Annotated in this window: 60 protein-coding genes and 1 pseudogene (2 of these 61 running past the window's edge); 31 read left to right on the top strand and 30 right to left on the bottom strand. The window is 65.5% G+C overall.

Annotation, left to right across the window (positions count from 1 at the left end; all coding sequences use genetic code 11):
* The 7 genes from CA260_RS11255 to CA260_RS11225 form a co-directional block, all read right to left on the bottom strand.
* A protein-coding gene (locus tag CA260_RS11255) for a DsbA family oxidoreductase (protein WP_111983197.1) crosses the window boundary here: on the bottom strand, positions 1–614 show its 5' portion. 64 nt of this gene lie to the left of the window's left edge; 614 of the gene's 678 nt are visible here — the first part of the coding sequence; the start codon lies at positions 612–614; its stop codon lies beyond the left edge, outside the window.
* The gene (locus CA260_RS11250; protein WP_202864081.1) at positions 611–1,162 is read right to left on the bottom strand and encodes an RBBP9/YdeN family alpha/beta hydrolase; all 552 of its coding nucleotides are present in this window, start codon (positions 1,160–1,162) and stop codon (positions 611–613) included. The genes CA260_RS11255 and CA260_RS11250 overlap by 4 nt, the downstream gene beginning before the upstream one ends.
* A gap of 31 nt (positions 1,163–1,193) precedes the next feature.
* Positions 1,194–2,510: an MFS transporter gene (locus CA260_RS11245; protein ID WP_111983195.1), complete on the bottom strand. Its 1,317-nt coding sequence runs from the start codon at positions 2,508–2,510 to the stop codon at positions 1,194–1,196.
* Between the two features lie 117 nt (positions 2,511–2,627).
* Positions 2,628–3,686, bottom strand: a complete 1,059-nt coding sequence (locus tag CA260_RS11240; protein WP_111983194.1) for a 3-keto-5-aminohexanoate cleavage protein — start codon at positions 3,684–3,686, stop codon at positions 2,628–2,630.
* A 36-nt stretch (positions 3,687–3,722) separates the two neighbouring features.
* Positions 3,723–4,571 (bottom strand): TauD/TfdA dioxygenase family protein, encoded by an 849-nt coding sequence (locus tag CA260_RS11235; RefSeq protein ID WP_111983193.1) that lies wholly within the window; start codon positions 4,569–4,571, stop codon positions 3,723–3,725.
* Between the two features lie 9 nt (positions 4,572–4,580).
* On the bottom strand, positions 4,581–5,561 hold the full coding sequence (locus tag CA260_RS11230) for a quinone oxidoreductase family protein (protein ID WP_111983192.1): 981 nt from the start codon (positions 5,559–5,561) through the stop codon (positions 4,581–4,583).
* A 68-nt stretch (positions 5,562–5,629) separates the two neighbouring features.
* Positions 5,630–6,625, bottom strand: coding sequence for a universal stress protein (locus tag CA260_RS11225; protein WP_111983191.1), 996 nt, complete (start codon positions 6,623–6,625; stop codon positions 5,630–5,632).
* Between the two features lie 464 nt (positions 6,626–7,089).
* On the opposite strand from CA260_RS11225, the gene CA260_RS11220 reads away from it, so the two are divergent.
* From CA260_RS11220 to CA260_RS11190, 7 genes are all read left to right on the top strand, one after another.
* Complete coding sequence (locus CA260_RS11220) at positions 7,090–9,777, top strand: LuxR C-terminal-related transcriptional regulator (protein WP_111983190.1); 2,688 nt, start codon at positions 7,090–7,092, stop codon at positions 9,775–9,777.
* 342 nt (positions 9,778–10,119) lie between these two features.
* On the top strand, positions 10,120–11,469 hold the full coding sequence (locus CA260_RS11215) for a DUF1329 domain-containing protein (protein ID WP_111983189.1): 1,350 nt from the start codon (positions 10,120–10,122) through the stop codon (positions 11,467–11,469).
* Positions 11,470–11,690: 221 nt separating this feature from the next.
* Complete coding sequence (locus CA260_RS11210) at positions 11,691–12,836, top strand: WD40/YVTN/BNR-like repeat-containing protein (protein ID WP_202864080.1); 1,146 nt, start codon at positions 11,691–11,693, stop codon at positions 12,834–12,836.
* Positions 12,837–12,857: 21 nt separating this feature from the next.
* Complete coding sequence (locus CA260_RS11205) at positions 12,858–15,302, top strand: efflux RND transporter permease subunit (RefSeq protein WP_111983187.1); 2,445 nt, start codon at positions 12,858–12,860, stop codon at positions 15,300–15,302.
* Between the two features lie 86 nt (positions 15,303–15,388).
* Entirely contained in the window at positions 15,389–15,718 is a 330-nt protein-coding gene (locus CA260_RS11200) for an ArsR/SmtB family transcription factor (protein WP_111983186.1), read from the top strand.
* Positions 15,715–16,197 carry an SRPBCC family protein gene (locus CA260_RS11195; RefSeq protein WP_111983185.1) on the top strand — a complete coding sequence of 161 codons (483 nt, stop codon included), beginning with the start codon at positions 15,715–15,717 and terminating at the stop codon, positions 16,195–16,197. Before CA260_RS11200 ends, CA260_RS11195 begins: the two co-directional genes overlap by 4 nt.
* 42 nt (positions 16,198–16,239) lie before the next feature.
* On the top strand, positions 16,240–16,656 hold the full coding sequence (locus CA260_RS11190; RefSeq protein WP_111983184.1) for a GFA family protein: 417 nt from the start codon (positions 16,240–16,242) through the stop codon (positions 16,654–16,656).
* A 17-nt stretch (positions 16,657–16,673) separates the two neighbouring features.
* Here CA260_RS11190 and CA260_RS11185 read toward each other — a convergent pair whose 3' ends face one another.
* The 8 genes from CA260_RS11185 to CA260_RS11150 form a co-directional block, all read right to left on the bottom strand.
* Complete coding sequence (locus tag CA260_RS11185) at positions 16,674–17,471, bottom strand: 3-keto-disaccharide hydrolase (protein ID WP_111983183.1); 798 nt, start codon at positions 17,469–17,471, stop codon at positions 16,674–16,676.
* Positions 17,472–17,490: 19 nt separating this feature from the next.
* Positions 17,491–18,393, bottom strand: coding sequence for a hydroxypyruvate isomerase family protein (locus tag CA260_RS11180; protein WP_111983182.1), 903 nt, complete (start codon positions 18,391–18,393; stop codon positions 17,491–17,493).
* Between the two features lie 72 nt (positions 18,394–18,465).
* Entirely contained in the window at positions 18,466–19,521 is a 1,056-nt protein-coding gene (locus tag CA260_RS11175; protein WP_111983181.1) for a sugar phosphate isomerase/epimerase family protein, read from the bottom strand.
* 35 nt (positions 19,522–19,556) lie between these two features.
* Complete coding sequence (locus CA260_RS11170) at positions 19,557–20,147, bottom strand: gluconate 2-dehydrogenase subunit 3 family protein (RefSeq protein WP_111983180.1); 591 nt, start codon at positions 20,145–20,147, stop codon at positions 19,557–19,559.
* A gap of 10 nt (positions 20,148–20,157) precedes the next feature.
* Positions 20,158–21,849, bottom strand: coding sequence for a GMC oxidoreductase (locus tag CA260_RS11165; RefSeq protein ID WP_111983285.1), 1,692 nt, complete (start codon positions 21,847–21,849; stop codon positions 20,158–20,160).
* Between the two features lie 46 nt (positions 21,850–21,895).
* Entirely contained in the window at positions 21,896–22,771 is an 876-nt protein-coding gene (locus CA260_RS11160) for a sugar phosphate isomerase/epimerase family protein (protein ID WP_111983179.1), read from the bottom strand.
* Between the two features lie 37 nt (positions 22,772–22,808).
* Positions 22,809–24,026 carry a nucleoside permease gene (locus CA260_RS11155; RefSeq protein WP_111983178.1) on the bottom strand — a complete coding sequence of 406 codons (1,218 nt, stop codon included), beginning with the start codon at positions 24,024–24,026 and terminating at the stop codon, positions 22,809–22,811.
* Complete coding sequence (locus CA260_RS11150) at positions 24,023–25,216, bottom strand: Gfo/Idh/MocA family protein (protein ID WP_111983284.1); 1,194 nt, start codon at positions 25,214–25,216, stop codon at positions 24,023–24,025. The genes CA260_RS11155 and CA260_RS11150 overlap by 4 nt, the downstream gene beginning before the upstream one ends.
* Before the next feature lie 431 nt (positions 25,217–25,647).
* Here CA260_RS11150 and CA260_RS11145 point away from each other — a divergent pair, with 431 nt between their 5' ends.
* A complete protein-coding gene (locus tag CA260_RS11145) occupies positions 25,648–26,727 on the top strand; it encodes a LacI family DNA-binding transcriptional regulator (protein WP_146745329.1) in 1,080 nt (359 codons plus the stop codon).
* 52 nt (positions 26,728–26,779) lie between these two features.
* Here the strand turns inward: CA260_RS11145 and CA260_RS11140 are convergent, their stop codons facing one another.
* Positions 26,780–27,214 carry a hypothetical protein gene (locus CA260_RS11140; RefSeq protein WP_111983177.1) on the bottom strand — a complete coding sequence of 145 codons (435 nt, stop codon included), beginning with the start codon at positions 27,212–27,214 and terminating at the stop codon, positions 26,780–26,782.
* A gap of 187 nt (positions 27,215–27,401) precedes the next feature.
* On the opposite strand from CA260_RS11140, the gene CA260_RS11135 reads away from it, so the two are divergent.
* The 5 genes from CA260_RS11135 (at position 27,402) to CA260_RS11115 (ending at position 30,195) form a co-directional block, all read left to right on the top strand.
* Complete coding sequence (locus CA260_RS11135) at positions 27,402–28,319, top strand: Ku protein (RefSeq protein WP_111983176.1); 918 nt, start codon at positions 27,402–27,404, stop codon at positions 28,317–28,319.
* Positions 28,320–28,412: 93 nt separating this feature from the next.
* The gene (locus CA260_RS11130) at positions 28,413–28,835 is read left to right on the top strand and encodes a VOC family protein (RefSeq protein WP_202864079.1); all 423 of its coding nucleotides are present in this window, start codon (positions 28,413–28,415) and stop codon (positions 28,833–28,835) included.
* Positions 28,832–29,062, top strand: coding sequence for a DUF3820 family protein (locus tag CA260_RS11125; RefSeq protein WP_111983175.1), 231 nt, complete (start codon positions 28,832–28,834; stop codon positions 29,060–29,062). The genes CA260_RS11130 and CA260_RS11125 overlap by 4 nt, the downstream gene beginning before the upstream one ends.
* A gap of 246 nt (positions 29,063–29,308) precedes the next feature.
* On the top strand, positions 29,309–29,461 hold the full coding sequence (locus tag CA260_RS11120; RefSeq protein WP_111983174.1) for a DUF3309 family protein: 153 nt from the start codon (positions 29,309–29,311) through the stop codon (positions 29,459–29,461).
* Between the two features lie 188 nt (positions 29,462–29,649).
* Positions 29,650–30,195 carry a type 1 glutamine amidotransferase domain-containing protein gene (locus CA260_RS11115; RefSeq protein WP_111983173.1) on the top strand — a complete coding sequence of 182 codons (546 nt, stop codon included), beginning with the start codon at positions 29,650–29,652 and terminating at the stop codon, positions 30,193–30,195.
* 6 nt (positions 30,196–30,201) lie between these two features.
* Here CA260_RS11115 and CA260_RS21170 read toward each other — a convergent pair whose 3' ends face one another.
* Positions 30,202–30,372, bottom strand: coding sequence for a hypothetical protein (locus CA260_RS21170; RefSeq protein WP_172461818.1), 171 nt, complete (start codon positions 30,370–30,372; stop codon positions 30,202–30,204).
* Between the two features lie 548 nt (positions 30,373–30,920).
* On the opposite strand from CA260_RS21170, the gene CA260_RS11110 reads away from it, so the two are divergent.
* The 3 genes from CA260_RS11110 (at position 30,921) to CA260_RS11100 (ending at position 33,751) form a co-directional block, all read left to right on the top strand.
* Positions 30,921–31,814, top strand: a complete 894-nt coding sequence (locus CA260_RS11110) for an SDR family oxidoreductase (RefSeq protein ID WP_238149735.1) — start codon at positions 30,921–30,923, stop codon at positions 31,812–31,814.
* A 66-nt stretch (positions 31,815–31,880) separates the two neighbouring features.
* Positions 31,881–32,945, top strand: coding sequence for a DUF3182 family protein (locus tag CA260_RS11105; protein ID WP_172461817.1), 1,065 nt, complete (start codon positions 31,881–31,883; stop codon positions 32,943–32,945).
* Complete coding sequence (locus CA260_RS11100; protein ID WP_111983170.1) at positions 32,945–33,751, top strand: alpha/beta hydrolase family protein; 807 nt, start codon at positions 32,945–32,947, stop codon at positions 33,749–33,751. Before CA260_RS11105 ends, CA260_RS11100 begins: the two co-directional genes overlap by 1 nt.
* A gap of 35 nt (positions 33,752–33,786) precedes the next feature.
* On the opposite strand, the gene CA260_RS21470 is transcribed toward CA260_RS11100, so the two are convergent.
* Positions 33,787–33,990 carry a KGG domain-containing protein gene (locus tag CA260_RS21470; protein ID WP_111983169.1) on the bottom strand — a complete coding sequence of 68 codons (204 nt, stop codon included), beginning with the start codon at positions 33,988–33,990 and terminating at the stop codon, positions 33,787–33,789.
* 252 nt (positions 33,991–34,242) lie between these two features.
* Between CA260_RS21470 and CA260_RS11090 the strand changes: the two genes are divergently transcribed.
* Positions 34,243–35,244: an SDR family oxidoreductase gene (locus tag CA260_RS11090; protein WP_111983168.1), complete on the top strand. Its 1,002-nt coding sequence runs from the start codon at positions 34,243–34,245 to the stop codon at positions 35,242–35,244.
* Between the two features lie 33 nt (positions 35,245–35,277).
* Here the strand turns inward: CA260_RS11090 and CA260_RS11085 are convergent, their stop codons facing one another.
* On the bottom strand, positions 35,278–35,754 hold the full coding sequence (locus tag CA260_RS11085) for a DUF421 domain-containing protein (protein ID WP_111983167.1): 477 nt from the start codon (positions 35,752–35,754) through the stop codon (positions 35,278–35,280).
* A gap of 177 nt (positions 35,755–35,931) precedes the next feature.
* Between CA260_RS11085 and CA260_RS11080 the strand changes: the two genes are divergently transcribed.
* Entirely contained in the window at positions 35,932–36,591 is a 660-nt protein-coding gene (locus tag CA260_RS11080) for a UdgX family uracil-DNA binding protein (protein WP_111983166.1), read from the top strand.
* Here CA260_RS11080 and CA260_RS11075 read toward each other — a convergent pair.
* The gene (locus CA260_RS11075) at positions 36,588–38,522 is read right to left on the bottom strand and encodes a hybrid sensor histidine kinase/response regulator (RefSeq protein WP_111983165.1); all 1,935 of its coding nucleotides are present in this window, start codon (positions 38,520–38,522) and stop codon (positions 36,588–36,590) included. The two genes, CA260_RS11080 and CA260_RS11075, sit on opposite strands and share 4 nt — an antisense overlap.
* Complete coding sequence (locus CA260_RS11070; protein ID WP_172461816.1) at positions 38,519–38,944, bottom strand: response regulator; 426 nt, start codon at positions 38,942–38,944, stop codon at positions 38,519–38,521. The genes CA260_RS11075 and CA260_RS11070 overlap by 4 nt, the downstream gene beginning before the upstream one ends.
* Before the next feature lie 284 nt (positions 38,945–39,228).
* On the opposite strand from CA260_RS11070, the gene CA260_RS11065 reads away from it, so the two are divergent.
* The 5 genes from CA260_RS11065 to CA260_RS11045 all read left to right on the top strand — a co-directional run bounded on the left by CA260_RS11065 (position 39,229) and on the right by CA260_RS11045 (position 42,031).
* Positions 39,229–39,600, top strand: coding sequence for a response regulator (locus CA260_RS11065; protein ID WP_172461815.1), 372 nt, complete (start codon positions 39,229–39,231; stop codon positions 39,598–39,600).
* A 7-nt stretch (positions 39,601–39,607) separates the two neighbouring features.
* Positions 39,608–41,185, top strand: coding sequence for a hybrid sensor histidine kinase/response regulator (locus CA260_RS11060; protein WP_172461814.1), 1,578 nt, complete (start codon positions 39,608–39,610; stop codon positions 41,183–41,185).
* Between the two features lie 144 nt (positions 41,186–41,329).
* A complete protein-coding gene (locus CA260_RS21465; protein ID WP_111983161.1) occupies positions 41,330–41,515 on the top strand; it encodes a KGG domain-containing protein in 186 nt (61 codons plus the stop codon).
* Between the two features lie 97 nt (positions 41,516–41,612).
* Positions 41,613–41,828 carry a hypothetical protein gene (locus CA260_RS11050; RefSeq protein WP_146745328.1) on the top strand — a complete coding sequence of 72 codons (216 nt, stop codon included), beginning with the start codon at positions 41,613–41,615 and terminating at the stop codon, positions 41,826–41,828.
* Positions 41,825–42,031, top strand: coding sequence for a hypothetical protein (locus CA260_RS11045; RefSeq protein ID WP_111983159.1), 207 nt, complete (start codon positions 41,825–41,827; stop codon positions 42,029–42,031). Before CA260_RS11050 ends, CA260_RS11045 begins: the two co-directional genes overlap by 4 nt.
* Before the next feature lie 27 nt (positions 42,032–42,058).
* On the opposite strand, the gene CA260_RS11040 is transcribed toward CA260_RS11045, so the two are convergent.
* The 4 genes from CA260_RS11040 to CA260_RS11025 all read right to left on the bottom strand — a co-directional run bounded on the left by CA260_RS11040 (position 42,059) and on the right by CA260_RS11025 (position 45,097).
* Complete coding sequence (locus CA260_RS11040) at positions 42,059–43,408, bottom strand: sigma-54-dependent transcriptional regulator (RefSeq protein ID WP_172461813.1); 1,350 nt, start codon at positions 43,406–43,408, stop codon at positions 42,059–42,061.
* Positions 43,409–43,528: 120 nt separating this feature from the next.
* Positions 43,529–44,098 carry a DUF4142 domain-containing protein gene (locus CA260_RS11035; RefSeq protein WP_172461812.1) on the bottom strand — a complete coding sequence of 190 codons (570 nt, stop codon included), beginning with the start codon at positions 44,096–44,098 and terminating at the stop codon, positions 43,529–43,531.
* Complete coding sequence (locus CA260_RS11030; RefSeq protein WP_111983281.1) at positions 44,088–44,381, bottom strand: KGG domain-containing protein; 294 nt, start codon at positions 44,379–44,381, stop codon at positions 44,088–44,090. Before CA260_RS11030 ends, CA260_RS11035 begins: the two co-directional genes overlap by 11 nt.
* Positions 44,382–44,587: 206 nt before the next feature.
* Positions 44,588–45,097 carry a hypothetical protein gene (locus tag CA260_RS11025; protein ID WP_146745327.1) on the bottom strand — a complete coding sequence of 170 codons (510 nt, stop codon included), beginning with the start codon at positions 45,095–45,097 and terminating at the stop codon, positions 44,588–44,590.
* A 413-nt stretch (positions 45,098–45,510) separates the two neighbouring features.
* On the opposite strand from CA260_RS11025, the gene CA260_RS11020 reads away from it, so the two are divergent.
* On the top strand, positions 45,511–45,717 hold the full coding sequence (locus CA260_RS11020; protein ID WP_172461811.1) for a DUF2795 domain-containing protein: 207 nt from the start codon (positions 45,511–45,513) through the stop codon (positions 45,715–45,717).
* 195 nt (positions 45,718–45,912) lie between these two features.
* Here the strand turns inward: CA260_RS11020 and CA260_RS11015 are convergent, their stop codons facing one another.
* Both CA260_RS11015 and CA260_RS11010 read right to left on the bottom strand, forming a co-directional pair.
* Positions 45,913–46,788 carry a manganese catalase family protein gene (locus CA260_RS11015; RefSeq protein WP_111983154.1) on the bottom strand — a complete coding sequence of 292 codons (876 nt, stop codon included), beginning with the start codon at positions 46,786–46,788 and terminating at the stop codon, positions 45,913–45,915.
* A 179-nt stretch (positions 46,789–46,967) separates the two neighbouring features.
* Complete coding sequence (locus CA260_RS11010) at positions 46,968–48,314, bottom strand: cation:proton antiporter (protein WP_238149717.1); 1,347 nt, start codon at positions 48,312–48,314, stop codon at positions 46,968–46,970.
* Positions 48,315–48,511: 197 nt separating this feature from the next.
* On the opposite strand from CA260_RS11010, the gene CA260_RS11005 reads away from it, so the two are divergent.
* The 3 genes from CA260_RS11005 to CA260_RS21160 all read left to right on the top strand — a co-directional run bounded on the left by CA260_RS11005 (position 48,512) and on the right by CA260_RS21160 (position 49,987).
* A complete protein-coding gene (locus tag CA260_RS11005; RefSeq protein WP_111983152.1) occupies positions 48,512–49,009 on the top strand; it encodes a DUF1269 domain-containing protein in 498 nt (165 codons plus the stop codon).
* A gap of 68 nt (positions 49,010–49,077) precedes the next feature.
* Complete coding sequence (locus CA260_RS21165) at positions 49,078–49,566, top strand: hypothetical protein (RefSeq protein WP_172461810.1); 489 nt, start codon at positions 49,078–49,080, stop codon at positions 49,564–49,566.
* Positions 49,567–49,720: 154 nt separating this feature from the next.
* Positions 49,721–49,987 carry a hypothetical protein gene (locus tag CA260_RS21160; protein WP_172461809.1) on the top strand — a complete coding sequence of 89 codons (267 nt, stop codon included), beginning with the start codon at positions 49,721–49,723 and terminating at the stop codon, positions 49,985–49,987.
* A gap of 60 nt (positions 49,988–50,047) precedes the next feature.
* On the opposite strand, the gene CA260_RS10995 is transcribed toward CA260_RS21160, so the two are convergent.
* Positions 50,048–50,569: a ferritin-like domain-containing protein gene (locus CA260_RS10995; protein WP_111983151.1), complete on the bottom strand. Its 522-nt coding sequence runs from the start codon at positions 50,567–50,569 to the stop codon at positions 50,048–50,050.
* 243 nt (positions 50,570–50,812) lie between these two features.
* Between CA260_RS10995 and CA260_RS21350 the strand changes: the two are divergent.
* The 3 genes and pseudogenes from CA260_RS21350 to CA260_RS21345 form a co-directional block, all read left to right on the top strand.
* Positions 50,813–51,733 (top strand): annotated as a pseudogene (locus CA260_RS21350) (Nramp family divalent metal transporter); the annotation flags it as partial.
* Between the two features lie 13 nt (positions 51,734–51,746).
* Positions 51,747–52,040 carry a divalent metal cation transporter gene (locus CA260_RS21500; protein WP_425479740.1) on the top strand — a complete coding sequence of 98 codons (294 nt, stop codon included), beginning with the start codon at positions 51,747–51,749 and terminating at the stop codon, positions 52,038–52,040.
* Between the two features lie 44 nt (positions 52,041–52,084).
* Entirely contained in the window at positions 52,085–52,291 is a 207-nt protein-coding gene (locus CA260_RS21345; protein ID WP_111983150.1) for a hypothetical protein, read from the top strand.
* 9 nt (positions 52,292–52,300) lie between these two features.
* Here CA260_RS21345 and CA260_RS10980 read toward each other — a convergent pair whose 3' ends face one another.
* Together CA260_RS10980 and CA260_RS10975 are read right to left on the bottom strand one after the other, a co-directional pair.
* Positions 52,301–52,492, bottom strand: coding sequence for a hypothetical protein (locus CA260_RS10980; protein WP_111983149.1), 192 nt, complete (start codon positions 52,490–52,492; stop codon positions 52,301–52,303).
* A 19-nt stretch (positions 52,493–52,511) separates the two neighbouring features.
* Positions 52,512–53,330, bottom strand: a complete 819-nt coding sequence (locus CA260_RS10975) for a BON domain-containing protein (protein WP_172461808.1) — start codon at positions 53,328–53,330, stop codon at positions 52,512–52,514.
* Positions 53,331–53,579: 249 nt separating this feature from the next.
* On the opposite strand from CA260_RS10975, the gene CA260_RS10970 reads away from it, so the two are divergent.
* A protein-coding gene (locus tag CA260_RS10970) for a thiamine pyrophosphate-requiring protein (protein ID WP_111983147.1) crosses the window boundary here: on the top strand, positions 53,580–54,829 show its 5' portion. 517 nt of this gene lie beyond the right edge of the window; 1,250 of the gene's 1,767 nt are visible here — the first part of the coding sequence; the start codon lies at positions 53,580–53,582; its stop codon lies beyond the right edge, outside the window.

Genomic DNA, 54,829 nt, shown 5'->3' with positions numbered 1-54,829 from the left:
ACGCGTCCGTCGTTCACGATGGTCGGTACGCCCGAAATTCCCAGGCGCCGGGCTTCTGCCTGCCAACCTGCCAGCGGTGCTTCGCGCACGGCGGGCTCCATGCGGGCGAGGCTGAGCGTGCGTTCGATGCCATACGTCTCACCGATCGTGGCGAGCTGCTCCACGTCGCCGATGTCCTCGCCGCGGAGGAAGTAGGCGTCGAACAGGCGCTGGACCAGCGGACCTTGCAGGCTTGAGCCGCCGCTCTCGCCGGCAAGCGCCACCAACTGGTGCGCCGCAAGGGTGTTGGGCATGCGCTCGATCCGTTCGAAGTTGAAGGTCACGCCGGCAGCGAGGCCTTCTTCACGGATCTGTCGACGACGCACGGCCACCGCCGCGGCACTGCCGAGTCGATGGAGATAGAACGCGCCGTACGGCACGCCCTCGGGCGGCAAGGCGGGAAGCAGCGGCAGCGACTTCCAGCGGATGACCACATCCACGTCGGCGTAGGCGAGCGCGATGAGGTCGATGGCGCCTTCGAGTCGTCGCTTGCCGATCACGCACCACGGGCAGATCAGATCGAAATGGAAGTCGATCTCGATCTTTCGACGTGCCCCCGGTGCGCGTTCGATCATCGCAACGAATCGATCAGCGCTTCGGCCTGTGGCCACGGGCCGTAACCGGCCGCGGGATTGAGGTGGCCGACCTTGCCGAGATCGACGATGAGGCTGCCCCAGCACTTCGCCAATTCGGTGGCGCGTTGCGCACTGCACAGCGGATCGTTCGCGCTGGAAGCGACGATGGAAGGAAAGGGCAGGGGTTCGCGAGGCATGGGCAACCAGCCATGGTCGTCCAATACATCCATGGTCGGATAACCCGGCGGCATCGGTGACTCCAGGTCGGCCGGCGTCACCAGCAGGGCGCCGTGGATGGGGCGGTCATGCGTGCGAGCCCAATGCACCGTGATCATCACGCCGGCACTGTGGGCAACGAGAATCACCGGTCCATCGATGGCGGCGAGTGCCTTGTCGAGCGCAGCTACCCGCGCGGCGCGGCTCAACTTGCGGTGTTCCAGCGGCGCCACCGATCGCGTGTTGGGCAAGCTGGCTTCGAGCAGCGTTTGCCAGTGCTCGCTCACGTGATCGCGCAGGCCGGGAACCATCAGGATGGTGGGATTCGTCACATGTGTATCCATGTCGTCGGTGTCTGCGGGTTCACGCTTCGGCGCGTGTCTGGGCCTGTACGCGGGCGATGTCCTGCGCGTAGTGGTGCCTGCCGATCCAGAAGGTCAGGGCCGCGAACAGCGCCATCAGCGGAACCAGCTTGAACGCATCCATCAGGCCGACACGGTCGGCCAGGACGCCAGTCAGCAGCGGTCCCGGCGCCAGCCCCAGCAGGTTGTTGGCGAGCGTGAGCGTGGCGAAAGCCGTGGCGTGGATCGGCGTCGGCGTGAGATTGGCGACCATCGCGCCCGCGGGCCCACAGGTGCCTGCCACCAGGAACATGCCCATGCCGATGACGGTGAGCTGCAGGACACCGGGCTTCAGCTGGAAGGCAATGCCGAGCACGAGGGCGGTGGTCAGGCAGTAGGCGATCGCCATGCCCAGCTTGCGTGGCGGCGAATGGCGGCACACGCGATCGGTCACCACGCCGCAGAGCACCATGCCGATCGCGCCGATCAGGACGAACATGGCGGCGGTGACACCGGCCTTGTCCGGCGTCATCGCGTAGTAGCGGTTGAGGTAACTCGGCATCCAGGCGATGACGGCAGCCATGATGAACAGCTGCAGTCCACTGCCGATATAGGCGCAGATCACCGAGGTCGTGGAAAAAAGCCCGGCGAACATGTTGCGCAGGGACATGCTGAAACCGGGGCGGCTGTGGCGCAGCTGTTCGGCGGCCGCATCGCTGCCGCGCAGGCGGCGTTCGTTGACCGTCAACGCATACGTCACGACCAGCGCAATGCCGAAGATCGCCATCGCGAAGAAGGCCGAGCGCCAGCCGAAGTGTGCGGCGAACACGCCGCCAAACGCCATGCCGACCACCGAGCCGAACGCGCCGCCGGCCATGAAGGCGCCGGTGAGCGTGGAGCGCAGGTAGGTCGGAAAGATGCTGATGATCAGCGCGATGCCGACGCTGCCGTAGGCTGCTTCGCCGAGGCCGACGAAGAAGCGCGCCGCCAGCATTTCACCGTAGTTGGTGGCGATGCCGCAGGCGAGCGTGGCAAGGCTCCACAGCGTGGCCATCAGCAGGATGCTGCGCACGCGGCCCCAGCGATCCGCCATGACCGAAAGCGGAAAGGTGAGCACGCCCACCAGCAGGGCGACGATGCCGGAGAGCGATCCCAGCTGCGTGTCCGACAGGTCCCATTCGGCCTTGAGCAAGGGAAAGACCGCGTTGAGCACCTGGCGCGACATGTAGTCCGACAGCAGCAGCCCGAACGTGAGCGCGAACACGAGCCAGGCATAGACGCGCGGCGCCGCCATGGACGTGGCTGGGGTGTCAAGCGTGGAAGCCTCGACGTAATGCATTCCCAAAGCGGTCTCCTCGCCGGCGCTGGGCCGGATGTGATCGCGCGACGGACGTAGTCGCGCCTTTGCCTGTCCTGCGGGGCGCCCGCGGCTCCCCGCGCGACGGGCCGTTACGACTCAGGCAGCCAGGTCGGCGAGCCCCGGCTTTGCCGGCTTGCGGTTCGGCGAAAAGCCATTGGCGGCCAGGGTTTCGTCGATGGTGTCGTAGAACACGCCGATCTTCAGGATCTCGCGCGCTTCCTTGCCGTTGGCGATCTCACGACCGAACTCGCGCGAAATGCGCACCAGCTGTTCGATCTGTTCCACCGTCGTCATCTTGGCGGTGCGCGACTGGTTCCACAGGTTGTCTTCGATGCCGCAGCGCACGTGCAGGCCCATCGCGATGCCCATCATGTTGATGGGAAGCACGTTGCGCATGCTGCTCTCCACCGTGAGCATGGAGCCGTCGGGGATGGCGCGCAGGAAGTTGGCCAGGTTGTAGATGTTGGGTGCATCCATGCCGCCACCGATCGCCACCCAGTTCATCACCAGCGGGCCCTTGTAGACGCCGCGGCGGATCAGTCGCTCCACCGTCTCGTAGCTGTTGATGTTGTAGAACTGGAAAGCGCTCTGGATGCCTGCGGCGCTGAGGCGCTTGATGTGCTCCTCGATGAAGCCCGGGCCCGAAGGCACGATCATTTCGCGATAGGCCTGGTAGGTCTGCGGCTCGGCGATGGAGGTGCCTGCAAGGTCGGCCATCTCCATCTGCTCGACGATGTTCATCTGCACCGTATTGACGGTGACCGTCACCTGGTCCGGCTTGGGATCGAGTTCGGCCAGCATGTGGCGCGTATCGTCCTTCAGCCACTTGGCGCTGGCGCCATCGGTTTCGGGGGCGAAGGAGATCGAGCCGCCCACCTGGATGACCATGTCAGGCACGGCCTTGCGCACGCCGGCGATCAGTTCGTTGAACATCGACAGGCGCTTGGAGCCGCGGCCGTCCAGTTCACGCACATGCAGGTGCAGCACGCTGGCGCCGGCGTTGTAGCAATCCACCGCTTTCTGGATCTGTTCCTCCATGGTCACCGGGATGTCTTCCGGGAAATCGGAAGGGATCCATTCGGGGCCGTAAGGCGCAGCGGTGATGACCAGCTTGTCCTGGTATTCGGGAATCAGCGAACCATCGAGGAAGTTCATGGCTTTGTCCTGTTGCTCTGCAGTGTGGGGTTCGGTTCAGAACGTCGCGTCGCCGACGATGCCAGCGCGCTCCATCTTTCGATGGCAGGGCGGGTAGTCCATGACCGCGTAGTGCTGGGTGGAACGGTTGTCCCAGATGGCGATGCTGTTGGCGCTCCAGCGCCAGCGCACCTGGAATTCGGGGATGTACGCCTGGCTGATCAGGTAGTTCAGCAGGTGGCTCGAGCCCGGATTGGCGTCCTGGCCGAAGCACACGTTGTCCTTCGTGTGGAAGTTGGTGAAGTGGGTGGTGAAGGCGTTGACGAACAGCACCTTCTCGCCCGTTTCCGGATGCGTGCGCACTACCGGGTGCTCGGCGTCGGGGAACTGCGCCTTCAGCGCATGGCGCTTTTCGATCGGCATGGCGGCGCCGAACGAGGCCTCGATGCTGTGGCGCGCATACAGGCCGGCAATCTGCTTCTTGATATGGGCCGGGAGCATGTCGTACGCGGCCACCATGTTGGTCCACATGGTGTCGCCGCCGACCGGCGGGCACTCGACGCAGCGAAGCACGCAACCCATCGGGGGCGTCGCGCGCCACGTGGCATCGGTATGCCAGGCATTTTCGTAGCGTTCGATGGGGGCGTCGGGCGTTTTGTAGATCTGCACGAGACCCGGTGCGTCCGGGTGGCTGGGCGCCACCGGATGATCTTCCAGCTCGCCGAAGCAGCGCGCGAAAGCGACATGCTCCTGGCGCGTGATGTCCTGGTCGCGCAGGAACAGCACGCGGTGCTTGAGCAGCGCGGCCTTGATCTCGCCGAACAGGCCGTCATCGTGGATGGCATCCGCAAGGTGGACGTCGAACAGTTCGGCGCCGATGTTGCAGGTGAGTTGCTCGATGCGCATGGTGTTGCCTCAGATGACGAAGATCGACGAGCCGGTGGTCTTGCGCGCTTCCAGGTCGCGATGCGCCTGCACCGCGTCTTCGAGCGCGTAGCGCTGGTTGATCTCGATCTTGATGCGGCCCGAGGCCACGTGGTCGAACAGCCGCTGGGCGAGCTCGGCCTTGTCGGCCGGGTCGGCGATGTAGTCGGCCAGGGCAGGGCGCGTGAGGTACAGCGAACCCTTCATGGCGAGCAGTTGCGGATCGAACGGCGGAACGGTGCCGGAGGCAGTGCCCACGCAGACCATGAGTCCGCGTCGGCGCAGCGAATCGAGCGAGGCCATGAACGTGCTCTTGCCCACCGAGTCGAACACGACGGACACGCCCTTGCCATCGGTCAGCTCGCGGGCGCGTGCGGCGATGTTTTCGTGGCTGTAGTTGATGACTTCATCGCAGCCGTGTTCACGCGCGATGGCAGCCTTCTCCTCGGTGGAAACCGTGCCAATGACACGCAGGCCGAGCAGCTTCGCCCACTGCGAGACGATCAGGCCCACGCCACCGGCGGCGGCATGCAGCAGGATCGTTTCACCGGCCTGGAACGGGTAGATGCGGCGCATCAGGTAGGCGGCGGTGAGGCCGCGCATGGTCATCGCGGCGGCGGTTTCGCTGTCGATCGCTTCCGGCAGCGGGATGAGCGGCGCGGCCGGCACCAAGCGGACCGTGCTGTAGGCGCCCAGCGTGTTGACGAAGCCTGTGTAGGTCACGCGGTCGCCGACGGCGACGTTGCGCACGTCCGCACCCACGGCCTCGACGATGCCGGCGGCTTCGACGCCGATGCCGTTGGGCAGCGGGATGGGATAGGTGCCGTTGCGGAAATACGTGTCGGCGAAGTTGAGGCCCACCGCCTGGTGGCGCAGGCGCACTTCGCCCGGGCCCGGTGCGCCGACCTGGATCGGCTCGTAGCGCAGCACATCGGGGCTGCCGGCTTCATAAAAACGTATGGCGTGTTCCAAAACGGTGTTCCTCGCTCAAAGCTTCGGCGCATGACGCCGGGTATTTCCTGACGTGGCGTTGCCCGCGTTCACGGCGGCGCAAGATGCGCAATGCGCGCAAACAGTTGTCGATAGGCGGCCTGCGCGGCGGCATTGGCGCGGAAGCTGCCGGGGCGGGTGGCCGTGGCCTGGATTTCGTTCCAGTCGACCTCCGAGAGGTAGCGTTGCGCGGCGGGCAGCACCACGCCTTCCACACGCCCCATGTGTTCCCACATGAAATGCGCATAGGTTTCGACGGCATCGCGGAGCTGGCCCAGGGTGGCCTGGCCCAGCGCGTAATGCTCGACCTCGTCGCCCAGGGTTTCGGCCATGGCGCGTTCGCGTTCGTGCTGGCGCTCCAGTTCATCCAGCTCGGCATGGACCACGGCGGTGCGTCCGCGCAGCACGAAGAACAGGTAGTCGTGTTCGCTGGGCCGGTGCAGTGCGAGAGGGAACTTGATGATGTAGTGCGCCATCGCCCGCATCAGCTCGATGACTGTCGTCGAATCCTGCGGCGTGGTGTTGTTCAACAGATGCAGCCATGCGTGCAGTACGGCGGCGAGCGCGCGATGTTCGCCGCGGATCAGGTCGACCATCGGATGCGCGACGTCGGCGTCTTGCGCCGCCGACACCAGTACCGGCGTCTCGCCCGCGGTCAGCACCTGCACGGTCTGCGAACCGAGTGCTTCGCCGCGTGCACCCTTGCGGCTGTGCGGCGCCATGAAGATGAGGTCGCAGCCGGTCTTGCGGGCGGTATCGAGGATGACTTCGTGGGGCCGGGGCCCTTCGAGGATGACCGAGTCGCATGGCACGCCAAGCGCGCGCGCAGCGGCTTCGGCCTTGGTCAGCAGTGCGAGGGCGCGCTCGTGATGCGTGGCCGCATAGCCGCTCGGCATGGCGGCGCCGTCGATGGGCGCGTCATGGTGGTCGTGCACGTGCAGAAAGCTCACCCGTGCCCCGAGCGTGCGCGCGAGATTCACGGCCTTGTTGACCGTTTCGATCGCGCGATCGCTGTCATCGAGGGGAACGAGCAGATGACGGTACATGCAGACTCCAGACAGGTGTGCTACCCGTGACGCCGGGCGCCAGGCCCACCGCACCCTGCGATGGCCGCCGGAACATGTGTCCTTGCGTGGATGGCGATGGAATCCACCGTCCCTTGCTTTCGGCGCCGTGCCAGCCGCTTGGTCGAACCTCGGCGTGCGAGGCTCATGCCGGAACTCCATCCCTGCCGCGTTGGCCTTTCCTCCAACCCGGCCGCAGCCGCCAAGCGACTGCACGCCAGACCTGTTTTGTCACGGAATCAAGGCTAGGTACCGGCAGTCATCGAATCCCCCCCCGGCAAGGAGGGGGAGCGCCGTGAAGGGCGGGTGATGAGTGGCTACGCCGCCGGCGGCGTGCCTACAATGGTTTGAGACGCACGTTGGCGAGGGAGTTGCGTGATGCATGGGGTACGCGACGTGGCGTCGTTGGTACGGGAAAGCCGAGCCAACCCAACTGGATCTGTTCGATGGCCGTGACGCCGGGCGGGGCCGCTCCCGCCATCGCCGAACTCGTTCTGAAAACCACGCCGCCCCGCGCGCCGCGTTACCTGCTTGCGCGTCCACGACTGAGCCTGGACGACGAACAATTCCGCGATCGCCCGTTCATCTTGGTGCGGGCGCCGGCCGGATTCGGCAAGACCTCGCTGCTCGCGCAATGGCGCCACGAATACCTCGCGCGAGGCTGGGCAGTGGCGTGGATCTCCGCGGACGGCAGTCCCGATCCGCAGCGCATGCTGCACAGCCTCGTGCTGGCGGTGCGCATGGGCTGCGGCCGTCCTTCGTTCGGCGCGACCTTGATCGAGAGCGCCTCCGTGGCGTTCGGCGAGTACGAAGGCGTCACCGCGTGGCTGAGCGAGGTCGCGCAATCGTCGCTGTCGATGGTGCTGATGATCGACGAAGCCGAACGCCTGCATGCCAGCAGCCAGGCGGCGCTGAACTACCTGCTGCACAACGCGCCGCCGAACCTGCGCGTGGTTGCTGCCGGCCGCGGCGAATTCGACGAGACGGCCGCCGATCTGCGTGCGTATGGCTTGTGCACCTCAGTAGGCGTGGAGGTGCTGCGCTTCACCCTGGAAGAGACCATCGGCCTGGTGCGCAACCGCATCGGCAGCAAGGCCGACGCGGATACCTGCGCGCGCCTCCATGAAATGACCGAAGGCTGGCCGCTCGGCCTGCAGCTGGTGCTCGCTGCGATGGAGCGGGGCAGCGACCTGCGCAGCGTGGTGAGTGCGCACGCGCCCGATTCGCGCAACCCGCTGGTGGAAGCGCTGACGGCGAAACTGGCGCCGGAGGATGTGGCCTTCCTCACCCGCGTCGCCGTCGTCGATCAGCTGCATCCCGATCTTTGCATCGCGCTGACGCGTGATGACGACGCACCGCAACGACTGGCGCGACTGTCGCGCGAGACGCCGATCTTCGTGGTCGGCGAAGATTCCGAATGGTATCGCCTGCATATGCTCGCGCTGGATGCCTTGCGATTGCGCCTGGCCGAACTGCCCGATGCCGAGCGCGCCGAATTGCATGGCCGCGCGCAGGACTGGCTGGCCGCGCACGGCATGCTCACGCAGGCGGCGCGGCATGCGCGCGAGGCGGGCAAGGAAGGCGTGGCCGTCGATCTCGCGCAGAAAGGGCTGTACGAAGCGGTGATCCAGGGCCACATGGGCACGATGCGGGAATGGCTGGACGTGCTGCCCGAGTCCGTGCTCGACCAGCATCCGCAGTTGCGTCTCGCGGCCGCCTGGTCGCTGGCCGTGAGCGAGCGGCACGAAGAGGCCGAGCGCATGGTGGGTCTGATCCTTTCGCGCCCGGATGTCGATCTCGCCTTGCGCTACGAGTGCGTGCTGATCGCCAGCGGCGCAGCCTACTACGCGGATGATCCGGATCGCTGCGTCGGCATGCTGGCGCCGTGGAAGGATGCCGAGCCGGGCAGCGAACCCAAGTTCCAGCGCATGCACGTCAACCGGCTGGCGATGATGGCCTTGCTGCAGGGCGACCCTGCCGAAGCGCGGCGGCTGTGCGCCACTGGAGGTGCGGACCACGCGCGCGAGCCGGATTACGCGGCACGCTGGCGTGAATTCATCATGGGCCTGAGCTTCGCATGGGAAGGGCAGATCCTCCTGGCGGAAGATGGCCTGCGTTCGGCGCTCACCTCGATCGATGCCAAGTTCGGCCGTCGCCACCCGCTTTCGTGCATGTTCGCCGCATTGCTCGCCTCGATCGCCTACGAGCGCGATCGCCTGGACGAAGCGGTGGCCTTGCTCGCCAACCGCCTGGACGTGCTGGAGCGCGTCGGTGCGCCCGAAGCCATCCTCGTCGGCTACCGCACGGTAACGCGCGTCGCCGCGGCGCAGGGCGAAGAGCATCGCGCGCTGGACATGCTGGAAGCCTCGTATGCCATCGGCGTGGCACGGCGCCTGCCACGGCTGTGCGTAGCCAGCCTGGGTGAGCAGGTACGCATGCACGCGAGCCGTTTCCGTCGCGAAACCTGCAGCGCACTGATCGGCAGGATCGATGAGCTGGTGGCCGCCGAAAGTCCGCGTCGCGGGCCGCTGTGGCGACGCAACGTGGAGCTGGTGAGCGCCATGGCGCATGCCTACGGCGCCATGGTATCGCAGGACTGGCCCGGCGTGCTCGAATCGGTGTCGCGCGCCGCACCGCTGGCCGAGCAGGCAAAACTGGGACGCTTCCGCATCGAATGCATGGCGCTGCGCGCCTTTGCCATGGATCGCAATGGCGAGGACGGCCGCGACCTCATGGTCGAGGCCATGAGCCTGGCCAAGACGTATGGCTTCATGCGCATCATCACCGACACCCATCCCGTGCTCACCGACTGGGCCTATCGCGTGATGGAGGAGGCGAGCGGTGAATCCTCGGTGGGTACCGCGTCGCCATCACGCGTGATCCCGCCGCCGATGGAGCTGCGCCAGGGTGGCCCGCGCGTCATGCCCAGCATGGTGCTGACGCCCAAGGAGCGCGAGGTACTGGAGTTCCTTGCGCGCAACCTGTCGAACAAGGAAATCGCCCAGGCCATGGCCGTGGGCGAGGCCACCGTGAAATGGCATCTCAAGAACCTGTTCGGCAAGCTGGGCGTGGGCACGCGCCGGCACGTCGTTCACCGCGCGCAACTGCTCGGTCTCATCCAGGGCATGGAATAGGTCTTCCGGCGTCCGTCTTGGCCGCTTTGGGCGTGAATGCAACGGCCGAATCGCCACCCCTCCTGGATTCCTTTCCCCCTCCCCCGACGTTTTGGGGGGGGTATGGCTCCCGCCGCTCCGAACAATGGGTATCGACCGCTTTCGCGTGTCCCGGCCGCAAAGCCGGGGCACGGTTGTCGGCACAAGAGTGAGGCAGCGTGGTGAGCGCGGCGGTGCGAAGACACGCACCGCTGTCCCGGTGGAGTGATGCCGGTCGCGACGTGACGAGGCCTGTGCTCAGCCATGGGGTGGCGATGCAAAGCCACCTCCAGAAACTCGAATCACATCGTGAGGAGCATGCGCATGCAATTCCGCAAAGCCCTGATAGCTGGGGCCGTAGCTGTCCTGATTTCCGGCGTGGGCCACGCCGGCGTTTCGTCCGACGAAGCGAAGAAGCTCGGCACCACGCTTACCGGCGTCGGAGCAGACATGGCCGGCAGCGCCGATGGCGCCATTCCCGCCTACAGCGGCGGCATGACCACGGCGCCCGCGGGATTCAAGGCTGGCAGCGGCATCCGGCCGGATCCGTATGCCGCCGAAAAGCCGGTGCTCACGATCGATGCCAAGAACATGGACAAGTACTCGGCCAACCTGACCGAGGGCACCAAGGCCCTGATGAAGAAATATCCGGGCTATCACATCGACGTCTATCCGACGCATCGTTCGGCGGCGTTCCCGAAGTTCGTCGTGGAAAACACCGCCAAGTGCGCGGTGGAAGCAAAGACCGATGCGGGCGGCCGTTCGATGAGCGGCTGCCACGCCGGCTTCCCGTTCCCGATGCCGCAGACCGGTTTTGAAGCGATGTGGAACCACCTGGTCCGTTTCAACGGCGTGGCGTACGACACCAAGTACCGCAACTACAACGTCGACGCATCGGGCCATGCAACGCTGTCCACCGAAGGCAACGCGGTCGAGGAATATCCCTATTGGGACACCAGCAAGCCGAACGCCGACGTGTTCTGGCAGCAGCGCCTGACCTACACCGGCCCGGCCCGTCGCGCGGGCGAGGCCATGCAGATCGTCGACCCGCTCAACTACAGCGACAAGGGCCGCAAGGCGTGGCAGTACCTGCCGGGCCAGCGCCGCGTGAAGGTCGCGCCGGATCTCGCCTTCGACACGCCCAACCCGGGTTCGGGCGGCGCGTCGACCTTCGATGACGTGTTCCTGTTCAACGGCTCGATGGATCGTTACGACTTCAAGCTGGTCGGCAAGAAGGAAATGTACGTTCCGTACAACGACTACAAGATGGCCTACGAGTCGAAGGCCGACGACCTGCTGAAGCCGAACTTCCTCAACCCGGCCGACGTGCGCTGGGAAATGCATCGCGTGTGGGTGATCGAGGCGACGCTGGTCGCCGGCAAGCGCCACATCTACAGCAAGCGCACGTTCTACCTCGACGAGGACAGCTGGGCGGCCGTGGCGTCCGATGCGTACGACGCGCGTGGCCAGCTGTTCCGCGCGGGTTTTGCCTACATCACGCCCGCCTATGACATGCCGGCGCCGGTGGCCGACCTGCATGGCATCTACGACGTCATCGCGGGCTCGTATTCGCTGACGGGCTTCTCCGGCGAGACGGGTGGCGTGCGATACACCAAGCCGATGTCGGAACGCGATTGGGCGCCGGAATCGCTGGCCGGTTCGGGCATTCGTTGATGGCCCTCGCAGGGCGATCGTAAGACCTGTCGCGGAGCGGCCGCCCGGTCGCTCCGCGACGCACTCGCATGGCAATGGCGGTGGTGAGGCGAATGCCACATGACCGCGGTGACGAAGGCCGCCTCTCGGGGGAGGGTGCGCCAAACGCCGTCACCCGCATGGGTAGCGCCCCACCGCCATCTGCCACGCACCTTGTTGGTTGGCTGTTTCGTCGGTTCTGCATGGTTCGTGATCGCCGGTATGCCGGTGTGTCGGCGACGGGGCAGGGCGAAACCGGCCTTGGATTGTTGGGGCACCCGATGTACACGCCATTCCTCCGTCGCGCGCTGGTCGCGCTCGCCTTCGCGCTGCCGGCCATCGCTGTCGCGGGTTTTGCCGATGTGTTGGATACGTCCGCCGGCGTGAGTGCGTTGGCGTCGAAAACGCTGCTCAACGGACTGGCGGTGGCGGGCAAGCGAATGGTCGCGGTGGGGCAACGCGGGCACATCGTCACTTCCGACGACAACGGCGCCAGCTGGCAGCAGGCCAAGGTGCCGGTGTCCTCCGATCTGGTGGCGGTGAGTTTTCCCACGCCGCAGCAAGGTTGGACCGTGGGGCACGATGGCGTCGTGTTGCATACGGCCGACGGCGGTGCGACCTGGTCGCTGCAGCTGGATGGACGTCGTGCCGGTGCGCTGATGCTCGAACAGCTTCGCGCGCGCGCGGGCAAGGGCGAACCGGGCGACCAGGACGAAGCGGGCAAGCTGGTCGACGAAGCAGGCCGCATCGCCTCGCAGGGCGTCGAGAATCCCTTCCTCGACGTGTGGTTTGCCGATGCGCGCCACGGCTACATCGTCGGCGCCTTCAACCTGATCTTTGAAACCACCGACGGCGGCCAGACCTGGACGTCGTGGTTCGACCGCACCGAGAACCCGCAGCGCCTGCATCTTTACGCGGTACGCGGTATCGGTGCGGACGTCTATATCACCGGCGAGCAGGGCCTGGTGCTGAAGCTCGATCGCGATGCCGGTCGCTTCCGCGTGGTGGATACGCCTTACAAAGGCACCTATTTCGGCGTCGTCGGCGACGGCGCATCCGTCGTCGTGTACGGGCTGCGCGGCAACGCCTATCGCAGCATCGATGCTGGTGCGCACTGGAGCGCGATCGACACCGGCGTGCAGGAAGGCCTCACCGGTGGCACCCGCTTTGGCGCACACGGCCTCGCGCTGGTGAGCCAGGCCGGCACCGTGCTGGTCAGCCGCGATGGCGGCGAGCACTTCGTTACCCATCGTCCGGCCAAGCCGGCACCGGCATCGGCGGTGGCCGTCGCCGGCGACGTGATCGTGACCGCCGGTGCGCTTGGCGTGAACGCCAGGCCGCTGCACTGAGCGGGCGCGAGGAGACAACGCATGAATGTTTCGTCCGAGTCCATCGATCGCATGCCCGTGGTGCGATCCGTCGAGGCTTTCGACACGCGCTCCGGCAACCTGCTGGAGCGGCTGGTGTTCAATCACCGCCTCATCATGGTCATCGCCTGCGTGATCGCCACGGCGATCCTCGGGGGGCTGGCGGTGACGCGGCTGAGCTTCAACGCCAGCTTCGAGAAGATGATCCCGAGCCACCATCCCTACATCCGCAACTACCTCGACAACGCGGGCGAACTGCGCGGCCTGGGCAACTCGTTGCGCGTGGTGGTGGAAAACCAGGACGGCAGCATCTTCGACCCGAAGTACCAGGACGTCCTGAAGAAGATCAACGACGACCTGTTCCTCACGCCCGGCGTCGATCGCGCCTGGGTCAAGTCGTTGTGGACGCCCTCGGTGCGCTGGACCGAGGTGACGGAAGAGGGTTTCCGCGGTGGCCCGGTCATGCCGGACGGCTACGATGGTTCGCCGCAAGGCACGGCGCAGCTGAAGCTCAACATCGCGCGCTCGGGCATCGTCGGCCGCTTTGTCGGCAACGATTTCAAGTCGAGCATGATCTTCGTGCCGCTGCTCGACAGGAATCCGGAAACCGGCAAGCCCATCGACTATCGCGCGTTGTCGCGGTCGCTGGATGACATTCGTGCGCGTTACGAGGCCACGCCGGGCGTGAAGGTGCATCTCCACGTGATCGGCTTTGCCAAGCTGGTCGGCGACCTGATCGACGGCCTGGTCAAGGTGATGGGCTTCTTCGGCATCGCCGCCTTGATCGCCATCGGGGTGATCTTTGGCTACACGCGCTGCCTGCGCAGCACCGCGCTGGTCATACTGTGTTCCATCGTGGCCGTGGTCTGGCAGCTCGGGCTGGTTGCGGTGCTGGGTTTTTCGCTCGATCCGTTCTCGATCCTCGTGCCGTTCCTGATCTTCGCGATCGGTGTCTCGCATGGCGCGCAGAAGATGAACGGCATCATGCAGGACATCGGCCGCGGCACGCATCGGCTGGTCGCGGCGCGCTACACGTTCCGTCGCCTGTTCCTGGCCGGCGTCACCGCATTGCTGGCGGACGCCGTGGGCTTTGGCGTGCTGATGGTGATCGATATCCCGGTGATCAAGGACCTCGCGCTCACCGCGAGCATCGGCGTCGCCGTGCTGATCTTCACCAACCTGCTGCTGTTGCCGGTGCTGCTGTCGTTCACGGGCGTCGACCCCGCCGCGGCGGAACGAAGCCTGCATGCCGAGCGTAGTCAGCTCGAAGGGAAGGGCGGCCGCTCGGCGTGGCAATGGCTGGATCGCTTCACCTCGCGTCGCTGGGCGGTGGCCGTGCTCGGCGCATCCGCGGTGCTTGCGGTCGCGGGTTTCATGGTCAGCACGCACCTGAAGATCGGCGACCTGGAACCGGGCGCGCCCGAGTTGCGCGCCAATTCGCGCTACAACCGCGACAACGCCTACATCACCGGCAACTACTCGCTGTCCAGTGATGTGTTCGCCGTCATCGTGAAGACACCGCCCGAAGGCTGCCTGAAATACCCGACCCTGGTCGAAGCCGACCGGCTGGCCTGGGCGTTGCGCCAGGTGCCGGGCGTGCAGGCCACCACCTTCCTGGGTGATGCGGTGCGCCAGATCACGGCCGGTTCGTATGAAGGGAGCCCGAAGTGGCTCACCATCGCGCGCAACCAGGACGTGCTCAATTACGGCGCGCAACAGGCCTCGGTGAACAACCCGGACCTGTTCAACAACGCCTGTTCGATCATGCCGGTGATCGCCTATCTCGCCGATCATCGCGCGGAAACGCTCGATCGCGTCGTCAAGGCGGCAGCTTCGTTCGCGGCCGCGCACGGCGCCACGGATCGCCAGTATCTGCTGGCCGCCGGCAGTGCGGGCATCGATGCGGCGACCAACATCGTGGTGCGCGAAGCCGACCACACCATGCTGTTCTACGTGTACGGCGCGGTGATCCTGCTTTGCTTCGTGACGTTCCGCTCGTGGCGCGCGGTGGTGGTGGCGGTGGTTCCGCTGATGCTGACCTCCATTCTGTGCGAAGCGCTGATGGTGTGGCTGGGCATCGGCGTGAAGGTGGCGACGCTGCCGGTCATTGCGTTGGGCGTGGGCATCGGCGTGGACTATGCGCTGTACCTGCTGTCGATCCAGCTCGCGCAGCAGCGCGCCGGCGTGCCGCTGGTGCAGGCGTATCGCCATGCCGTGCAGTTCACCGGCAAGGTGGTGGCGCTGGTGGGCGTCACGCTCGCCGCCGGCGTGGTGACCTGGGCGTTTTCGCCGATCAAGTTCCAGGGCGACATGGGCATCCTGCTCACCTTCATGTTCCTGTGGAACATGGTGGGCGCCCTGGTGCTGATCCCGGCCCTGTCGCACTTTCTGTTGCGCGACGCGACCTGGCGGGCTCCCGCAGGCAGCGGGCCACAACACGCGGCCTGAGGCAGGGCGGCGCTGCCGGCCTCGCGCCGCGGGCATCTGAACCATCAGTATTGACTAATCAATAAGCGGATACTAATCTTTTAGCCATGCCTGAAGCAGTCAGCCTCAACGACGTGATGCGCGCCCTCGCCGACCCCACGCGGCGGTCGGTCTACGAGCGGATTGCGAGTGCCGAGGAGATGTCGGTCGCCGACCTCACGCGTGGCAGTGGCGTCTCCCAGAGCGCCGTGTCGCAGCACCTGAAGTCGCTGAAACAGGCTGGCCTGGTCGTCGAGCGACCGGAAGGCCGCAACGTCTACTACCGCGCCCAGCCCGATGGACTGGCGCCGCTGGCCGACTGGATGGCCGGCTACGGCGTGTTCTGGCGTGAGCGCTTCGATGCCCTGCGTGCACTGATGAAGGAGATCGATCCATGAGCGACGCCGCCGTGACTGCGGACTACCGGGACATCGTGGTCGACGAGATCTTTCCGCACGCGCCCGCGGCGCTGTGGAAGGCGCTGACCGATGGGGCGTTGATCGCGCGCTGGCTGATGCCGCCCAGCGGGTTCGAGCCCGTCGTCGGCAATCGCTTCACCTTCACCACGAAACCGGCCGGTGAGTGGGACGGCGTGATCCGCTGCGAGGTACTCGACGTGGTGCCGAACGAGCGCTTCGTCTATTCGTGGAAAGGCGGCCACGAAAGCAATGAGGGTTACGGCTCGCGGCTGGAAACGGTCGTCACCTGGCTCCTGACCCGGGTGGACCAGGGCACGCGCCTGCGACTGGTCCATTCCGGCTTCGTGCTGCCGAAGAACGACACGGCTTATCGCAACATGAGCGAAGGCTGGACCAAGGTTTTGGAAAGGCTCGACATGCTCGTCGGCGGACAAGACGTTCCACCCACGCGTCATTGATACAGGCGCGGAACGTCCGCGCTTTCATCCCAGGAGATTCCCATGAGTGACGCCTATACCGGCGGCTGCGCTTGCGGCGCCGTGCGCTACACCATCGCTGCGGAACCGTTGTTCATGAACGAATGCCATTGCCGCGACTGCCAGCAACGCAGCGGTACCGGGCATGGCTCCTATCTCACCTTTCCCGATCGCAAAGCGGTTCGCGTGGAAGGACAGGCGTCGTCATGGGACATCATCGCCGACAGCGGCAACGTCAAGACGCATGCGTTCTGCCCGCGTTGCGGCTCACCGGTGTATCTCACCTTCGCCGCGATGCCGGACCTGTTCACCATCCATGCGGCCAGCCTCGACGACACGAAGCGTTACCAGCCGCAGGCGGTGACGTATGCCATCCGGCGTCCGGCCTGGGACATGCAACATCCGTCCGTGCCGGCATTCGAAACGATGCCGCCGAGGTAACGGCGGCATCGAGGCGCTCAGTCCAGCGGGCGCACCCAGATATTGCGGAAGCTGATGGGCTGCGAGTGATCGCCATGCGCCTGCAGCTTGATCGGCGCCGCGTCGTACGGCTTGTACCTGGGCTTGCCGATGTAGAACGTTTCGCCGGCGAGCTGGGTGTGGTTCTGCACCAGCACGCCGTTGTGGAACAGCGTGACGTAGGCCGGCGACTTCAGCGTTCCATCCGCGGCGAATACCGGCGCCGTCCAGACCACGTCGTAGGTCTGCCATTCGCCCGGCGGGCGCATCGCGTTGGCCAGCGGCGGCGCCTGCTTGTAGATGCTGGCGGCCTGGCCGTTGACGTAGGTCGTGTTCTTCCATGAATCCAGGATCTGGACTTCGTAACCTTCATCGCCCGGTCCGGTCGATGCGAGGAACACGCCGCTGTTGCCGCGCGCCTGGCCTTCGCCGGTGATGTCCTTGGGGACGCGCCATTCCAGATGCAGCTGGTAGCTCCTGAAGTGCCGCTTGGTCTGGATGTTGCCGGTGGTCTTGTCGACCGTCATCACGCCGTCGTGCACGTTCCAGTGCGCGGGCGAGTGGTCCTTGGAGGCTTCCCATTGGCTGAGGTCGTGGCCGTCGAACAGCGCGATGGCATCCGACGGTGGCGCGCTGTCCTGCGCACCCGGCGTGACGATCTTCGGAACGGGCTCCCACTGCTCGGTGGCCTTGGGATCGGTGGGCTCGGCAGTCGCGGCTGGGGCGGTGGACTGCGCCCATGCCATGGAGGTTGCGAGGGCGCACAACGTCAGCGCGGCGGCGAATGGTCGTTTCATGGATGTCCCCGATGACTGGTCAAACCGTGCAGATGCCGACGGCTTCCGCGAAGGATTCGAACGGATCGGCTCGCGTAGGCATGAATTCGTGCGCGATGAATCCGTCGAAGCGAAGGTCGGCGATCGCCGCGGCGATGGCGTGGTAGTTGAGTTCCTGCGTGCCGTTGATCTCGTGGCGACCCGGCACGCCGCCCGTGTGGAAGTGCCCGATCCACTGGATGTTGTCACGGATGGTGCGGATCACGTCACCTTCCATGATCTGCATGTGATAGATGTCGTAGAGCAGCTTGACGTTGGGCGAGCCGACGCCCTTCATCACCGCCGCGCCGAACGCGGTGCTGTCGCCCTGGTAACCGTGGTGGTCGACCTTGCTGTTCAGCAGCTCGACGCAGATCGTGACGCCGTTTTCAGCCGCGTAGGGCGCGATCTTCGAAAGGCCGGCGACGCAATTGTCGATCGCCTGCTGGGTGTCGATGCCCGGCTTGCGGTTGCCGAACATGGTGATCATGTTCTTCACGCCGGCACGCTTCGCCAAGGGAATCGTCGCTTCCAGTTCCTTGAGCAGCAGGGCGTGATTGGCGGGGTCGTTGAAGCCCGTCTGGATGAAGGGCTCGCGCCGCGTGGGATAACCCATGGAGACGACGAGTCCACTGTCGTTCACCACATCCCATTCGTCGGTATGCACCAGGTCGAGGCCGGTGAAGCCCATCGTCTTGATGCGCTTGCACAGTTCCGGCAGCGGCTCCTTGGACGTCCAGCGGCTCAGCGATTGCTTGAGGCGTCCGGCCGGCAGCCTGGACGGCGCCTTCGGAGCGGACGCGGTTTCCGCCGAAGCTATCAGCGACGTTGCGCCGAAGGCGGCCGCTGCAGCGATGCGGCCCAGGGCGGTGCGACGGGAAATGCCGCGCGAATCGGTGGACATGGCCTAGGCGTTCCTCGGGCATCGACGAGTGGATGGATGAAGCGGCGTGGGATGTCGCATGGCGCGCAATGTTCAGTCGAGGCCAAGGATCTGGCGATTGAACGCCTGGTCGGCGCCAGTGGCCGCGAAGTCGTCGAACGCGCGATCCGTGACCTTGATGATGTGGTCGCGAATGAAGCGCGCGCCTTCGGTGGCGCCCTGGATGGGGTCCTTCAGGCAGCACTCCCATTCGAGCACGGCCCAGCCCGGGTAGTCGTATTGCGCCATCTTGCTGAAGATGGCGATGAAGTCGATCTGCCCGTCGCCCAGCGAGCGGAAACGACCGGGGCGATCGATCCAGCTCTGGTAGCCGCCATAGACGCCAGCGCGTCCATTGGGACGGAACTCGGCGTCCTTCACGTGGAAGGCGCGGATGCGCTCGTGATAGAGATCGATGAAGGCGAGGTAGTCCAGCTGCTGCAACACCATGTGGCTGGGGTCGTAAAGGATGTTGGCGCGCGGGTGGTGATCCACGGCATCGAGGAAGCGCTCGAAGGTGGCGCCATCGTGCAGGTCCTCGCCGGGATGCAGTTCGTAGCACACGTCCACGCCCGCTTCGCCGAACGCATCGAGGATCGGGCGCCAGCGCCTGCCGAGCTCGGCGAAGGCTTCTTCGATCAGGCCGGCTGGACGTTGCGGCCACGGATAGAACAGGTGCCACGCCAGCGCGCCCGAAAAGGTGGCGTGCGCGGAGAGGCCGAAATGCCGGCTTGCCGTGGCCGCGAGCTTGAGCTGCTGCACGGCCCACGCCTGGCGTTCCTTGCCATGGCCACGCAGATGCTCGGGCGCGAAGCCATCGAACAGGCGGTCATAGGCGGGATGCGAAGCCACCAGCTGGCCTTGCAGGTGCGTGGAAAGCTCGGTCACCGACAATCCGTGCTCGGCCAGCATGCCCGCGATGTCGTCGCAATACGTCTTGCTCGCCGCGGCCTGTTCGAGATCGAACAGGCGCCGGTCGTTGGTGGGAATCTGCAAGCCGACGAAGCCCAGCGACGCCGCCCATCGCGCGATATCGGGCAGCGTGTTGAAGGGCGCCGCGTCTCCCGCGTACTGGGCGAGGAAAATGCCCGGTCCCTTGAGTGTCTTCATGCGTGATCACCTGGTTCGTGCGGGTAAGCCATGGGTCAGAACATCAGTACCGTTTCGACGGCCCAGGCCTTGCCGTTGCCGGCCTTCGCCAGCGGTATGTCGGCGTGGTATGCCCCGGGCACCGCCGAATACTGCAGCACTTCGGTGCAGCCGGGTTGTGACAGGAAGAAACCCATCATGGCGAGCTTCTTGTTCATCAGCACCGAAGAGGCCGCCAGGGCCGTGGCGGTGTCTTTCGGATCCGCCAGGGCCTCGGCATGCAGCTTCATCACCAGCGCCTTGCGTTGCGCCTCGCTCAGCTGGAGGAAGGGCTTGCCGCCCGCCTGGTCGAACGCGGCCAATGCGCTCATGTAACGCTCCTGGTCGGCCTTGGCGTAGACGTTGGCGAACATCTCGTCGATGAAGCGGGGCACGCCCACGTCGACCGCGCCGGGCGTGTCGCTGCGGGGAATGATGATGTCGACCACCGAGGAGATCAGGTCCAGCTGCGGACGCGTAAAGAACTGCGGGGTGGCGCCGGGCACTTGCGCGGCGGCGTAGGCATCGAAGGCGGCCAGCAACGTGGGCGCGGCCACCGTGCCGACGGCAAGCGCGGAAACACACTTCAACCATTCGCGACGATTCATGGCGATATCCTCAGATGTTTCCGCGCTTGAGTTCTTCCACCGCATGGCTGGCGGCACGCGCCGTCAAGGCCATGTAGGTCAACGACGGGTTCTGGCACGCGGACGAGGCCATGCACGAGCCGTCGGTGATGAACACGTTCTTCGATGCGTGCATCTGGTTCCACGAGTTGAGCACCGAGGTCTTGGGATCGCGACCCATGCGTGCGGTGCCCATTTCGTGGATCGCGGCGCCGACGTTGGCATCGACGTGGTAGGGCTTCACGTCCTTGTAGCCGGCGGCGGTCATCATCTCGACCGCGTCGCTGACGATCTCCTTGGCCATCAGGCGCTCGTTCTCGCGGTGCGTGACGTCGAAGTTGAGCACCGGCAGGCCGTACTTGTCCTTGCGGTTGCGGTCCAGCGATACGAAGTTCTGGTGCGCGGGCAGCATCTCGCCGAAGCCGCCCATCGACAGCGTCCACGGGCCGGGCTCTTCCGCGGCGCGCTTGAGCTCGTCGCCGATCAGGTTCTCGTCCACGAAACGCGACCAGTTGCGACGGCTCGCGCTGCCCTGGTAGCCGAAGCCGCGCAGGTAAGGGCGCTTGTCCGAGCCGATGTTGCGGTAGCGCGGAATATAGAAGCCATTGGGACGGCGGCCGCTGTAGTAGCGGTCGAGGTGTCCGTCCACGCTGGCCATGGCGCCAGTGCCGAACAGGTGATCCATCACGTTGTGGCCCAGCTCGCCGCTGTCGTTGCCGAAGCCGTTGGGGAAGCGGGTCGAGGTCGAGTTCAGCAGGATATGCGTGGTGCCGAAGGTCGAGGCGCACAGGAAGATCACGCGGGCGAAGTATTCGGTCTGGTGGCCGGTTTCGGCGTCGAGCACGCGCACGCCGGTCGCCTTGCCCTTGGCGTTGTCGTAGATCATCTCGTAGACGATGGCGTTGGGCACGATCGTCATGTTGCCGGTGCGTTCGGCCGACGGCAGGGTCGAGGAGTTGCTGCTGAAGTAGGCGCCGAACGGGCAGCCGCGCATGCACTGGTTGCGGTACTGGCAGGTGGCGCGCTGTGGGCTCTGATCGTGCTTGAGCGGGCCGGAAAGGTTGGCCGTGCGACCGATGATCAGCTTGCGGTTGAACTTGTCGGCGAGGCGGCCGCGGAACTCCTTCTCCACGCAATTGAGTTCCATCGGAGGCAGGAACTGGCCGTCCGGCAACTGCGCGAGGTGATCGGTGGCGCCGCTCACGCCGATGAAGTTCTCGACGTAGTCGTACCAGGGCGCGATGTCGGCGTAGCGGATCGGCCAGTCGACGCCGACGCCTTCCTTGCCGTTCGCCTCGAAGTCGATGTCGCTGAAGCGATAGCTCTGGCGACCCCACATCAGCGAGCGGCCGCCGACGTGATAACCGCGGAACCAGTCGAACGGCTTGGTTTCGACGTAGGGGTTGTCGAGGTCATCGACGAACCAGTGCTTTGTGGCCTGCGTGATGCCGTAGAACGACGGACGCGTGTGGATCGGATGCCTGCGCACGTCTTCCTGCGTGGGCTCGTTCGCATACGGCAGTTCCCAGGGCGCCTTCGTCGCCGTGGGGTATTCGCCGTGCTTGACCATGCGGCCACGGTCGAGCACGAGGGTCTTGAGTCCCTTTTCCGTGAGCTCCTTGGCTGCCCAGCCACCGCTGACGCCGGTACCGACAACAATGGCGTCGTACGTGTTCTTGTCCATCATGGCCCCTTGAAACAAGCGATCGGTCGAATGTGTAAGCGCTGGGTCAGCGCAGCGGACGCAGGTAGGCGAAGTCGACGCGCGCGGCGTCGAGCTGGCTCATGCGCGAGAACGGACCTTCCTGCTCGACGAAGCAATGCTTCAGTCCAGCCTTGTCCGCGGCGGCCATGATCGGTTTGTAGTCGACCGTGCCGCGCCCCAGTTCCGCGCCGGGATATTCGTCGGGCTTGGAAGAGGGTAGGAAATCCTTGGCGTGCATCAGCGGAATGCGGCCCGGGTTCGCCTTGAAGATGTCGGCCGGATTCTTGCCGCCTGCATGTACCCAGCCGCAATCGAGTTCGAACTTCACCAGCTTCGGATCGGTTTCCTTGAGCAGCACGTCGTAGAACGTCTGCCCCTGGCCGACCTCGGTGAATTCGAGATGGTGGTTGTGGTACGCGTACTGCAGGCCCGCCTGCCTGGCCTTCTCGCCGATCTGGTTGGCGAAGTCGGCGGTGCGCTTGGCGTCGTCGCGCGAATAGGTGGCCTTGGTGCCGCCGCTCATCTTCTCCATGAACGAGGGCAGCATGCTGCTGACGAAATACTGCGTGCCCAGCGTGTGCGCGGCTTCGATGCCGGGCTCGATGCCCAGGCTGTCGAAGTGCAGGCTGGGGCAGCCGAGGCCGGCTTCGTTCAACTGGTCGCGCAGCGTCTTCGCGGTCGAGGTGACGATGGCTTCGATTTCGCTGTAGCCGATGGCCTTGAGCGTCTTGAGCGTGCCCATCGGATCGTCCTGGTAGGCCTTCAGCACCATGTAGAGCTGGATGCCGAGCGGCTTGCCCTGCGCCGCAGCGGCGAGAAGCTTGCCGGGCGCGCTGGCGGCGAGCCACGCCGCGCCGCCGAACATGGCGGATCGAGCGAGAAACTGCCTGCGATTCATCATGAAAACATTCTCCTGGAGAGCCAGGTGGGTGGGGGAGTCAGGCGGTGGTGGTGACGGGGGCGGCCGACGCTTCCCGTCGATCCTTGAACATCAGCACGAACAGCACGAGCACGAAGGCGGCGCAGCCACCGGCGATCAGCCAAATCGCGTGCCAGTCATGCGCGGCGACGCCTTCGGCGCCGGTCTTGGCGTAGGTGTCCACGACCACGCCGGACAGCCACGAGCCGACGAACATGCCCAGGCCGTAGGTGAGGAAGGTGATCAGGCCTTGCGTGGCGGCACGCAGCGCGGGCGGCGCTTCGCGATCGATGTAGATCTGGCCGACGACGAAGAAGAAGTCGAAGCAGATGCCGTGCAGCACGATGCCCAGCCACAGCATCCACATCAGCTCGCCGGTGCCGCCGAAGGCGAACATGGCGTAGCGCAGTACCCAGGCCAGCATGCCGACGGCGAGCATGTACTTCACGCCCAGCCGGCGGAAGAACCAGGGGATGAGCAGCATGCACAGGATTTCCGACATCTGACCGCCGGTCATCTTGCCGGCGGCGTTGACCACGCCGACCTCGTTGAGGAACAGGTTGGTGAAGGCGTAATAGAACTGCAACGGAATGCAGATCAGGAACGACGCTAGGGCGAACACCGCCATCGACCGGTCGCGCAGCAGGTGCAGCGATTCCAGCGGCAATGCGTGGCGCAGTTCGAAGCGCTGGTTGCGCGCAAGCGGCGGCGTCGAGGGCAGGGTGAAGCAATAGCCCGCCATCACCACGGAGAGACCGGCCGCGAGATGCAGCGGCGAAGCGGTTGCCTCCACGCCCCAGGCGCCGACGATCAGGCCCACCACGATCCAGCCGATGGTGCCGAACACGCGGATCGCGCCGAACTCCTCGCGCGGGTCGGTGATGTGTCGCATGGCAAGCGAGGTGGTGAGCGCCAGCGTAGGCATGTAGCAGAGGCTGTAGGCCAGCAGTGCGGCATACACCAGCGCGAACGAACTCTGCTTCGCGGCGACCACCAGCAGCACGGCGCCGATGATATGCAGCGCGGCGAGTACGCGGCGCGTGTCGAACAGGCGGTCTGCCATCAGTCCGACGAACAGCGGCGAGATCATCGCGCCGATCGCCGTGGTGCCGGCTACCGCGCCGATCTCCTGGCCGCTGAAGTGCAGGGTCTTGCCCAGCCAGGTGCCGACCGTGACGTACCAGGCGCCCCAGATCGCGTATTCGAACAGCATCATCAACCGAAGGCGCCACTTCATCCCCGTTTCCCCTTTTTGCGTTGCGGCCCGAATGGATCTTCCACGTTCTGCCAGACGCCTCCCGCGGCGTGGCTCTTGAGCATCGCGTCGATGACCAGGCTGTTGCGATAGCCGTCGGCGAAGGTCGGCAATGCGTCCGGCTTTTTCTTGGCTGCGCCACCGCTGCGAATCCATGCGTACGCGTCGGCGATCAGGTTGCGGAACGCATCGCTCCAGGCTTCCGGATGGCCGGCGGGCAGGTGTGCATAGCCGCGTGCCGATGGATCGAGCGTTGCCGGGTCCCGCGCCTGCAGCGTGTTGCCCTGCGCGTGATGACCGATCCAAAGCTCGTTGGGCGCTTCCTGCTGCCACGCCACGGAGGCGAGGCGGCCGTTCACTTCCAGGCGAAGGTCGTTCTTGTGGCCGGGCAATACCTGGCCGACGACCACGCAGCCGCGCGCGCCGTTGTCGAAGCGCAGCAGTACGCTGGCGATGTCTTCGCTGGTGATCTTCACCTCGCGCCGTTTCGCCGACTTCGACGTGGCGAACGCCTTGGTCGATTCGGCGGGCGCATGGCGCATGGGCACCGCGGTATGCAGATCGGCCAGCACGGCCGTAATGCGCGATCCGGTGACATGCTCGGCGAGATCGCACCAGTGCGAACCGATATCGCCGAGCGCGGAACTGGCGCCGCCCAGCTTGGGATCGAGGCGCCACGAGTAGGTGTTCTCGTCGGTCAGCCAGTCCTGCAGGTAGCGGCCATGCACGAACACGGGCGCGCCGAGCTTGCCCTTGGCGACCATCGCGCGGGCCTGCTGCACCAGCGCATGGCCGCGATAGTTGAAGGTGACCACGTGCGCCACGCCGGCATCGCGTGCGGCCTCGAACAGTTCGCGGCTTTCCTGCGCGCTGCCGGCGAGCGGCTTGTCCGAAATCACGTGCTTGCCCGCGCGCAAGGCAGCGAGCGAAACCTCTTTGTGCAGGTGATTGGGCGTGGTGTTGTGCACCACGTGCACGGCCGGATCGGCCAGCAGTTCGCGGTAATTCGCGTACGCATGGCCGACGCCCAGTTCACGGGCGCGTTTTTTCGCGGATTCGGGGCTGGAGCCGGCAATGCCGGCGATGTCCACGTCGCCCAGGCGACGTACGGCATCGAGATGATGGGCTGCGATGAAGCCGGGGCCGACCAGGCCCATGCCGAGCTTTTTCATGCGATCACCGGCCGGGACGATGGCCCCATGCAGCGGTTCCGGCACGCAGGGTCGACGGTGACGCGAAGGAGGGATGAAGCGGATGCACTGGGCGCCGCCCTGGCGCCGGTCGATGCGGGCTGGCCTGCCATTTCCCCTCCGAAACGTCGTTGCCGTCAGAAATGTATTCGATTACATCCGCATGAAAACTGGGTTCTTGCGATGTTTCCTGGCTCGACGCGACAACCCTGCACGCGACAAACGACGGAAAGTGGCTAAAGTATGTAGCAGATGTCCAAATGCACGTGCAACGATTTCATGTAATCCATTACATTGCACTGCACAACGGCGGCGTCGGGTGACGCCGGCGACGGGGCGATTCTCCGCAGGCCGGCGGGCCGAACGCCGCTGGGGCGGTCCGGAGCACAGCAGCAAAACAGGAGGCGGAACGCGTGAGTGCGGATGGGTCCAGGCGCAAGCGACAAGTCGGCAAGGGCGATCCGGCGGCTGGCGCGGCGGCGCCAGGCCGCGTAAGGACGGTCAAGGAAATCGCCGCTGCCGCCAACGTGTCGGTGGCGACGGTGTCGCGTGCGCTGCAGCGGCCGGAGATCGTCAGCGAAGCCACGCGCCTGCATATCCAGGAGGTGGTGAAACGCCTGGGCTATACGCCCAATGCATTGGCGCGCAACCTGCGCACGGCACGCACGCGCCTGATCGTCGCCCTGCTGCCGGACATCGCCAACCCGTTCTTCTCGCAGGTCATCCGTGGCATCGAGCAGGTGGCCCACGAAAACGGCTACTCGGTATTGCTCGGCGAAACGCAGAGCAGCCTGGTGCGCGAGCAGGCCTATGCGGACATGGTCGCGGCCAGGCAGGCCGACGGCATCATCACCATGTCCCATCGCGTGCCCGCGATCCCCATGCAGGGGCGCCTGCCGGTGGTCAACGCGTGCGAATACGTGAAGGATCAGCAGATCTCCAGCGTCTATGTCGACAACGTCACCGCGGCGCGCGCGGCCGTCGATTACCTGGTGACGCTGGGGCATCGCGACATCGCCTTCGTCGCCGGGCCGCCGGCCAGCCCCATCTGCATCGATCGGGAGCAGGGTTACCGGCTGGCCCTCGATGCCGCAGGGCTGCCGTGCAATCCGGCCTTGACGGCCGTCGGGGATTTTTCCATCGAGGCGGGCGAACGGGCGATCGAATTGCTGCTGTCGCAAGGGCAGTCGTTCACCGCGGTGTTCTGTTCCAACGACGAGATGGCGATCGGCGCCATGCGTGCGCTCGCCTCGCGCGGGTTGCGCGTGCCGCAGGACATATCGGTGGTCGGCTTCGACGACATCCGCTTTTCCCGCTACATGACCCCGGCGCTGACCACCATCGCGCAGCCGAAGAACGCACTGGGCCGCGAGGCGATGAGCATGCTCATCGAACTGCTCAACGACCCGGAGGTGCCGCCACGCAAGCGAGTGCTGTCGGCCGACCTGGTGGTGCGGGGATCGACCGCGCCTTGTCCGGCCGGGAAAACCTGAGCCTCAACGCTGCGCCACGCGCGCGGCGCGTAGCGATGTCTTTCGATGCAAGCTATCTGGACGCGTCGACTGCCCTGGCGACGTCACCGGGCGATCCGTACTCGACCTCGGGAAACCACTGCGAATCTTCCCGGTCGAGTCGCTGGTTGATCAGGAAGTGCACGCCGCAGGCGCCCGATCGCTTCATGATCTGCATGATGTCCTCCAGCGCCACCGGCCCGGCGAGCTCGACCGTCAGGGTGGCGTGGGCGAAGCTTGCGGGATCGGTCGGTTCCGCGGGCGCGCGGATTTCGTTGCGCGGGGTCGCGTGATGGCTGAACCGCGAAACCACGGTCGTCGGCGCGCTTGAACTCGCCGACGAGCCGCCCACGCTCTCGCTGGAACACACCACGCCACGATCACGACGCATGCCGCGCGACAACAGTTTCTCCAGCGCGGACGTGGCGGCGAACTGGGTCTCGAATTGGGCGATGACTAGGTCGGTCATGATGCGGCTCCGTGTTGCGGGCCATTCATGGTTGGCCATCCATCGCTATCGTCGTGTGACGCGGGCGTAAGCGGCGCGCCTTCGTTCACGGCGGGCTTACCCAACGCCAATCGTCACGCGCCGTATCACAGGTGGTTCACGCGCGCAGCGGTTCCATGCTTTATCTGCCAGTCGATGGAGCATGGTCATGGCCCGCCCCATATGGACCGGAACCTTGTCGTTCGGTCTTCTCAATGTGCCCGTCTCGCTCATGTCCGCCGAGCGGAGCGTGGACCTGCATTTCCGCATGCTGGACAGCCGCAGCAATACGCCCGTGCGCTATGAGAGGGTCAATGCGGAAACCGGCGAAGAGGTCCCGTGGAAGGACGTGGTGAAAGCCTTCGAATACAAGAAGGGAAGCTATGTGGTGCTGGAGCCGGAAGATATCCGGTCGGCGTCGCCGGAGGGCAGGGAGGCGGTGGAGGTGGAGACTTTCGTCGATGCCGGGGCCATCGGCGCGGAATACTTCGAGAAACCCTACTACCTGGTGCCCGGTAAGAAGGCGGAAAAGGGCTATGTACTGCTGCGCGAGACGCTCAAGCGAACGGGAAAGATCGGCATCGCGCGCGTGGTGATACGCACGCGTGAATACCTGTCGGCCGTGATGCCCAAGGGCGACAGCCTGTTGCTGATGTTGCTGCGCTATCCGCAGGAGCTCATCGACGCCGGCGAATACTCGATACCGGAAGGCAAGCCGGCCGACTACCGCGTCTCGCCCAAGGAGATCGACATGGCGCAGCAGCTCATCGAGTCGATGAGCGACGAATGGCAGCCCGATGCGTTCCGCGACGAATTCCGCGATCGCCTGCGCAAGGTCATCGAGAAGCGCATGAAGTCCAAGGGCGTGGTGGTGACGCCCGAAGAGGAGGCGGCACCCGAAAACGCCGCGACCAACGTGGTCGATTTCATGGCGCTGCTCCAGCAGAGCCTCAAGTCCAAGCGCCGTACGCCTGCCAAGGGCGGTGGCGAGGAGGCCGAGGAGAAACCGCCCCGGCGCAAGGCGCCGCGCAAGAGCGCAAGGAAAACGGCGGCGAAGAAGTCCACGCGCAAGCGCGGATCCGCCTGAAGCGCGCCATTTGCCGCGGCCCTGGCGCGCCCGGGCTTGTAAAGCGGCGTGCGGATGGTATTAAAGCGGATGCCATCGCCACCGGCTTCGTCCATGCACGATCTGTCGCCGTTCCATCTAGCGTTTCCCGTGACCTCGCTGGAGCTGGCTCGCGCCTTCTACGGAGAGCTGCTCGGTTGTCCGGAAGGCCGTTCCAGCGACAGCTGGGTGGATTTCAATTTCTACGGCCATCAGATCGTGGCGCACCTCGCGCCTGAGGAAACGCGGGCTGTGGCCGCGCACGACGTGGATGGCGACGACGTGCCGGTGCGCCACTTCGGCGTGGTGCTGTCGATGATCGACTGGCATGCATTGGCGGAACGGCTGCAGGCGGCAGGCGTGCGTTTCATCGTGGCGCCGCATGTTCGCTTCAAGGGTCAGCCTGGCGAGCAGGCCACCATGTTCCTGTGCGATCCCTGCGGCAACGCGCTGGAGTTCAAGGCCTTTGCGGACCGCTCCAAGCTGTTCGCCAAATGAAGGCCGAAGACCTGCAACGCCTGGTGACCGTCGCCATGCCGTACGGCAAGTACAAGGGGCGCCTGATCGCCGATCTGCCCGGCGCCTACCTGGCATGGTTCGCACGCAAGGGATTTCCGCCGGGAGACCTGGGAAGGTTGTTGGCGCTCTCGCTCGAACTCGATCACAACGGCCTGAAGTCGCTGCTTGATCCACTGCGGCCGCGCATTCCGCAAAAGCCGGGATAGGTTTTGGTCCTGGGTGGCCACGTCGGCGCGTCGAGGTATCCGCGCGCGAACGGGCGTACGCGAAGATCGTGTTCGCATTGAATCGGCGAGCCGCACGCGTTGTGGATGAGTCCGTTGATGCGTCGGGTACACCTGCTTCAGTTGGCGGGTGCGATGGTTCCTCCGCACAATCGAATGTCGCTGGATATGAGACGAGCCACTCGACGTCGCACACGAGTCGAGCGCGCCTGAGGCAGAGGAGCCGATATGTCGACCATACTTCTGATCATTCTTGTCCTGTTGCTCATCGGTGCCATCCCCGCGTGGCCGTACAGCCGTTCATGGGGCTACTGGCCCAGCGGCGGCCTCGGACTGATCCTCATCATCCTGATCATCCTCGCGGTGATGGGACGCATCTAGCATCTTCCAGCGCCGAGGCATGGCCGTCCGTTTCGGGCGGCCATGCCTCGTCTGCGCTACCGCGTGATGCGGGGGGCATTCGCCGCCTCGGGGGCAGCATCGCATCACGAACTGCCGACGCGCACGCGACGCGATCGGCATATCGATCGCTTCATCATGCGCGCTGGTCCTCGATCGGAGTAAGAGCCATGGCCCAGTCGCAACTCAATGGTCGCAAGGTGGCGATGCTCGCCACGGATGGGTTCGAACAATCCGAGCTCACCGAGCCGAAGCGTCTGCTGGAAGAGGCGGGAGCACAGGTAACCGTGATCGCACCTGGCGATCGCGCGGAGATCACCGGCTGGAACCTCAAGAACTGGGGCGATAAGGTCAAGGTCGACCAGCCGCTGGAAAAGGCTCATGCGGAAGAGTTCGATGCGCTGGTGCTGCCCGGCGGCGTGATGAATCCGGACAAGCTTCGGCAGATTCCCGAGGCCATCAGCTTCGTCCAGTCGTTCTCCAGCATGAAGAAGCCGATCGCCGCGATCTGCCACGGCCCGTGGACGCTGATCGATGCGGGGCTGGTGAAGGGCCGCAAGATGACCTCGTGGCCGTCGTTGAAAAAAGACCTGGAAAATGCCGGCGCGCAGTGGGTCGACGAAGAAGTCGTCGCCGATGGCCAGCTCATCACCAGTCGAAAGCCCGACGATATTCCCGCGTTCGCCAGCGCCGTGATCGAAGTGCTCGCTGCCTGACCTTGTTCACGACGAAGGCTTCGGCTTCTGGCGTGGATTGTTCTGCGGTTCATGCGGCGAGTTCGCGTCCGGCAGCGATGTGTCCTTGTGCCGTGGCGTCGGCTGCGGCTCGGGATAGCCGGACGTTCCGGCGGGGCGTCGCGGCTTGGCCTTGTCTTCTTCGGTGCGGCGGTTCATGGGGCGCTCCTGAGTGACTCCCGCGGCGACTTCACCCAACGCATCGTCAGACTCGTGTCAACGCGCACCGTGCTGCTTCAGGAATGGGTAAGCGAAACCACCATGCAAATTTGCCGGGTCGTTGATCAAGCTGCCTCTAGTCTCCGTAGTCATGAACAGGACAGTGGCGCATTTGAAACGGGACTTGGTTCGGTTGGAGGTGGACGCGGCAACGCTGCATCGCCATTACGCGGGTACGACGGCATTCGTGACGGAGCTTTCTGGCCTCGCGTGCGATGTGCTGCTGAGTGCAAGCGAAAGCGACCAGGCATGGGTACGTACGTCGATCGAAGCCATCCTGGCGAGATATGGCCTTTCCCCCAATCAGTGGTTGAAGAGCGTGCCTCCCGCAAGCGCACGGCGCTGGGCATCGGGCACATCCGGAGAATAGAGGTGATTCCATGCACGACCCGGTTTCCCCGGCGCGCAGGCGCCTCGTGCAACATGCGTCGCTAGGTGTGATGGCGTCGCTTGCCTATCCGGGCTGGGCCTCGGGCCTCGATGCGGCCATGGGTGAGCAACACAATGGCGCCAACGCGGCGCCCCACTATCCGCACCCGCCGTTCGAGGAGCAATCGCAACCCTGGCCCGGGCTCACCAGCAAGATGCATCCGCGGCCGGACCACGGCGAGACGAGCTATCGCGGCAGCGGCCGCCTCAGTGGTCGCAAGGCGTTGATCACGGGTGGCGATTCGGGCATCGGGCGTGCCGCCGCGATCGCCTATGCGCGCGAAGGCGCCGACGTCGCCATCAGTTATCTGCCGCAGGAAGAGCCGGACGCGCAAGAAGTCGTGCAGCTTATTCAGCAGGCGGGACGCAAGGCGGTGACGGTGCCCGGCGACATCCGTGACGAAGCCTTCTGCCGCAGCATGGTGCAGAAGGCGCGAGAGCAGCTCGGCGGCATCGACATCCTGGTCAACAACGCCGCGCGGCAGCAGAGCCATGACTCGATCGAGCAGATTCCCTCGGATCAGTTCGACTGGACGCTCAAGACCAACCTCTATGCGATGTTCTGGATCACGCGCGAAGTGGTCACCTCGATGGCCTCCGGTGGCGCCATCGTCAGCACGGCTTCGGTGAACGCGTACGATCCGGGCGAGAACCTGCTCGACTACTCGATGACCAAGGCGGCCATCGTGGCGTTCACCAAGAGCCTCGCCAAGCAGATGAGCCACAAGGGCATCCGCGTGAACGCGGTGGCACCAGGGCCATTCTGGACGCCACTGCAGGTCACTGGCGGGCAGACCCAGAAGAAGCTGCGCGATTTTGGCGCCGACACGCTTTTCGAGCGTCCGGGCCAGCCGGCCGAGCTCGCGCCGATCTATGTGCTGCTGGCATCGGCGGAGGCCAGCTACATCACGGGGCAGGTATTCGGTGCCTCGGGTGGGCGCGGGCAGCCGTGACGCGCGATGTGCGGAGGCCGGCATGGTGCCAGCAGCGTGCGTCAGCCTCGGCGCGGGAGCGCAGGGATGATCGGTGTTTTCGGCGGCGGCCCCGTCTATGTGCCGGTCGAAGGCCGGCAGCTGGCTGAGCATGAGCTCGCCGCGCATCACTGGGTGGTTGCCAGGCTCGCCTGCCATCTCGTGCGCGATGGCACCTACGTGGTGCCGTCGGACACCTTGAGCGTCGAGCAGGCGTATGCGCTCGGCATCCACTGGGTCGATCAGTTCTTCGGCGGCATCGTGCCGTTTCCGTTCGTCGGCACCAAGCTGGTCACTCATCCGCTGGTGGCCATGCACGCATCGGCACCCGAGGGGTGGCGCCACCAGCATCCGCATCGCCTGTCGGGCGTGGTCGTGCCGGGCTGGGGCGCGTTCAGCGTCACCGATCTGCATGAAGCCGCCGGCAGGCTGCTCGGTGAAGGCGCCGTGCGCCTGAAACTTGCGGAGGGCAGGGGCGGCGGGCAGCAGTGGGTGGTGCCTGATCTCGCATCGTTGAAGAGGCTGCTCGAAGGCGAAGCGGCCCTGGCCGCGGGCATCGAGGCCGGTGTCGTGGTCGAGCGTGACTTGCGACGGCCGGTCACGCTCAGCGTGGGACACGTGGTCCTGCCGACCTTGAGCCTTTCCTACCTGGGCTATCAGCGCGAGGCGCGCGATCGCCATGGTGCATCGCGTTATGGCGGCAGCCGCCTGTGCTGCATCCGCGGCAGCCTTTCGATGCTGCTGGAGACCTTGGGCGAGCCGCGCGAACGCCTGGCCGTCGAGCAGGCAAGTGCGTACCACGAGGCCATGTTCGAGGCGTTCCCGGAACTGGTGGTCTCACGCGCGAATTACGACGTCATCCAGGGCTTCGATGCGCGGGGCAACTGGCATTCGGGCGTGCTCGAGCAATCCTGGCGCATCGGCGGCGCGAGCCCGGCGGAGATCGTCGCGGCGGAAGCGCTGTCGAACGGAAAGCGGCAGCGCGTGGAAGCCACGTACGTTGAGTGCTACGAAGCGGACGCCGTCGCCCCGGAAGGGGCAGAGGTCGTCTACCGCGCCACGAGCGGCGACGGCGACGCGCCGACGCTTACCTACGTCAAGGTGGAGGCCTGATGAGCGTGCAGGACGATGTCGTCCATGTGTCCGTGCGAGGCGGCGAACTTGCCGGCACGCTGGTCTCGCCGCGTCCAAGCATACCGGGCGTGCTCATGGTGCATGGCTGGGGCGGCAGCCAGGAGCAGTACCGCGCCGGTGCGAAGGATCTCGCGGCACTCGGTTGCGTGTGCCTCACCTTCGACCTCTCGGGCCACGTCGCCACGCGTCGCCTGCGGGACGTGGTGACGCGCGCGGACAATCTCGCCGATGTGCTCGCCGCCTATGACTTCCTGCTGGATCATCCGGCGGTGGATGCGTCGCGGGTTGCGGTGATCGGCAGCAGCTATGGCGGTTACCTGGCCGCCTTGCTCACGCGCCATCGTCCGGTGCGCTGGCTGGGATTGCGTGCACCGGCGTTGTATCGCGACGAGAACTGGGAGGTCCCCAAGAAGGACCTCGCGGCCTTGCAGCAGCTGGCCGACTACCGGAGTGAGCGCCACGGGCCGGGCGACAACGAGGCCCTGCGTGCATGCAGCGCCTTCGAGGGCGACGTGCTGCTGGTGGAATCCGAACACGATCGCATCGTGCCGCCGCCCGTGCTGGCCAGTTATCGCGAGTCGTTCACGAGGACATCCTCGCTCACCTATCGCCTCATCCGTGGCGCCGATCACGCGTTGAGTTCCGAGCGCGATCGCCAGGCGTATTCATCCCTGCTGGCCAAGTGGCTGGAGGAGATGTTGCTGGGCGCACGCGGGCACGTGCGTGTCGGTACCACCCATGGTGCCGGCGATCCGACACCCGCCGCGGCGATACCGCAGCGATAAGGCATGCCGCGGCGGTGCCGCGGCATGCAGTGGCTTTAACCATTCTTGTGGCTCTGCTTGCCTGCCTGGACGTGCTGCTCATGCGACGCATGATCGCCGCCGCCCTTCTTGCCAGCCTGCACATGCTGCTCGTGAGACGCATGATCGCCGCCACCGGCCTTACCGCCCTTCGAAGCAATCTCATGCTGCTTATTGGGGTCCATGGATGCAAAACCGCGCTTGCTGTGTTCGTTAGCCATTATCGCTTGACTCCTGAAGCGGCGAAGGAACCATAACCATGCGTCTGCCGTCGCGCCCTTCACCAGGCAGGGTTTCGATTATTCGCAACGCGTGTCAGTGCATCGTTCGGCCGATGTCAAAGCGCAACTGAAGTCGATGAACCTCTTCGGCGACAGATCGCGTGTCGACACGCAAGCGGCGCATCGATTTGACGCGACGTCAACCGGGCTGTTCGCAGCATCGGCATCATCCAATGCGGATGGGCCCGGATCATGGCGACCACGACGAAACGCGCGACGAAACAAACCAAAGCGACAGCCAGCAAGCACAAGAGCGTGCAGAAACAGGTCGAGAGCCAGGAGCGCGCCAAGCCGGCCAAGGCTTCCGGCTCGGCCAAGAAGGCGAAGCAGGCGGGTGCACGCCACCATCCGTCCAATCCGCTGCCGGCCCAGCACCAGGAAAAACCGGGCAAGGAGTCCAGGCTGCGGCCTCGACCGCAGTTCAAGGCGCCGGAGTACGTGGGCAGCGGCAAGCTCGATGACATGGTCGCCCTCGTCACCGGCGGCGACTCGGGCATCGGCAGGGCCGTCGCCGTGTTGTTCGCGCGCGAAGGCGCCAATGTCGCGATCGTCTATCTCAACGAACACGACGACGCCGAGGCCACGCGGCAGGCGGTGGAAGCGGAAGGGCGCGAATGCCTGGTGATCGCGGGCGACGTGAGCGATGCGATGTTCTGCGACGACGCCGTGGCGCAAACGGTCGAGCACTTCGGCCACCTCAACATCCTGGTGAACAACGCCGCCTTCCAGGAACACTCGGACACGCTGGAAGCGCTGACCGAGGAACATCTGGATCTCACCATCCGCACCAACATCTACGGCTACTTCCACATGGCGCGCGCGGTGGTTCCCTATCTGGGCAAGGGCGGCAGCATCATCAACACCGGTTCGGAGACCGGCTTCTTCGGCAATCCCAAGCTGCTGGACTATTCGGCGACCAAGGGCGCCATCCATGCCTTCACGCGCTCGCTTGCGTCCAACCTGGTGGAGCGCGGTATCCGCGTGAATGCGGTGGCGCCCGGACCGGTATGGACGCCGCTCAACCCGGCCGATCGCAAGGCGGAGCAGGTAAAGAGCTTCGGCGAATCGAACCCGATGGGGCGGCCGGCGCAGCCGGAAGAGGTGGCGCCGGCGTATGTGTTCCTGGCCGCGCCCAGCTGCGCGAGCTACATCTCCGGCGCGATTCTTCCGGTGATGGGCGGGCCCACCGGCTGAGCATGATGCGCATGCGCGTCGAACAGGGCGCCGCTACTCGCGGACGATGAAGGTGATCTTGCCGTTGGGTTCGAGACGACCGAGCAGCACGTCCGCCTCCGTTTCGCGACCCGCCGAATGCAGTGCGCGATCCAGCGCGGCGTCGGGCAGGTTCACGCGCCGCAAGGCATCGGGCAGGCGGCGGCCGTCGCGCACGATCTCGACGGGGTAGCCCTCGAACACGCGATTGACGCGCTTGTACCTCGCGCTCAGCCATCCCAGCGCCTTGTCGGTGGCCAGCATGCTGATCACGCCGATGAACGCGCTGGTGATCGATGCATCGTGGCCGATGACCGCCGTGCGCAACGTGCCGCCCGCGAGCGCCAGCAGGATCACGTCGAAGGCGGACAGGTCGCCGAACGCGCGCTTGCCCGCGAGCCGCATGAGCACGAGCAGGCCCAGATAGGTCAGCGCGCCGCGCACGGCGTAGGTCCACCACGGATCTTCGGTGATCAGCCAGGACGTCAGCATACGAACCTCGTGTCGTGACCGGAGACGAATTCACCTTCGGCGTTGCGACGTCGGGGGCGCGTCAAGAACCCTGCGTCGCGGTTGGCCTTCGTTATGCTCGCGCCTGTTGACGCCTCGGTCTCGGGCGCTTCATGGCGGCATCGGGAAAGTGGCGGCCGGAAGATGAGGAGGCCGAAGATGCCGGCTCGCCGAACCGATTGGATCTATCCGCTCACCATGCTTCCCGCGTCCCCGGCGCCTACAGGCTCGCTTCCGGCGTTGCGGAAGAAGGCCAAGGCCTGCCGTGCCTGCCCTTTGTGGCAGCACGCGACGCAGACGGTGTTTGGCGAAGGCCCGGCGCGTGCCGACATGATGCTGATCGGCGAGCAGCCCGGCGACCAGGAAGACCAGCAAGGCGAGCCTTTCACGGGCCCAGCAGGCAACCTGCTCGATCGTGCGCTGGCAGAGGCCGGGCTGCGACGCGAACAGCTGTACCTGACCAATGCGGTGAAGCACTTCAAGTTCGAGCCGCGCGGCAAGCGTCGCCTGCATCAGCGCGCGAGCGCGCGGGAGCAGGCCATCTGCCGGCAATGGCTGGCCGCCGAGTTGAGGGAGGTGCATCCCAAGCGCATCCTCGCCTTGGGCGCGATGGCATCGAAGGCGGCATTCGGCACGCGGTTCCGGCTGACGACGCGGCATGGCGAGTGGGTGGAACTGCCCGGCGGCGTGCTCGGCATGGCGACGTGGCATCCATCGGCGGTGCTGCGCACACCCGATGCGGCCAGTCGCCAACAGCGCTATCGCGAACTGGTCGCCGACCTCAAGCGCTTCATGGCCGGCGGGAAAGCGGGCGATTAGTCGCCGCTGCCGACCAGCAGGCGCAACTTCGTGAGCAAGGCGCCGATGTCGAACGGCTTGATCAGGCTTTGCGTGTTGCCATCGGCGAACTCGCTGCCCACCAGCTCACTGTCAGCATAGCCCGTCATCAGGATCACGCGCAGCTTGGGAAACTGGCGGCGAGCTTCGCGCGCGAGTTCGTAACCGTCGAGCTCCGGCAGGTCGATATCCGCCAGCAGCAGATCCCAGGACGGGCTTTCCGCGAGTCGGTAGACGGCTTCCCGCCCCCCGCCGGCTTCATGCACCTGGCATCCCAGCTGCCTCAGCCGCGCACTGATGGAAGTGCGCACGGCGTGGTCGTTCTCCACCACCAGGACCCTGAGGCCGGCAATGTCGGAATCGCTCTCGCTGAGCTGCGGTGGCAGCTCGGCCACCGTGACGTCTTCACCACAGGGCAGGAAGAGCGACACGGTGGTGCCGACGCCGACGGCGCTGTGGATGTCCATCGAACCGCCATGCTGGGCGACGAAACCGGCCACCATCGCCAGGCCCAACCCTGTTCCGCGGTCCTTCGCCTTCGTGGTGAAGAAGGGTTCGCAGGCGCGGCGCAGCGTGTCGCCATCCATGCCTTGCCCGTTGTCGGCGACGCTGATCTCGATGTATTGGCGCGCCAGCCGCCCATGCGCGAATACGCCGCGCGTCTGCTCCGATGCCCGGGCCCGCGCGCTCAGCACGAGTTCGCCTTTGCCGTTGATGGCGTCGCGGGCATTGATGGCGAGGTTGAGGATCGCGCTCTCCAGCTGGTTGCCGTCGCAGGCCACGGGCGGCAGTTCGGGTTCCACCCTCACGTCCAGAGTGACCGAATCGCCTAGCACGCGGCCGAGCACTTCCTGGATGGAAGCCAGCAGCGGGGCAAGCGCAATCTGCTGGCTCGGCTGCGCGCGACGGCGCGACAGGCCCAGCAGGCGTTGCGTGAGATCGCCCGCGCGCGTGGCGGCATCCAATGCCATCGTGACGTAGTGCTGCGCGTTCTTCGGCTGGTCACAACCGAGGTGGATCGTCGCCATTTCAAGCGCGCTGATGATGCCCTGCAGGCTGTTGTTGAAGTCGTGCGCGATGCCGCCGGTGAGCTGGCCGATGGCCTCCACCTTCTGCCAATGGGCGGCCTGGGCATGCGCATCGTGGATGCGTCCCTCCATCACCCGTTGCTTGGTGGCGTCCCAGATGATGCAGGCGAAACCGAGCAGGCGTCCATCGCTGTCGCGGATGGATTCGAGCGTCATGCAGGCTGGAAACAGCGTCGCGTCGCGGCGGGTGATCTCGCATTGGTATTCGACGTGGCCACGCTGCGCGGCGTGCGTGATCAGCCGTTCGGGTTGTTCCTCGATGCGCTCGATCTCACGGAAGAACATCCGGTAGTGCTTGCCGGTGGCCTCCGCGGTATGGAACAGCGTCAGCCGCTGCGCCCCGAGATTCCAGTCGAGGATGACGCCATCGGGGTCCAGCATGCATATGGCGTGATCGGATACGCCGTTGACGAACAGTCGGAACCGTCGCTCGCTTTCGCGCAGGCGCTCTTCCGCTTTCTTGCGATCGCTGCGGTCGCAGATGATTACGGCGAACGCGCGCGGCCTGCCATCGAGCGTGCGCAAGGCGTCGACCGTGACGATCGCGGAAAACGTGCCGCCGCCGCGGCGCCTCAGTTGCACATCGTGCAATACGTGGCGACCACCCGTGCGCACCCGATGCAGGGCATCGCGTACCAGTGTTCGGCTGTCGCCCTCGGGTATGTACAGCGAAAGAAAGTCGTGGCCGATCAGGTCTTCGGCGCGGAACGTCCCGCCGAGGATGCCCTCGACGTTGCATGCAAGCACGCGCCCGTTGCGGTTGAGCAGGAACACCGCGCAGGAGGCCGAGGCCGGTTGTGGGCCGGGAGAAAGCTCACGGGTCACGGCTGTCTGGCCGGGGCGCCGGGCGGGCGCGGGTTGCCTGGCGCGGCCGCTGGTTGCTTGCCGAGCTGCCGCGCGTGATCGATGGCATGCAGCAGCGTCCGGCGGCTGTAGGGTTTAGCGAGGAAGAGCGAGTGCGGCGGGCGGTCTTCCGTATGCAGCCCCGCTTCCGAGTCTCCCGATACGAGCACGAGTGCCCCCGGCCACGCCGAATGCGCCAGTCGACGCGCCAGCAGCACGCCGCTGTCGTCGCCTGCCAGCGTGACGTCGGCGACGACCACGTCGATGGCCGGATGGCGGGCAAGCGCCTGCAGCGCATCGGCGCTCGATCGCGCAGGATAGGTGTCGTAGCCCGAGGCGCTCAGCATGGCTGTAGTTGCCTCCAGTACCGTGACTTCGTCATCCACGACCAGTACAGCACCCATGTGTCTCTCCGTATCGAAGACCGTGAACATGGATGCACCTCTGTATACGTTTCGTCCCATGCATGTATGCGTCGCGTGAAAGAAACGAATCGATATCACACTCCATCCGTGCAACGAGACAAAAATTCGACTTGCATCGTTTTATTCATGTTGTGTAACCATAGACCGTGTTGGCATGTCCGATGGCAAACCATCACTGGCCATGCCGGAGCTGCAGCTGTTCCGAGTGACAGCTGCTCACCCTTCGGGTGACGGGTGTCGTGGGTATGGCGCGGAGACAGTGGATGAACGTGGTGATGGTGGTGGAAGACGATCCCGACGTCCGGGAGGCGACGGGTCTTTTGCTGGAAGACGCAGGTTATGAAGTGCTTGCGGCGGAGAGTTCGTCGCAGGCGCTGAACATCGTCCAGGCGCGCGGGGATATCGATGTCGTTTTCACCGACGTCAACCTTCGCGAGGACCGCAACGGCATCGAGCTGGCACAGGAAATCAAGGCGCGCGGCAGCCGCGCATCGTTCGTGGTGGTGTCGGGCGACCTGGGGTGGTCCGATACGCCGCTGGACGACGACATGCAGTTTCTCGCCAAGCCCTATGGCCGCCGCACCCTGCTCGAAGTGGTCGGCGAAGCGTGCAGCCGTGCACGCAGGGGGGCATGACAGGCACATGGAAGAACGGATATTGCGCACAACGCCGGTGGAATGCACCGCTGAACTGCCCGGCACGGACACGATGGAGCACCGCTTCGAGCTGCTCGTCCAATCCGTGGTGGACTACGCGATCTACATGCTGGATCCGCGAGGTCACATCGCCAGCTGGAACAGCGGCGCTCAGCACATCAAGGGCTATACGGCCGAAGAGGTGCTCGGCCGGCATTTTTCGCTGTTCTATACGGAGGACGATCGTGCGCGCGGCATGCCGGATCGCGTGCTGGCGATTGCCGCGAAGGAGGGGCGTTACAACGGCGAGGCATGGCGGGTACGGCGCGACGGCAGCCGGTTCCGCGCGATGGTGGCCATTGATGCGATCCGCAACGCCGATGGGCAGCTGCTTGGCTATGCCAAGGTTACCCGGGACGTCACGGCGCGCTGGGAGGCACAGGTGCGACTGGAGCAGAGCGAGCGCCGTTTTCGCCTGTTTGCCGAAGGCGCGGTCGACTACGCGCTCTGCATGCTCGACCACGACGGGTTCGTGCAGGACTGGAACGAAGGTGCGGAGCGCATGACGGGTTATGCTGCACGCGAAATCGTCGGCAAGCCTGTCGGCTTTCTCTTCAGTGGCGATGATCGCTCGGCAGGGGTGGATATTTCCCTGCTAAGGCAAGCTTCCGATAAGGGCCGCCACGAAGACGAGCATGGCTACCTCCGCAAGGACGGCTCGCACTCCCTCGCGAAAATGACCATGCGCGCACTGAGGGACAAGGAGGGCGTGCTGCATGGGTTCGCCTTCCTGCTGAGGGACATCAGTGGTCAGCGCGCGACCGAAGCGGCCCTGGAGTCCACGCGGGAGCAGCTGCAGCAGGCGCAGAAGCTCGACGCGCTCGGCCAGCTCACCGGCGGCGTGGCGCACGACTTCAACAACATCCTGCAGGCGATCACCGGTCATCTCGATGTCGCCTCGCTGCATCTGGAGCGCGGCGATGCCGCCAAGGCGATACCCCAGATCGACAGCGTGTCGCGCTCGGTGGATCGCGCCACGCACCTCGTTCGACGCCTGCTCGCGTTTGCGCGGCGCCAGCCATTGATGCCCATGCGCATCGATCTCGGCCAGCTGGTCGCCTCGATGACCGAGTTGTTGGGGCGCACCGTAGGGCCGCGCGTGAGCATTCGCTGGAACCTGGCGCCCGAGCCCCTCTGGGTGCTCTGCGATGCACATCAGCTGGAGACGGCCCTGGTGAACCTGGTCATCAATGGGCGCGATGCCATGCCGAACGGCGGCACCGTGTATATCTCCACCGGCATCGTGGTCGGCGGCGAAGGCAAGCCCGCGCATGCCTGTCTGGTCGTGGAGGACGAAGGCATCGGCATGCCCAAGGAAATGGCCGCCAAGGCGTTCGATCCGTTCTTCACCACCAAGCCGCTGGGACAAGGCACCGGCCTGGGCCTGTCGATGGTGCATGGCTTCGTCGAGCAATCGCACGGCACCGTCGCGCTGCATTCCATGCCCGGCGAAGGGACGCGCGTGACGCTGTCCTTCCCGATCTGCGATCCGCCCGAGTCCGGCGACGCCGGATCGACGCACTGAACCATTCGTCGTTACACCTCTGCTGAACGCGGCCGCGTGTGAAAGAGGCCGTTTATGGCTACTGCGCATCCGTTTGCGCGCGGGTTGCGCAACCTAAAGCCACGTCGCGGCCTTGGCGCCCGGCACCACAGAGGAAACATGACGATGGCCAATGAACACAGCAAGCGCGGATTCGGCGCGATGAGCGACGAGAAGCAACGCGAGATCGCCAGCAAGGGTGGCAAGGCGAGCCATGGCGGGCAGGGCAAGGAGAGCAAGAGCGCCGGTAGCCGCGGCGGAAGCCACGAGCAGCACGTGCGCGCTGGCGAGCAGAGTCACAAGAATCGCTGACCGATGCGTGCCGGAGCGGACGGTGCAGGCCATGCCGCGCCGTCTGTGTCGGCACCCCACGGGGCGATCGCCGTCCCATGCCACTGGGAGAACGCTCATGAATCGTTACCTTGTTACCGCTGTACTGTTTGGCATGTGCACGCTCGCCGGTTGCCATCGCAACGACGATGGCACCGAGCCGGGCACGCATCCGTCGTCTTCGGCGACGGCGGCCACCCCGTATGCGCCGACCAACAATCCGCCTCCCGCCACCAGCAGCCCGACCCCGTCGAGCACGAGTGCGCAACCGGCCACCAGCGGAAGTACGCGATGAGATATGAACCCGACGGCGTCGATATCGGTATTTCGATCGATATCGGTCGCACCCCGCGGCCGGGCGAGCCGCGCAAGGGCGAGCGCGGCAAGCGCGCACCGCGGCCAGGGATCGAGCCGTGCATCGAGCCGGAGTATCTCGACCTGCCCATACCCTTGCGCGACCCGGCTGCGCTCGACCCGCGCGTGCAGGTGTGGTGCTGAGCGGAGAAGTCAGTCCAGGCCCGTCGGCTAGGCGTCCGGGCCTTGCTTCTTGTAGCGGACCAGCTTGTTGTAGACGGTTTTCACGCTGACGCCAAGCAGGCGCGCGGCATGCGTCTTGTCGTTGCCGCAACGCGCGAGCGCGGCTTCGATCGCCTCGCGCTCCAGTTCTTCCAGCGTCTGCCCCGACCAGCGCAGGTCGCCGCGCGACGCCCTGGCGCCCAGCACGGCGGGGTCGGGGTAGGCAGCCAGTTCGATCTTGCCGTCTTCGGCCATGAGGTAGGCGCGTCGCACGGCGTGCAACAGTTCGCGCACGTTGCCGGGCCACGCATATTGCGAAATGAATTCTTCCGAGGCCGCTGAAAAGCCGTGGTTCGTGCCGTGTTCGTCATTGAGTGCACGCAGGAAGCGGCCGGCCAGCAGGTGCGCATCGTCGCCGCGCGAACGCAGGGGTGGCACCTCGATGGGAAAGTCGGCGAGACGATAGTACAAGTCCTCGCGCAGCACGCCGTCACGCACGGCCGCCGCCGGATCGCGATTGCAGGCCGCGATGACGCGCACGTCCACATGATGCTTGGTGCGTGCGCCGATGCGCGTGATGTCGCGCGTTTCCAGTACGCGCAACAGGTAGGTCTGCATGGACATCGGCATTTCGGTGAATTCGTCGAGCAGCAGCGTGCCGCCCTGCGCCTGCTCGAAATAGCCTGCATGGTCGCGAATGGCGCCGGTAAAGCTTCCGCGCTCATGCCCGAACAGCTGGCTGCCGATGAGGTCGGGAGGCACCGCACCGCAGTTGATGGCCACGAATCGTCCGCGCCGGTCGCTGTACTGGTGGATGGCGCGAGCGACCAGCTCCTTGCCGGCGCCGCTTTCGCCGTGCACCAGCACGGTATTGTCGGTGGGCGCGACGCGTTCGATCAGCTTGAACATGCGTCGCATGATCAGCGAATTGCCGAGCAGGTCGCCGCACTGGCTGCTGGCCAGCGGGCTGCTGAGCAGGCGTGACTGCGCACGCCGGGTGGCCCGCTGCAGCAGCGTGTCGAAATAACCGCCGCGCATGGGCTTGACCACGTAGTCGTCCACGCGCAGCCGCATGGCGCGCACCGCCGTGTCGACGCCGGGCTCGCCGGTGAGTACCACGATCTCGCCGCAATCCCTGGCGTCCAGGTGATCCAACAGGTCCAACCCGCTGCCGTCGGGCAGCGACAGGTCCAGCAGCATGAGATCCGGCGGCGCGCACTGCTCGACCGTGAGCATGGCGTCCCTCACCGTGGAGGCGGTATGGACCTCGCAGCCCTTGAGCCTCGCGTAATCGCGCGCCGAACTGAGAAAGGTGTGGTCGTCGTCGACCAGGAGGACCGACGGAGCGGCTTGAGCCATATTCGAGTATTCCTTGCAACCCTGAATGAGACGGGCATGAAGCGGCCCTACCTTCCGGAGCATGCCCCGTTCAAGGTAGAGGCCGCGTGCAAGCTTCGTTCGAATGGCTCTCGCGTGCGGCTATGGCGTACCTGCGCTTCCTGCACCGGAGGAGTGCGTCTCACCGCCCTTGGTCAGGTCCTCGGCCATGGACAGGTGCTGCTTGAGCACGGGCAGCGTGGTCTGCGCGAACTGCCGGATGTCCGCATCCTTGCTCTCGGTCGCCTTGGTGAACAGGTTCACCGCTTCGCGATGGTCCTTGACCATGGTCTGCGCATAGGCGCGGTCGTAGGAAGCACCCGAGCCCCACGATTTTTCCTTGGCCAGCGCATCGGCATCGGGGCGCGCCGACACCTCGACATGCTTTCGCATGGCGATGCTGGCGAGTTCGTCATTCGCCTTGCGGTGGTCGGTCACCAGGCGTTGCGCCATGTCCTTGGTGGAGCTGGACTGGGCATGCTGCATGGCCAGCTGGCCCAGCGCCACCTCGGTGGCGCCATCGGTGGCCGCCTTGCGAAGGAAGGTCTGGTCCGTCGCGCTGGGGCTCGAGGTATCGGTGCCCGACGCGCTGCTTTGCGCATGCAGGTAGCCCGCAAGCGCGAGACTCGCCAGCGCCAGCGCGAGGACGGAAAGTCGCTGCTTAAGCCTCATGGGCGAACTCCTTGATGGCTGCGGAGGGTGCTTCATCCGGTTCTTTCGCGCGACTGCGGCTACGACCGCCGCGACGGCCAATGGTCGCCATGTGTTCGCGGTCGCGGCTTACCGCGCTGCCACCCTTGCGTCCAGCGGCACGGGCCTCTTCGGAAGTGAAACGATGGGCGTGGCCTCCGGCGTGCGCAGCGCGGCCGCCGATGCTGGATATTTCGCGTTGCCGCTCGGAATCCATCGCAGCGAAGCCTCGGGGAGTCAGGGACGTGTTCTGGGTAGGCATGATCGAAATCCGGTTTGGCGCGCTCCTATCGACGCAATCCTGTACGGGCAACATCCGTGCCACGGCAGAAACCGCTCTGTAGCGGCATTTCGGCGTGATTCGCGGGCTCCGGCGCGGAAAAAGTTTCCTTCGACGGCAGGGCTTACCTTCGGCGATTGCCTTGCGTCAGGCCTTCCCGGGCATTCATCCGGTGCCTTTGCCGTTGTCCATCAGTACAGGCGGCGATGCTCGCGGTACGGCCCCTCCGCCATGCGCGACAGCAGCAGCATGAGCTCCTCGTAGTGTTGCTGTACGAGCTGGCGTTGCATGCGTTGCGCCGCATACAGCGCCTCGGTGACTTCGCTGAGCGTGGTCAGCTCCGCGTCCTTCACCAGCGCCAGCAGCAACCCCCATGCGGTTTCGTCGACCTGCTCGGCACTCAGCACGAGCCGCAGCGAGTCCACACCATCCGGACGGGTGGTCTTCATGCAGTCGGCCAGTGCACGGATCTGCGGCAGCACGATGCCACTGGATACGCTGTCGATGCGGCCGCAGAACGAGAACACCGTGAGCATGCGCCTGAGATCCCGGGCGAAAGGTGCATCCCCAAGGCGGAAGGCGCGCAGGCGTGCCGGATCGAGGCCGCTCATCAGCGGATCGCTGCAGGCGGCACAACGTTCCAGGCACAGGTAATACATGCCGCCGATGACGTTCTGGCTGTCGAGGCGATCGCGTGCCATGGCGGCGATCGAAGGCGGGATAAGTGCGGACCCATGCCGGCGGCCCGCATTCCTGCCACGGGCGATCGAAGGATGGCCCATGAGGGCGGAACAGGAGGCGTCGCGCATGTCGATTCCTGAATCAGGTGGCAAGAAGAGCAAGCAATTGCCGTACCGGACCGTATCGGCCATCGCTCATGCGGATTTGAAAAGCGGGTCGGTCATTGTTGCCGGCAGATGGTCGTTATGTACCGACGGGGGCAACGCGCCGGCACCGCCCATGGCCATCCCGCGCGAGCCACGCCGTTGCGGCGTCATCGCCACGGGCTGGCACCGGCGTTGCATCGAAGATCGCCGGGTACACATCGATGTACTCGGCAGCCGCGCTGCGCAAGAGCCCAGGAACAGCCAACCCGAGCCGAGGAGGGCGAAACATGACACGAGGCCTGGGAGGTTCGTCGCCCGCGAACGTGCAGAAATATCTTCACGACGTGAGCTACCCCACCGACAAGCAGACCCTGATCAAGCAGGCGGAACGCAATGGCGCGCCCAAGGAGGAGCTCGACGTGGTCAAGCAGCTCAAGGACGAGCACTACGGTGGTCCCCAGGATGTGATGAAGAACTATGGCGAGATCGAGTAATCAGTCGACGATGCAGAGGTAGCCGTCGAGGACGACGCGTTCGCGCGGTATTCGCAAGAAGGCGAGGCACGTGGGCTGGCCACGAACGGGCGAGCGTCGCGCGTTGTCGTGGCGCATGCGTACCGCAAGCGGCGATAGCCGGCTTCGCTGGAGCGGCCACCCCGCGGGGTGGTCGCTCTCTTCGCGCACGAAGGATCAATAGTCCTGTTTCCCAAGCTCGGCGCCCGTGGTGGGATTGCTGTCGGTTTCCGAGGCGGTGCGGCCCGCGAATGCCGACAGGCATTCCTGTTGTTGCTTGCCGAGTTTCACCGAAGGCTTGCCGTCGCCGCCGTCCATGGCCAGCTGGGCTTCGCGGTCGCTGACGTAGCGGAAGTTGTCGTCGCTGTTCCATGGACCGCGCATGTCGCCATCGCCTTGCGAAGTGTTGACATAGACATTGGCAAACTCCGGATTGCCAGGCAGCTTCCCGGGCGGGAAGTTGGGTTCGATGGCATACAGCGCCTTTTCGAAGGACTGCTGGTGCGAGATTTCCCGGGTCATGAGAAAGCCGAGCGCATCCTTCACGCCGGCATCCGCCGTCACGTTGATGAGGCGCTCGTAAATGATCTTGGCCCGCGCTTCGGCCGCGATGTTCGATCGCAGGTCGCACGTCGGGTCGCCGATGGAATCGATGTAGCCGGCCGTCCACAGCATGCCGCCGGAGTTGATGAGGGCGGGGCCTCCGCCATAGAGCAATTGCGTCACATGGGAATCATTGCCGGCACCTTGCATGGCCCGGTACAGATCGGCTTCGGCAGCGACGGCCTCCGCCAGCTCGCCCTTGGCGCCGCGGTTGAGCATGGCCACGATCGAGCCGATGACTTCCAGATGACTGAGCTCCTCCGTGGCGATGTCGAGCAGCATGTCCTTTCTGCCGGGGTCTTCCTCGGCCAAGGCCTGCGTGAAATAGCGCATCGCAGCGGCGAGCTCGCCCTGTGGTCCGCCAAACTGCTCGAGCATCAGGTTGGCCAGGCCCGGATTGCATTCTTCGACATGCACGGAATACTGCAGCTTTTTGTTGTGAGCGAACATCGGGGATTCCTCCTTCGAAAGCGCGGGAAAACGTGGGGGACGCGCAGGCGATGCATCGCGACGCGGCCATCGGGAGACCGCAAGCTCCATGCCACCGCTCGGGCGATGCGCGCTGCGCATCAGCGGGAGGTTCCACGCACACGAACCCTTGGCGCACGCTCAACGTCGCGGCCACGGCGCTACGATCCGTGGCTGCGTCGCTGCGCCATGCGCGAGGCGCGCCACGCCATCAAGGGCTGCGTGCTGGTGCCATGCACGAGGATGCTCAGCACCACGAGGGTCACGATCCATTCGCTCAGTTGCGTGGCCGCCGACGAAGGCAGGCCGTGCGTGATCGCGTAGGCGAGATAACTCAGGCTGCCCAGTCCGCGGATGCCGAGCCAGCCGAGCAGCAGCCTGCGTGGCCAGCGAAGCCCGCAATGTCCCGTTACCGCGAGCACCGCGAGGGGACGCACCACCAGGAACAGCAGCGCCGCCAGCACGACTGCCGAAAGGCTGGCATAGCTGGCCAGTGCGATGCCGAGGAACAACAGCACGCCGGCGCCGATAAGGCGTTCCAGCGTGTCGCCGAACGACAGCGCATCGGACACCACCAGGCCGATCGACGCCCACGGATGTTTCGCCACTTCACTGTCACGCTGGTTGGGATTGATGAGCACCTCCGCGGGTGGATGGACGTCCGAGCTGCCCTTGCTGTGCGGGCTGGGATGGCGCTGCACCACGCGCCACTCGGCATGCCGAAGTCCCAGGCCCGCGGCGAACGAGGCAAGGAAGACCGATGCGTGCAGGTACTGTGCGGCGGCGTAGGTGATGGCGAGCAGGGCGAGCGCGAGGAAATCGTTCGGGCCGGTGTCCTGGCTGCGTGCCTTGATATGCGTGGCGAGTGCGCCCGTCAGCAGCGCGAGACCGAAACCGACCGCGATGCCGGCGGGCAGCGCCCAGACGACGTCGCGCAGGAACCAGTTCCACAGATCCGCGCGTGCCGTGGATTCATGGAACAGCAGCAGGGCGAGCAGAAGCAGCGGCATGCCGGCGCCATCGTTCAGGCCCGCTTCGGTCGACAGCGCGACGCGCAGGCCGTCGGTGTCGTCCGCATCGTCCACCGACACCAGGCTGGCCAGCACGGGGTCGGTGGGCGCCACGGCGGCCGAGAACAACAGCGCCATGGGCCAGCTGGCGGCGAACAGCGCGTGTGCGGCGAGCGTCATGGCGCCCACGGTGAGCAGCATGGCTGGCACCGCCAGCCTGACACCGGTGCTCCACGACATTTCATGCCACAGCGCGCGCAGTTTGAGGCCACCGATGAACAGTGAGACCACGAGCGCCAGTTCGGTCGCGCGTTCGAGCACCGGCGCATATTTCACCAGGTCGACGCGCGCCTGGTCGGCGAGCCACGGACCGAGCGCGACGCCGGCCACCACATACAGCACGAATGGCGTCATCGGCGTACGCCGGATCCATCCTCCCAGCAGGGAGGAGATCAACAGCAGGATGCCGAGCAACAGCAGCCAGGCCTGGATGCTCACGTGGTTTGTCCGCCGTGGTGATGCATGCAGGGTCAGGCGTGGCTTGTCGTGCCGGCGTCTGCGTGCCGCCAACATGGCATGAAGTTCCCGCGTCGGAAAAATCTTCCCGCTGAACGTGGCGCGACAGCCACGCGGGCTTGCCGCCGCTTTTACTTGTGCGTGGCTAGGGTGGTGCCAGATGACGGAGCACTGGAACCATGAAGACGCGACATGTGTTCAGCGTGCCGGATGTGGCGGCGGCCAGTACGGCAATGGCGGCTGCACGCGACGGCGGTGCGGCCGACGAGGATATTTCCCTGATCGCGCGATCGGATATCGAGCTCGATGTGATACCCGACGAGCGCAAGGTCGTCGAGGGCGACTTCTACCCCGCGGCGATCCGTGGCGTCGCGGGAGGTGCGGCTACGGGCCTGCTGGCGGGCTTGATCGCCATCGCCATCCCTCCATTGGGCATCACGCTTGCCGGTGCGGCCGCGATGACGCTGGGTGGCGCGGCCGTCGGTGGATGGGCGACGGCACTGGCGGGGTCCGCCGTGCCGGATCCGGTGCGACGGCAGTTCCAGGAAGAGATTTCGCTGGGCCGCATCCTCATCGTGGTGGATGCGCCGCGCGATGTGCTTCATCGCGTCGATGATTCGCTGGCGGCGCTCGGCGCCACACGACTGCCTTTCGACAAGCCCACGGTCATGAGTTGACCCGACTCGCGCTGTGATGGCACGCGACTTGCGTCTGTTGGAATGTCCCACAATCCAGCGTCGCCTCCATGATGCCTGAATGGCCTACCATCGTCCTCGTCGTCAAAGAACCTGAACGCGCACAGCAGATCCGCACGCAGCTCAACGAAGCGGGTCTGCGCAACATGGTTCTCACGGTTCGTTGCGTCAATGAACTATCGCGCCTGCTTCGCACGCGGGAGAGCAGGGAAACGCCTCACCCCGTAGGCTTCGTGATCATCGAGAGCCACCTGTGGCGCGCGAACTTCTCGCGTCTGAACAAGGTGCGCAAGGAGGGGCGCGCACCTTTCCTGCCGCTGATGGTGTTGTTCGATTCGACCGTGGCACTGGAGCGCTTCGAGCAGGCGCGTCCCTTCCTTGCCGGCGGGCTGCTTGCACCTTTTACCGCGCAGGGGCTGATTCGCGCGCTTGAACGGCTGCATCGGCAATGGCTCGCGACGGGCGAGTCGGACAGTTGCACGTCGTGGCGTTCCGCGGTCGCGGGCTGGTGCACGGCGGACCACGCCGCCTCGGGTTGAGTATCGCAAGCTGCCTGAACGCAGGTTGCGCCGCCGACGCGCATTCGACAGCGGCAAACTTGTGGAAGAGTCCTTTAACACCGGCGTCGCGGTGCATGGAAGGGTCGTGCTGCAAGCTGACGGAACAGTTCGTACTTCCACGCAGGAACCCTTCATGCATTTGCAGTCGCTGTACCGCCCGCGCGTTTCGTTGTCCCACATGCGCGGTCTGCTCTCCGTCCCACCGGATCCCGCTCCGGCGCCGCCACCGGAACCGCCCAAGCCGCCTTCGCCGCCTGCGCCGGACATCCCTCCGCCGGAGCCGCCCGTGCCACAGCCGGCGCGTCCGCCGCTCACCGACCCCGAGCCTTCGCCGCCACCGGTGGGCGATCCTGTTCCGCCGCCCGGGCAGCGGCCGGTGGCGTACTGGCTGTGCGCCTGACGTGACGATGCGCGGCACGGCTGGCAACGCCGCGGAAGCCCGCATGTGTGCACTGCCGAGTCAGGCGGTGCCGCGCCGGGCGGGCTGTCCGGTCGCCGCTTCGTTGGTGCCGCCTTGCTCGGCTATAGCGGAGAGTTTCTTGTCGGTTTGTTTTTCTTCATCGAGCGTTTCCTCCAGCAGCGGAATCGCGTCCTTGTAGCCGAGATGCCTGGCCAGCGTGCATAGCGTGCCGTAGGCGGCGATTTCATGGTGTTCGACCTTCTGCGCGGCAGCGATCAGGGCCGTGTCGCGCAGGGGGCCCGCGGCGATGCCCTCTATCATGTCGCGCCCTTCGTCGATCAGTCCTTCCATCGCCGCGCTCTTCATGCGCGTGAGGCGGATCTCGAGGATCTCGACGATGCGGTCGATGCGCTCGACCTGTCCCTGCGTTTCTTCGGCGTGGGCCTGGAAGGCCTCGGACAGTTCGGCGTCCGAGGCCGCGTGCGCGAGCCGTGGCAAGGCGCGGGTGAGTTGCTTCTCGGCGCTATAGATGTCGGAAAGCGCGTGGATGAACAGATCGGTGATCGACTTGATGGATGCCATAGTGTGCTCCTGCATGCTTCGGCGCGATGTCGGCCGTGCGGTTCATCCTGCCCGCGGCGTGGTGGATGCCGTGGCATTCACGCATGGTGCTTGCGTCGATGAGCCCGGATGGCGTGTCGTGAATACGGGCGTCAGCCGGGCTTTCCATCGCGAAGACTCCCGCTGACGCCACACTCGCCCTCGCGATGAGCGAGAGCGGGGCAGCGCGTCTTGGATATCCGAAGCCAGCGAACGATCCATGGCATGCGCGAATCGATGCGTGGGTCGCGCCGCGGCGTGGCTGCGTTCGCACCCTTCGTCGGGCCGGCGGTGATGGCTTCGGTCGCCTATATCGATCCCGGCAACTACGCCACCAATCTCGAAGCCGGCGCGCGCTATGGCTACGGGCTGTTGTGGGTGGTGCTGTCGGCGAACCTGGTGGCGCTGCTGTTCCAGTCGCTGGCGGCGCGGCTGGGTATCGCCACGAGCAAGGGCCTGGCGGAAATATGTCGTGAGCACTGGCCGGCGCCGGTCGTTGTCGTCATGTGGCTGGCCGGTGAAGTCTCGGCGATGGCCACCGACGTAGCCGAATTCCTCGGCGGTTCGCTCGGCATCGCGCTGCTGCTGCACATCCCGATGTTGCCGGCCATGGGCGTCACCGTGGCGCTGGTGTTTGGACTGCTGTACTGGGATCGCCACGGGTTCCGTCGCACGGAGTGGATCATCGCGGCGATGATCGGCATCGTCTGCCTCGCCTACGTGATGCAGCTCGTGTTCTCGCGACCCGACTGGCAGGCGATGGGAAAGGGGCTGGTGTCGCCGCGGTTTCCCGATGGCCATGCACTGCTGCTCGCCGCCGGCATCGTCGGTGCGACGGTGATGCCCCATGCACTGTACCTGCATGCGGGCTTGTCGGGCTTCCGGCTCGGCTGGCTTCCGAAGGTCGATCGAGCGCGTCTGCTGCGCTATTCATGCTGGGAAGTGCTGGCCGCACTCGGCATCGCGGGGCTGGTGAACCTCGCGATGACCGCGACGGCGGCGGGCACGTTCCACCATGCGCACGCGACGTCCGTCGGATTGGAGCAGGCCTATCGCACGCTGGTGCCTCTGCTGGGCGGTGCGGCGGCAGGTTGGTTCCTGGTGTCGCTGGTCGCCTCGGGTGTGTCGAGTTCGCTGGTCGGCACCATGGGCGGGCCAGATGATCATGCAGGGTTTCGTCCGCTTTCGCGTGCCGATCTGGGTGCGACGATGGGTGACGGTGCTGCCCAGCGTGGTCGTGGTGGCGTGCGGCGTCGACATCACGCAGGCGTTGATCGCCAGTCAGGTCATCCTCAGCTTGACCCTGCCATTTCCCATGGTCGCGATCGTCTGGTTCATCGGCCAGACACGAATCATGGGGAACTATGCGGTGCCACACGCGGTGGTAGCGCTGGCTGCCCTTGCCGCGATGCTGGTGATCGGGCTGAACATCTGGCTCGTACTGCGCACCTAGGCGACTTCGACGACGAAGGCCCGCCGCCTGCCGGGAGGAACTTCATGACCCCACTCGATAAACCGTTGCGACGCGAACTCACCGTCGGTGAGCAGCGATACACGCTGCTCATCGATCCCGATGGACTGAAGCTGACCTTGCGTGGTCATCGCCAGGGCATCGCCCTGGCGTGGAAAGACCTGGTCAACGGCGATGCGGCCATCTCGTCCGCATTGCGCGCGTCGGTGGAAGGCGCGGAACACAAGGAGTAGGCACGCGCGTCAACCGTCGGATTGTTGTTCCGGTGCGGCATGCACCTGCGTCTGGCAGGCTGGATGGCCGCAGCCGCACTGGGCCTCCGTCGTCGGCAGTTTCGCCGCCTGGCGGCAATAGTCGCTGCAGAATTCGCCCTGGTTCTTGTCGATCATGCATCGACAGCCGGGGTGGCCGCAGTGGTAGCTTGCTTCGGGCATGGCATGTCTCCTTTGCTGCTCAGCGCGACAGCAACGGGTCGTCGCTGGATCGGGTCGGTGAGGGGTTCACGAGGCTTTCGCTGGTGGTGCCGGCGCCGGCGACACGGATGCGGTTCTCGACATCCTGCACGCCGCTGGCCTGGTCGGCGCATTCTTCGGCGCGATATTTCATGTGCCGGTCCGACACGGTGCCCTGCAGGGTCACCACGCCGCCGTCGACGTTGACCTGGATGTGCGTGGCATCCAGCCATGGGTCGAGCGTCAGCGCTTCGCACACGTCATCGCGGATGCGTTCGTCGGATCGGCGATAGCCCATCGGCCCCTTGCCGCGGTGCTCGCCTTGCTCCTGGTAACGCGAGCGCGGCCGCGCGCCCTGGCTCGCCCACGGGCCATAGCCGCCCGGACTGGGCCACGGCCTGCGCGGTGGCTGGCCGAATCCTGCATAACCCTGCGCGTAGCCGCTGGTGTCTTCTTCGTCGAAGGGCGCATTCGAGAGTTCGTCGTCGTAGTAGCTGGTGTGCCGCGTGCCCCATGGCTGTTGCCGGCGGCCGCCCTGCATCTGGCGAGCGCGTCCGCGCGGTTCTTCGCTGTGCCAGCGGTTGTCCCGTTGGTAGCTCCACGACGACGACGGATCGTCGCGCTCGTAGAGCTCGCCGAATGGACGTCCGAAGCTGCCGAAGCCCTGGTCGTTGCGGGCGCCGGCGTAGACGTCTTCGGTCAGCTGTCCGCTGCCCTGGCGGCGCGGCCAGGTGGACTCTTCGCGGTTGCGCCGTGCTTCGTATTCCTGATCGCTTCCATAGGTGTCCCGATAGTCGCGTGGCCGGTGGTCTCGGTTCATGGCAATTCCTCTTCGTCGGCAAACCGTGAGATGCGACCTTGCCGGCGAAGGCGAAGGCACGCGATGCAAATGCAGCAAGCGCTGTGCCAGGCACCGATCGCGCGCATCGCGCGTCAGTTCGCGCGAAAGGGGAATTCGTGCCGGCAAAGTTTCCCCGCGGAACATGCTGACGCTTCCTGGCCGCTCGATTGATCCTCTGCTAACGGCGATGTCGCTATCCGTGGATGTCTGCCATGAAGGACTCTCGCCATGAAATACACGGTTGCCGATTTCGTACTCGAACGCCTGACTGCCTGGAAGGTCGATCGCGTGTTCGGCTATCCGGGCGATGGCATCAACGGGCTGATGGGCGCGATGGGGCGCGCCGCGGACAGGTTCGAGTACGTGCGCGTGCGCCATGAAGAGATGGCCGCGTTCATGGCGTGCGGCCACGCCAAGTTCACCGGGAACCTCGGCGTCTGCCTGGCGACGTCGGGCCCGGGTGCGATCCACCTGTTGAACGGCCTGTACGACGCGCGCATGGATCACATGCCCGTGCTCGCCATCGTCGGCCAGCAGCCGCGCTCGGCGCTGGGCAGCGACTACCAGCAGGAGGTGGACCTGCACTCGCTGTTCAAGGACGTGTCCCGCTACGTGGAAACGGTCAATACGCCCGCGCAGGCGCGACACGTGGTGGATCGCGCCATACGCATCGCGATCGCGGAGCGCACGGTGTGCTGCGTGATCCTGCCCAATGACGTGCAGGAGCTGCCGGCGATGCCGTGCCCGCCGCGTCAACATGGCGATGTGCTTTCGGGTGTCGGCCCTGCCATCGCGCGTCCCGTGCCCACCGACCAGGACATCCAGCGCGCCGCCGACGTGTTGAACCAGGGCGAGCGCGTGGCGATCCTGGTCGGCGCCGGCGCGCTGCATGCGGGCCACGAGGTGCAGGCCGTCGCCGAGCGCCTGGACGCGGGCGTGGCCAAGGCCTTGCTGGGAAAGGCGGCGCTGCCGGACGATCTTCCCTATGTCACCGGTTCCATCGGCATCCTCGGTACGCGGCCGAGCTGGCAGTTGATGGACGACTGCGACACGCTGCTGATGATCGGCACCACCATGCCCTACGTCGAATTCCTGCCGCCGGAAGGGCAGGCGCGCGCCGTGCAGATCGATATCGATCCGCGCAACGTTTCCATGCGCTATCCCACCGAGGTGAACCTGATCGGCGACAGCGCCGAGGTACTGCGACGACTGCTGCCGCTGCTGAACGGAAAGGGCAATGCGGACTGGCGCGAACGCATCGAGCTGAACGTGCGCAAGTGGTGGCGCTCGCTCGAAGCGGCGGCGATGGAGCCGGCCAGGCCGATCAATCCGCAGCGCATCTTCTGGGAGCTATCCACCCAGCTGCCGGACGACGTGATCCTGTGCGGCGACTGCGGCTCGCACACCAACTGGTACGCACGGCACGTCAAGCTGCGCGAAGGCATGATGGCTTCGCTCTCGGGCAAGCTGGCCTCGAT

This window comes from Dyella jiangningensis (assembly GCF_003264855.1).
Taxonomy (GTDB): Bacteria; Pseudomonadota; Gammaproteobacteria; order Xanthomonadales; family Rhodanobacteraceae; genus Dyella; species Dyella jiangningensis_C.
This window is presented reverse-complemented; position numbering and strand designations above follow the sequence as displayed.

Coding starts and splice junctions, on each gene's coding strand:
- CA260_RS11205 (WP_111983187.1), top strand. CDS start 12,858: ATGAATGTTTCGTCCGAGTCCATCGATCGCATGCCCGTGGTGCGATCC.
- CA260_RS11235 (WP_111983193.1), bottom strand. CDS start 4,571: ATGCGCATCGAGCAACTCACCTGCAACATCGGCGCCGAACTGTTCGAC.
- CA260_RS11015 (WP_111983154.1), bottom strand. CDS start 46,788: ATGTTCGCTCACAACAAAAAGCTGCAGTATTCCGTGCATGTCGAAGAA.
- CA260_RS11190 (WP_111983184.1), top strand. CDS start 16,240: ATGAGTGACGCCTATACCGGCGGCTGCGCTTGCGGCGCCGTGCGCTAC.
- CA260_RS11120 (WP_111983174.1), top strand. CDS start 29,309: ATGTCGACCATACTTCTGATCATTCTTGTCCTGTTGCTCATCGGTGCC.
- CA260_RS21165 (WP_172461810.1), top strand. CDS start 49,078: ATGATGCCTGAATGGCCTACCATCGTCCTCGTCGTCAAAGAACCTGAA.
- CA260_RS21345 (WP_111983150.1), top strand. CDS start 52,085: ATGACCCCACTCGATAAACCGTTGCGACGCGAACTCACCGTCGGTGAG.
- CA260_RS11155 (WP_111983178.1), bottom strand. CDS start 24,026: ATGAAGTGGCGCCTTCGGTTGATGATGCTGTTCGAATACGCGATCTGG.
- CA260_RS11100 (WP_111983170.1), top strand. CDS start 32,945: ATGAGCGTGCAGGACGATGTCGTCCATGTGTCCGTGCGAGGCGGCGAA.
- CA260_RS11200 (WP_111983186.1), top strand. CDS start 15,389: ATGCCTGAAGCAGTCAGCCTCAACGACGTGATGCGCGCCCTCGCCGAC.
- CA260_RS11050 (WP_146745328.1), top strand. CDS start 41,613: ATGAATCGTTACCTTGTTACCGCTGTACTGTTTGGCATGTGCACGCTC.
- CA260_RS11105 (WP_172461817.1), top strand. CDS start 31,881: ATGATCGGTGTTTTCGGCGGCGGCCCCGTCTATGTGCCGGTCGAAGGC.
- CA260_RS11185 (WP_111983183.1), bottom strand. CDS start 17,471: ATGAAACGACCATTCGCCGCCGCGCTGACGTTGTGCGCCCTCGCAACC.
- CA260_RS11195 (WP_111983185.1), top strand. CDS start 15,715: ATGAGCGACGCCGCCGTGACTGCGGACTACCGGGACATCGTGGTCGAC.
- CA260_RS11035 (WP_172461812.1), bottom strand. CDS start 44,098: ATGAGGCTTAAGCAGCGACTTTCCGTCCTCGCGCTGGCGCTGGCGAGT.
- CA260_RS11020 (WP_172461811.1), top strand. CDS start 45,511: ATGACACGAGGCCTGGGAGGTTCGTCGCCCGCGAACGTGCAGAAATAT.
- CA260_RS10975 (WP_172461808.1), bottom strand. CDS start 53,330: ATGAACCGAGACCACCGGCCACGCGACTATCGGGACACCTATGGAAGC.
- CA260_RS11110 (WP_238149735.1), top strand. CDS start 30,921: ATGGGTGAGCAACACAATGGCGCCAACGCGGCGCCCCACTATCCGCAC.
- CA260_RS11220 (WP_111983190.1), top strand. CDS start 7,090: ATGGCCGTGACGCCGGGCGGGGCCGCTCCCGCCATCGCCGAACTCGTT.
- CA260_RS11090 (WP_111983168.1), top strand. CDS start 34,243: ATGGCGACCACGACGAAACGCGCGACGAAACAAACCAAAGCGACAGCC.
- CA260_RS21500 (WP_425479740.1), top strand. CDS start 51,747: ATGATCATGCAGGGTTTCGTCCGCTTTCGCGTGCCGATCTGGGTGCGA.
- CA260_RS21170 (WP_172461818.1), bottom strand. CDS start 30,372: ATGAACCGCCGCACCGAAGAAGACAAGGCCAAGCCGCGACGCCCCGCC.
- CA260_RS11045 (WP_111983159.1), top strand. CDS start 41,825: ATGAGATATGAACCCGACGGCGTCGATATCGGTATTTCGATCGATATC.
- CA260_RS11085 (WP_111983167.1), bottom strand. CDS start 35,754: ATGCTGACGTCCTGGCTGATCACCGAAGATCCGTGGTGGACCTACGCC.
- CA260_RS21160 (WP_172461809.1), top strand. CDS start 49,721: ATGCATTTGCAGTCGCTGTACCGCCCGCGCGTTTCGTTGTCCCACATG.
- CA260_RS10980 (WP_111983149.1), bottom strand. CDS start 52,492: ATGCCCGAAGCAAGCTACCACTGCGGCCACCCCGGCTGTCGATGCATG.
- CA260_RS11170 (WP_111983180.1), bottom strand. CDS start 20,147: ATGAATCGTCGCGAATGGTTGAAGTGTGTTTCCGCGCTTGCCGTCGGC.
- CA260_RS11080 (WP_111983166.1), top strand. CDS start 35,932: ATGCCGGCTCGCCGAACCGATTGGATCTATCCGCTCACCATGCTTCCC.
- CA260_RS11180 (WP_111983182.1), bottom strand. CDS start 18,393: ATGTCCACCGATTCGCGCGGCATTTCCCGTCGCACCGCCCTGGGCCGC.
- CA260_RS10995 (WP_111983151.1), bottom strand. CDS start 50,569: ATGGCATCCATCAAGTCGATCACCGATCTGTTCATCCACGCGCTTTCC.
- CA260_RS21465 (WP_111983161.1), top strand. CDS start 41,330: ATGGCCAATGAACACAGCAAGCGCGGATTCGGCGCGATGAGCGACGAG.
- CA260_RS11240 (WP_111983194.1), bottom strand. CDS start 3,686: ATGAACTTCCTCGATGGTTCGCTGATTCCCGAATACCAGGACAAGCTG.
- CA260_RS11165 (WP_111983285.1), bottom strand. CDS start 21,849: ATGGACAAGAACACGTACGACGCCATTGTTGTCGGTACCGGCGTCAGC.
- CA260_RS11125 (WP_111983175.1), top strand. CDS start 28,832: ATGAAGGCCGAAGACCTGCAACGCCTGGTGACCGTCGCCATGCCGTAC.
- CA260_RS11175 (WP_111983181.1), bottom strand. CDS start 19,521: ATGAAGACACTCAAGGGACCGGGCATTTTCCTCGCCCAGTACGCGGGA.
- CA260_RS11160 (WP_111983179.1), bottom strand. CDS start 22,771: ATGATGAATCGCAGGCAGTTTCTCGCTCGATCCGCCATGTTCGGCGGC.
- CA260_RS11005 (WP_111983152.1), top strand. CDS start 48,512: ATGAAGACGCGACATGTGTTCAGCGTGCCGGATGTGGCGGCGGCCAGT.
- CA260_RS11225 (WP_111983191.1), bottom strand. CDS start 6,625: ATGTACCGTCATCTGCTCGTTCCCCTCGATGACAGCGATCGCGCGATC.
- CA260_RS11060 (WP_172461814.1), top strand. CDS start 39,608: ATGGAAGAACGGATATTGCGCACAACGCCGGTGGAATGCACCGCTGAA.
- CA260_RS11135 (WP_111983176.1), top strand. CDS start 27,402: ATGGCCCGCCCCATATGGACCGGAACCTTGTCGTTCGGTCTTCTCAAT.
- CA260_RS11070 (WP_172461816.1), bottom strand. CDS start 38,944: ATGGGTGCTGTACTGGTCGTGGATGACGAAGTCACGGTACTGGAGGCA.
- CA260_RS11040 (WP_172461813.1), bottom strand. CDS start 43,408: ATGGCTCAAGCCGCTCCGTCGGTCCTCCTGGTCGACGACGACCACACC.
- CA260_RS11065 (WP_172461815.1), top strand. CDS start 39,229: ATGAACGTGGTGATGGTGGTGGAAGACGATCCCGACGTCCGGGAGGCG.
- CA260_RS11115 (WP_111983173.1), top strand. CDS start 29,650: ATGGCCCAGTCGCAACTCAATGGTCGCAAGGTGGCGATGCTCGCCACG.
- CA260_RS11210 (WP_202864080.1), top strand. CDS start 11,691: ATGGTTCGTGATCGCCGGTATGCCGGTGTGTCGGCGACGGGGCAGGGC.
- CA260_RS21470 (WP_111983169.1), bottom strand. CDS start 33,990: ATGGCTAACGAACACAGCAAGCGCGGTTTTGCATCCATGGACCCCAAT.
- CA260_RS11025 (WP_146745327.1), bottom strand. CDS start 45,097: ATGGCACGCGATCGCCTCGACAGCCAGAACGTCATCGGCGGCATGTAT.
- CA260_RS11130 (WP_202864079.1), top strand. CDS start 28,413: ATGCACGATCTGTCGCCGTTCCATCTAGCGTTTCCCGTGACCTCGCTG.
- CA260_RS11245 (WP_111983195.1), bottom strand. CDS start 2,510: ATGCATTACGTCGAGGCTTCCACGCTTGACACCCCAGCCACGTCCATG.
- CA260_RS11150 (WP_111983284.1), bottom strand. CDS start 25,216: ATGAAAAAGCTCGGCATGGGCCTGGTCGGCCCCGGCTTCATCGCAGCC.
- CA260_RS11215 (WP_111983189.1), top strand. CDS start 10,120: ATGCAATTCCGCAAAGCCCTGATAGCTGGGGCCGTAGCTGTCCTGATT.
- CA260_RS11140 (WP_111983177.1), bottom strand. CDS start 27,214: ATGACCGACCTAGTCATCGCCCAATTCGAGACCCAGTTCGCCGCCACG.